At 40.6% G+C, this 45535-nt stretch carries 41 protein-coding genes, 1 pseudogene and 2 riboswitches; of the genes and pseudogenes, 16 read left to right on the top strand and 26 right to left on the bottom strand.

Going from position 1 to position 45535, the window contains the following annotated elements; genetic code table 11:
* Positions 1–409: 409 nt before the first annotated feature.
* The 6 genes from J2S11_RS20995 to J2S11_RS20970 all read right to left on the bottom strand — a co-directional run bounded on the left by J2S11_RS20995 (position 410) and on the right by J2S11_RS20970 (position 9313).
* Positions 410–1711: an NCS2 family permease gene (locus tag J2S11_RS20995; protein ID WP_307397978.1), complete on the bottom strand. Its 1302-nt coding sequence runs from the start codon at positions 1709–1711 to the stop codon at positions 410–412.
* 236 nt (positions 1712–1947) lie between these two features.
* Positions 1948–2050, bottom strand: a riboswitch (purine riboswitch).
* A gap of 97 nt (positions 2051–2147) precedes the next feature.
* Positions 2148–2888 (bottom strand): phosphotransferase, encoded by a 741-nt coding sequence (locus tag J2S11_RS20990; RefSeq protein ID WP_307397974.1) that lies wholly within the window; start codon positions 2886–2888, stop codon positions 2148–2150.
* Positions 2889–3068: 180 nt separating this feature from the next.
* A complete protein-coding gene (gene guaA / locus J2S11_RS20985) occupies positions 3069–4607 on the bottom strand; it encodes a glutamine-hydrolyzing GMP synthase (protein WP_307397972.1) in 1539 nt (512 codons plus the stop codon).
* Positions 4608–4806: 199 nt separating this feature from the next.
* The gene (locus tag J2S11_RS20980) at positions 4807–7071 is read right to left on the bottom strand and encodes a DUF4129 domain-containing transglutaminase family protein (protein WP_307397970.1); all 2265 of its coding nucleotides are present in this window, start codon (positions 7069–7071) and stop codon (positions 4807–4809) included.
* Positions 7058–8296: a DUF58 domain-containing protein gene (locus J2S11_RS20975; protein ID WP_307397968.1), complete on the bottom strand. Its 1239-nt coding sequence runs from the start codon at positions 8294–8296 to the stop codon at positions 7058–7060. The genes J2S11_RS20980 and J2S11_RS20975 overlap by 14 nt, the downstream gene beginning before the upstream one ends.
* A gap of 30 nt (positions 8297–8326) precedes the next feature.
* Positions 8327–9313 carry an AAA family ATPase gene (locus tag J2S11_RS20970; protein ID WP_307397966.1) on the bottom strand — a complete coding sequence of 329 codons (987 nt, stop codon included), beginning with the start codon at positions 9311–9313 and terminating at the stop codon, positions 8327–8329.
* 600 nt (positions 9314–9913) lie between these two features.
* On the opposite strand from J2S11_RS20970, the gene J2S11_RS20965 reads away from it, so the two are divergent.
* On the top strand, positions 9914–10855 hold the full coding sequence (locus J2S11_RS20965) for a diacylglycerol/lipid kinase family protein (protein ID WP_307397964.1): 942 nt from the start codon (positions 9914–9916) through the stop codon (positions 10853–10855).
* A gap of 41 nt (positions 10856–10896) precedes the next feature.
* Here J2S11_RS20965 and J2S11_RS20960 read toward each other — a convergent pair whose 3' ends face one another.
* Together J2S11_RS20960 and J2S11_RS20955 are read right to left on the bottom strand one after the other, a co-directional pair.
* Entirely contained in the window at positions 10897–11211 is a 315-nt protein-coding gene (locus J2S11_RS20960) for a DMT family transporter (RefSeq protein WP_307397963.1), read from the bottom strand.
* Positions 11211–11558 (bottom strand): DMT family transporter, encoded by a 348-nt coding sequence (locus tag J2S11_RS20955; protein ID WP_307397960.1) that lies wholly within the window; start codon positions 11556–11558, stop codon positions 11211–11213. Before J2S11_RS20955 ends, J2S11_RS20960 begins: the two co-directional genes overlap by 1 nt.
* Before the next feature lie 245 nt (positions 11559–11803).
* A riboswitch (guanidine-I (ykkC/yxkD leader) is annotated at positions 11804–11923 on the bottom strand.
* A 243-nt stretch (positions 11924–12166) separates the two neighbouring features.
* Here J2S11_RS20955 and J2S11_RS20950 point away from each other — a divergent pair.
* From J2S11_RS20950 to J2S11_RS20935, 4 genes are all read left to right on the top strand, one after another.
* Positions 12167–12853 (top strand): alpha/beta hydrolase, encoded by a 687-nt coding sequence (locus J2S11_RS20950; protein WP_307397959.1) that lies wholly within the window; start codon positions 12167–12169, stop codon positions 12851–12853.
* 204 nt (positions 12854–13057) lie between these two features.
* Entirely contained in the window at positions 13058–13642 is a 585-nt protein-coding gene (locus tag J2S11_RS20945; RefSeq protein WP_307397957.1) for a CDP-alcohol phosphatidyltransferase family protein, read from the top strand.
* Between the two features lie 16 nt (positions 13643–13658).
* Complete coding sequence (locus J2S11_RS20940; protein ID WP_307397954.1) at positions 13659–14378, top strand: response regulator transcription factor; 720 nt, start codon at positions 13659–13661, stop codon at positions 14376–14378.
* Positions 14375–15490 (top strand): sensor histidine kinase, encoded by a 1116-nt coding sequence (locus tag J2S11_RS20935; RefSeq protein ID WP_307397952.1) that lies wholly within the window; start codon positions 14375–14377, stop codon positions 15488–15490. The genes J2S11_RS20940 and J2S11_RS20935 overlap by 4 nt, the downstream gene beginning before the upstream one ends.
* A 37-nt stretch (positions 15491–15527) precedes the next feature.
* On the opposite strand, the gene J2S11_RS20930 is transcribed toward J2S11_RS20935, so the two are convergent.
* A complete protein-coding gene (locus J2S11_RS20930; RefSeq protein WP_307397950.1) occupies positions 15528–16433 on the bottom strand; it encodes an acetamidase/formamidase family protein in 906 nt (301 codons plus the stop codon).
* A gap of 211 nt (positions 16434–16644) precedes the next feature.
* Between J2S11_RS20930 and J2S11_RS20925 the strand changes: the two genes are divergently transcribed.
* From J2S11_RS20925 to J2S11_RS20905, 5 genes are all read left to right on the top strand, one after another.
* Positions 16645–16998 carry a DUF6442 family protein gene (locus J2S11_RS20925; protein WP_307397948.1) on the top strand — a complete coding sequence of 118 codons (354 nt, stop codon included), beginning with the start codon at positions 16645–16647 and terminating at the stop codon, positions 16996–16998.
* 4 nt (positions 16999–17002) lie between these two features.
* On the top strand, positions 17003–17209 hold the full coding sequence (locus tag J2S11_RS20920) for a helix-turn-helix transcriptional regulator (protein ID WP_307397946.1): 207 nt from the start codon (positions 17003–17005) through the stop codon (positions 17207–17209).
* Between the two features lie 30 nt (positions 17210–17239).
* Entirely contained in the window at positions 17240–17398 is a 159-nt protein-coding gene (locus tag J2S11_RS20915; protein ID WP_307397944.1) for a DUF6440 family protein, read from the top strand.
* 92 nt (positions 17399–17490) lie between these two features.
* Positions 17491–17979 (top strand): small multi-drug export protein, encoded by a 489-nt coding sequence (locus J2S11_RS20910; RefSeq protein ID WP_307397943.1) that lies wholly within the window; start codon positions 17491–17493, stop codon positions 17977–17979.
* 179 nt (positions 17980–18158) lie between these two features.
* Positions 18159–18710, top strand: coding sequence for a DoxX family membrane protein (locus J2S11_RS20905; RefSeq protein ID WP_307397941.1), 552 nt, complete (start codon positions 18159–18161; stop codon positions 18708–18710).
* Between the two features lie 165 nt (positions 18711–18875).
* On the opposite strand, the gene J2S11_RS20900 is transcribed toward J2S11_RS20905, so the two are convergent.
* The 4 genes from J2S11_RS20900 to J2S11_RS20885 form a co-directional block, all read right to left on the bottom strand.
* Positions 18876–21017, bottom strand: a complete 2142-nt coding sequence (locus J2S11_RS20900; RefSeq protein WP_307397976.1) for an S-layer homology domain-containing protein — start codon at positions 21015–21017, stop codon at positions 18876–18878.
* A gap of 86 nt (positions 21018–21103) precedes the next feature.
* A complete protein-coding gene (locus J2S11_RS20895; RefSeq protein WP_307397939.1) occupies positions 21104–22003 on the bottom strand; it encodes a 6-bladed beta-propeller in 900 nt (299 codons plus the stop codon).
* Between the two features lie 213 nt (positions 22004–22216).
* On the bottom strand, positions 22217–26590 hold the full coding sequence (locus tag J2S11_RS20890) for an AAA family ATPase (protein ID WP_307397937.1): 4374 nt from the start codon (positions 26588–26590) through the stop codon (positions 22217–22219).
* Positions 26591–26803: 213 nt separating this feature from the next.
* Positions 26804–27403, bottom strand: a complete 600-nt coding sequence (locus tag J2S11_RS20885) for an SGNH/GDSL hydrolase family protein (protein WP_307397935.1) — start codon at positions 27401–27403, stop codon at positions 26804–26806.
* 442 nt (positions 27404–27845) lie between these two features.
* On the opposite strand from J2S11_RS20885, the gene J2S11_RS20880 reads away from it, so the two are divergent.
* The 3 genes and pseudogenes from J2S11_RS20880 to J2S11_RS20865 all read left to right on the top strand — a co-directional run bounded on the left by J2S11_RS20880 (position 27846) and on the right by J2S11_RS20865 (position 30548).
* Entirely contained in the window at positions 27846–29048 is a 1203-nt protein-coding gene (locus tag J2S11_RS20880) for an AimR family lysis-lysogeny pheromone receptor (protein ID WP_307397933.1), read from the top strand.
* A gap of 287 nt (positions 29049–29335) precedes the next feature.
* A complete protein-coding gene (locus J2S11_RS20875) occupies positions 29336–29461 on the top strand; it encodes a hypothetical protein (RefSeq protein ID WP_307397931.1) in 126 nt (41 codons plus the stop codon).
* Positions 29451–30548 (top strand): annotated as a pseudogene (locus J2S11_RS20865) (AimR family lysis-lysogeny pheromone receptor). Before J2S11_RS20875 ends, J2S11_RS20865 begins: the two are co-directional and overlap by 11 nt.
* A 147-nt stretch (positions 30549–30695) precedes the next feature.
* Here the strand turns inward: J2S11_RS20865 and groL are convergent.
* From groL to moaC, 7 genes are all read right to left on the bottom strand, one after another.
* A complete protein-coding gene (gene groL, locus J2S11_RS20860) occupies positions 30696–32336 on the bottom strand; it encodes a chaperonin GroEL (protein ID WP_307397927.1) in 1641 nt (546 codons plus the stop codon).
* Between the two features lie 84 nt (positions 32337–32420).
* Positions 32421–32702, bottom strand: coding sequence for a co-chaperone GroES (groES, locus tag J2S11_RS20855; RefSeq protein WP_307397925.1), 282 nt, complete (start codon positions 32700–32702; stop codon positions 32421–32423).
* A gap of 260 nt (positions 32703–32962) precedes the next feature.
* Entirely contained in the window at positions 32963–33706 is a 744-nt protein-coding gene (gene tatC / locus J2S11_RS20850) for a twin-arginine translocase subunit TatC (protein WP_307397923.1), read from the bottom strand.
* A 104-nt stretch (positions 33707–33810) separates the two neighbouring features.
* Positions 33811–34014, bottom strand: coding sequence for a twin-arginine translocase TatA/TatE family subunit (locus J2S11_RS20845; RefSeq protein WP_307397921.1), 204 nt, complete (start codon positions 34012–34014; stop codon positions 33811–33813).
* Positions 34015–34016: 2 nt separating this feature from the next.
* The gene (locus J2S11_RS20840; RefSeq protein WP_307397919.1) at positions 34017–34676 is read right to left on the bottom strand and encodes a redox-sensing transcriptional repressor Rex; all 660 of its coding nucleotides are present in this window, start codon (positions 34674–34676) and stop codon (positions 34017–34019) included.
* On the bottom strand, positions 34673–35182 hold the full coding sequence (locus J2S11_RS20835) for a MogA/MoaB family molybdenum cofactor biosynthesis protein (RefSeq protein ID WP_307397917.1): 510 nt from the start codon (positions 35180–35182) through the stop codon (positions 34673–34675). The genes J2S11_RS20840 and J2S11_RS20835 overlap by 4 nt, the downstream gene beginning before the upstream one ends.
* 4 nt (positions 35183–35186) lie before the next feature.
* On the bottom strand, positions 35187–35687 hold the full coding sequence (moaC, locus tag J2S11_RS20830; protein WP_307397916.1) for a cyclic pyranopterin monophosphate synthase MoaC: 501 nt from the start codon (positions 35685–35687) through the stop codon (positions 35187–35189).
* A 247-nt stretch (positions 35688–35934) separates the two neighbouring features.
* Between moaC and J2S11_RS20825 the strand changes: the two genes are divergently transcribed.
* Positions 35935–37908, top strand: coding sequence for an ABC-F family ATP-binding cassette domain-containing protein (locus tag J2S11_RS20825; RefSeq protein WP_307397914.1), 1974 nt, complete (start codon positions 35935–35937; stop codon positions 37906–37908).
* A gap of 181 nt (positions 37909–38089) precedes the next feature.
* On the opposite strand, the gene J2S11_RS20820 is transcribed toward J2S11_RS20825, so the two are convergent.
* The 6 genes from J2S11_RS20820 to thiL form a co-directional block, all read right to left on the bottom strand.
* Positions 38090–40504, bottom strand: coding sequence for a hypothetical protein (locus J2S11_RS20820; RefSeq protein ID WP_307397912.1), 2415 nt, complete (start codon positions 40502–40504; stop codon positions 38090–38092).
* Positions 40505–40746: 242 nt separating this feature from the next.
* Complete coding sequence (tsaD, locus tag J2S11_RS20815; RefSeq protein ID WP_307397911.1) at positions 40747–41847, bottom strand: tRNA (adenosine(37)-N6)-threonylcarbamoyltransferase complex transferase subunit TsaD; 1101 nt, start codon at positions 41845–41847, stop codon at positions 40747–40749.
* Positions 41844–42311: a ribosomal protein S18-alanine N-acetyltransferase gene (gene rimI / locus J2S11_RS20810; RefSeq protein ID WP_307397909.1), complete on the bottom strand. Its 468-nt coding sequence runs from the start codon at positions 42309–42311 to the stop codon at positions 41844–41846. Before rimI ends, tsaD begins: the two co-directional genes overlap by 4 nt.
* Complete coding sequence (gene tsaB, locus J2S11_RS20805) at positions 42290–43003, bottom strand: tRNA (adenosine(37)-N6)-threonylcarbamoyltransferase complex dimerization subunit type 1 TsaB (RefSeq protein ID WP_307397908.1); 714 nt, start codon at positions 43001–43003, stop codon at positions 42290–42292. The genes rimI and tsaB overlap by 22 nt, the downstream gene beginning before the upstream one ends.
* Entirely contained in the window at positions 43000–43467 is a 468-nt protein-coding gene (tsaE, locus tag J2S11_RS20800) for a tRNA (adenosine(37)-N6)-threonylcarbamoyltransferase complex ATPase subunit type 1 TsaE (protein ID WP_370875584.1), read from the bottom strand. The genes tsaB and tsaE overlap by 4 nt, the downstream gene beginning before the upstream one ends.
* A 12-nt stretch (positions 43468–43479) precedes the next feature.
* On the bottom strand, positions 43480–44598 hold the full coding sequence (gene thiL / locus J2S11_RS20795) for a thiamine-phosphate kinase (RefSeq protein ID WP_307397904.1): 1119 nt from the start codon (positions 44596–44598) through the stop codon (positions 43480–43482).
* 208 nt (positions 44599–44806) lie between these two features.
* On the opposite strand from thiL, the gene J2S11_RS20790 reads away from it, so the two are divergent.
* A complete protein-coding gene (locus J2S11_RS20790) occupies positions 44807–45142 on the top strand; it encodes an iron-sulfur cluster biosynthesis family protein (protein ID WP_307397903.1) in 336 nt (111 codons plus the stop codon).
* A 206-nt stretch (positions 45143–45348) separates the two neighbouring features.
* Positions 45349–45535, top strand: a 187-nt coding sequence (locus J2S11_RS20785) for a hypothetical protein (protein ID WP_307397901.1), incomplete at its 3' end; no start/stop codon positions are given.

Below are 45535 nucleotides of genomic sequence, written 5' to 3'. Positions count from 1 at the left end.
AATAGCTTGAAATAAGCTCTCATTACGTTGTTCATTCAAAAGAATTGGACCCGTTCCTTGTTTCCTCGAAAGGAAGGCAAGCAACAGATTTTTTTTACGCTTGGCTATTCTTTGTTCAGTTTTCAAGGTTCTGTTTAAGATGAACAGATAAATTCTTTATTAATGAAAGAAAGTCATTTTCAAGTTCATCATATTCCGTCGCTGTCTTGCGGCGACAAATAATAATTTAACACATCTAAAATTAATATGCAATAAGTTTTTTTGAGAAATAAAATAAAAAAAGAATTCAGGCTATATCAATAGAAAAAGAAAATATAGGTTCAGCACCAGATAGAGTGATGGCTGAACCTATATTTTAAACTTTTATATTGTCCGTTTTATCCTAGTCTAACTATACGACTACTACTCTCTACTCCACTAACCAAATGAAGTAAGCCACGAAAACGAAGAATAACACATACATTATTGGATGAACCTCTTTATGTCTTCCTTTAAAAATCATAAAGATTGGGTATAATAAGAAGCCTGCTGCAATCCCTGTAGAAATACTATATGCAAAAGGCATGATCACAATCGTAAGAAAGGCTGGAATAGCATACTCTAATTTATCCCATTCAATGGCTTTTAACGATGAGGCCATTAATACTCCTACAATAATTAAAGCCGGGGCAGTTACATTGGATGTCACCACACCTAATAATGGAGAGAAAAATAATGCTACGATAAAGAACAACGCTGTGAAAACGGCAGTTAATCCTGTTCTTCCTCCAACAGCAACACCAGCAGAGGATTCAATATAAGAAGTTGTTGTTGAAGTTCCTAAAACTGCTCCTCCCATTGTAGCTACCGCATCTGCAGAAAGAGCACGCCCAGCCCTTGGTAGCTTACCATCCTTCATTAGACCCGCTTGTCTTGTTACAGCTACTAACGTTCCAGCGGTATCAAAGAAGTCAATAAATAGCATGGTGAAAATAACAAGAATCATCTCTTTTCTAAACACATGCTCAAAGAAATCCTTAAATAAAACACCGAAAGTAGGCTCTAAGCTGGGAACACTTGAAACAATTTGAGATGGGGCATCGATAAGACCAAATATAATACCTGCAATAGAGGTTAGAATCATTCCGAAGAAAATTCCACCTTTAATTCCTCTAATCATAAGTATTGCACTGACAACTAGTCCAAAAACCGTCAACAATACTGGAGGCGATAGGATATCTCCTAAACCAACAATAGTTGCTTCTTCTGCCACCACGATCCCCGCATTTTGAAAGCCAATAAAAGCGATAAACAAACCAATACCTGCTCCTACGGCTAGCTTCATTTGCTCTGGAATTCCATTGATGATTGTTTCGCGGATTTTAAACAAAGTTAAGATAAAGAAAATAACTCCTGAAACGAATGTTCCTGCTAATGCTGTTTGCCAAGGAATCCCCATCCCGAGAACAACAGTAAAAGCAAAAAATGCGTTAATACCCATCCCAGGCGCTAAAGCTACAGGATAGTTAGCTAAAAGACCCATGATCAAGCTACCCAAAGCCGCCGCTAATGCTGTTGCCACAAATACAGCACCAGGATCCATGCCTGTTGCACTTAACATATCTGTATTCACAAACAAAATATAGGCCATTGCTAAGAATGTAGTTAAACCCGCTACGAATTCTTTTCTTACAGTTGTACCTTGTTCTTTTAAACCAAAGAACCGATCCATACTCATCCCTCTCTTATCCTTCTTAGTTTCTTAGTTAATTACTTAATATATCCTTCTCAGCTCTTCTTTTTTCCATGAACACCCTCTTACTTCCTTTTAAATATGGATGAATTCAAAAAGAAAAAGCCTAGGCTACTACCCAGACTCCCTACTAACTTAACATTCAAAAGTGCTTAGTGAATAATAGGGGAAATGATTCCCTCCAGTCACTAATAACGAAAACCCAAAAGATATGGATCACATCATCCACTTTTCGTAGTCAAGCTGTTTACGGAAGCTTGGTAGAGGACTTCTGAGCCATATTCTCAGAATTATACGAAGAAAATATTTAATTACCTTCATAGTTTAAGATGTTAATATAGTAAAGTCAAGTTATTTACGAACATTAATTAGATTAAAGTTCTTAAATGTTCGCATTTAATAAAAGTTGTGAGTTCTAATATTCATTCATCCGTTCATCCATAATCATTTCTATGAGTTTAGCAGAAAAATCATTTGAATCATTCTCCAGCAGTCGTAAAGCTGCTATGGCTGGCACAGCTTGTTTTATTTCACTGAGATTAAACATCCCCTCTGCTGAGATCATATTTAAATACTTTTCTGACATTCTTTGTGCATATTGCTTTAACAACACGTACGTACGTGCGATATCCAGTATAGGGTTTCCCAATTTCGCATTTACCCAGTCAATAATGAAATACTGAGATTCATCATACATAATATTTAAAAAATGCATATCAAAATGGCAGAGTACTTGCTTTTCTTCAACATTCAAAAGAGATTGAAGAGCCCTATCCTTGAGACTTTGGTCAAGCTTGGACGAGTATAGGTCATTCTTAAATAGGGTATGTGCCTGCTTCAATTCTAAGTCACTGTAGTTATACACAGACAATTGCAATTCAACAAGATCTTGTAAACCGTTTTTGTACTTGTCTTTCCGCATCCTATTGCCAAGTGTGTAGCCGTCGATGTACTCCATTTTTATTTCATTCGTATCCCTCAAGTACTCACATTTCGGTACTGGAATAGTTGTTTTGCTCTGAATTTCCTGTTGAATCTTTGCTTCGTATTCTACCCAGTCTGATTTGTAGTCATCCGGAAATTTTTTGACAGCTAAACCATTTTCGAGATAGATACTTGCTATTTTTCCCTGACCAATCATCTTTCTTTCAGCCATTACTTTAGCCCTCCAAACAAACAATTTCTCGCAATAAAAACAAAATGATAAGGTTCCTTTCTTATCACCATCACATGGTGGAATATTCTAGGGGAACCTTATCATTAGTATATATTTTTATTTATTTTACGACTCACACAATGTGTAAATCGCTTTTCTGCACCAAATCATGTATCTAGTTTACTCCCACTCAATCGTTGCTGGAGGCTTAGAGGTAATATCATATACTACGCGATTGACGCCACTTACCTCATTACAAATACGTGTAGAGATTTTTTCTAATACTTCATATGGAATACGAGCCCAATCTGCTGTCATTCCGTCAATAGACGTAACCGCACGAATTCCTACTGTATAATCGTAAGTTCGAGCATCTCCCATTACCCCTACAGATCTCATATCAGGCAAAGCTGTAAAGTACTGCCACACTTCGCGTTCAAGACCAGCCTTTTTGATTTCATCACGTAGAATATAATCAGATTCACGCACAATCTCTAGCTTATCCTCAGTAATTTCACCTAGCACACGGATACCTAGTCCCGGGCCTGGAAACGGCTGGCGCCAAACGATTTCCTGTGGTAAGCCAAGCTCTTCTCCTAGCTTACGGACCTCGTCCTTAAACAATGTGTTTAGAGGCTCAATTAAATCCATTTTCATTTCCTCAGGCAAACCGCCTACATTATGATGGGATTTAATCGTTTGAGCCGTTGCTGTACCACTTTCAACAATATCTGTATATAACGTTCCTTGGGCTAAGAAATCCATGTCTGGAAGCTTATTTGCTTCCTCTTCAAAGACATAGATAAACTCGTTCCCAATAATTTTACGCTTCTGCTCTGGGTCGGAGACCCCTTTAAGCTTGGATAAAAAGCGCTCTTTAGCATCGATTTTTATCACATTCATACTGAATTTGCTCGTAAAGGTTTCCATCACACTTTCCGCTTCACCCTTGCGCAAAAGTCCATGATCAACAAACATACAAGTCAATTGATCACCGATTGCCTTATGGATTAAAGCCGCCACAACCGAGGAGTCCACACCACCACTTAAGGCACATAATACCTTTTTGGAGCCGACTCCCTGGCGGATTTCTTCTACAGCTAAATCAATGAATGCATCCATAGACCAATTGCCTTCACACTCACAAATTTTGTAGATAAAGTTACTTAGCATTTCGATCCCAAACTCAGAGTGACGTACCTCAGGATGGAACTGTACCGCGTATAGCTTTTTATCTGGATTACTCATCCCTGCTACAGGACAGGATTCATTCGTAGCATCTAAGATAAACCCTTGTGGTGGCTCAATCACAAGATCACCATGGCTCATCCAAACAAGCTGAGCTTCTTCAAGACCATCATATAATAGGGATTTTTCTTTTAGATTAACCACAGCCTTCCCATACTCACGAAGGGTTGCTTTTTCGACTTTCCCTTTAAAATGTTGGGTCATCAATTGCATACCATAGCAAATTCCAAGAATCGGGATTCCTAATTCAAAGATTTTCTCGTCACAGCGTGGAGAGCCTTCCTCGTAGACACTGTTAGGTCCACCAGAAAAAATGATCCCCTTTGGATTTAGTTCTTTGATCTTTTCAATAGATACATCATGAGGTAATAGCTCACTATACACCCCTAGATCTCTGACTCTTCTAGCGATCAGCTGATTATACTGACCCCCGAAATCTAATACAATAATTAATTCATTTGGCTTGTCCATCGCTGCTCCTCCTTGTTAAGTGAAAAACGTATCATGTGATGTAAATTGTTTGGAAATAAGATCAAAAAACAAACGAAAAACTAGGAGAGACTCTCAACACAGAACAGATTGAGTAGAAAATCCTAGTTTTTTCGTTGAAACGTTCGGATTTGGGAATATCATAACAAGCCTTTAGTAAAAGGTCAAGACGGAATTCCTTTTAAGATTTTAGCTTATTCATAATCGTGCGCCACATTGCAAATGCACGATTTACTTGTTCATCATCCTGGTTCTTCCCGTATCTCATTTGCTCAAACAGCTGTGTAATCGATTTAAGCTCAGTAATTTCAAGCTCTTGCTCTAAGGCGAGGACGTATTCCCTCATTGTTTGGGAAGGGTCCCTAGGCTTTGTAGATTTGCCAAGGTAGCGAATAAGCCATTCGTATATACGGAAAAAGGTAGGCTGATCAGATGCTTCCTTATAGCGCATAATCACCCAAGATAACAACAGGTTTTTTCTAAATAAGAAGGCTATAATTAATAGTAGGATCAAAATAGCCGCTAAGGCGATCAAAATTCTTCCTATAGAAAACCAAGATCCTGAACTTCCAGAAGCCCCACCTGGTGTAAAACTGGAATATTCCTCAATCCCTTCTTCGAATGAATCGCTAAACGGATCATCTAAAGGATCGTATTCCATCTCAAAATCCTCCGGATTCGATGTATCGATATCATCTCTTTCAAAGATGAATGGGTTGTTAAAGCTTTGCGTAGGCTCAAATGGGACCCATCCAATTTCCGGAAAATAAACCTCTACCCATGAATGAGCATTCCTGTTCCTAATTTCAGTTGTAAATTCACCACCTGAAGCCTCTAATACATCTCCAAAGGTAAAGCCCTTTACCCAACGAGCAGGAATATCCAATGTACGCAGTAATACAACCATAGAGCTTGAGAAGTTATCACAATATCCTACCATCGTCTCAAAAAGGAATTGATCAACATAATCCTGATCATCATCTGGAACAGCAACATCTTCAATATTATACTCAAATCCGTTTGTTTTGAAGAAACGCTCTACTCTTTTTACCCTTTCGTAATCACTGTCCGCTTCTTGGACAATTTCTTGAGCTAATTCTCCTACCCGATCTGGTAGCGTATCAGGAAGCTGTGTATACTGCTCCAGGATCTCACTTGGGGAATTAGCTACAGAAGCATTTTTAAGGGCTTGAGTGGAATAAGTAGGCAGTTCACTTGTCACCGTATAGCTGTGCAGACCAACCTCATCTTCTCCTGCAGCAAAAAGCTTTAGGCTTGCATCCTGACTATTAACCTCTAGAAACTCAGGATATTCTACAGGATCCATAAAGATGGATGTAGGTTCACCTGTGTAAAAAACGGTTGAAAACCTAGGCTGGTCAAATCGTATTCTAGAGGTCACAGAATCTAAGGTGGAACCGGATGAATGTAATAGTCCTAAACCAAGGTCTTGTGCATAAAATCTTCCGTCACTCATTTGTAGGGCTTTTTGCTCAGCAGACGTGTCAGACTGAACCCACCCCTTACCGGTATAGACATCCTTAGATTCTCCTCGCCAATACCCCCGACCTTGAGTCTGAGCCACAAAGACTAGACCATCATCGAGAATAAATGGCCCTCCTAAATTCTCATCATTTGTCCCATAGCCAATACGCTGAATGGCTCCTCCACCAAAGCCGCCACTCCCTTCACGAATGGAGTCCGAATAGCTTTGGATGAAATGGATCGGATCCGGCCAAGCAGGAGCAGCCTTAGGGGCAACAAAGCCGATAGCCGTCACTAAACCTACAACTAATACACTTGTCCATAGCCATTGCTGTGGAAAAGAAGTCGTAGCTGTGGCAGCCCTATCTCCAAGACGAGGAAATAGACGACCGATTTGACTAATCGTTAAAAGCAATAATCCATAAATAAAGCTACGAATAATGGGAAACATAGCTGCGTATGGAGTGAATGTATCCAAAATTGCTAACAGAACGATTGTCAGTAGGAAAAAGAACAGTGTCTTCCCCCGTTCAATCACAAGCTTAAAGATCACAATAGCCCCAAACCAGTGAATCAATAAGAAGAACAAGGTTAAGACGATATAAGAATGAGAGTCTATGTCTCCGTTAAATAATAGCCCAATCGAGTATAGGAGCTCTGAACCTAAATACCGAATCCAATCTGAGCTAAAAAAAGGCTCATAGATATATAGATTATGGACGAAGTAAATGAGGAAAAAGAGCATAATTCCTGAACGGATCCAATTGGACAGATTCAACCATTGGATAAGCATAGCTAAACCAAAGTAAAGAATAAATGGCCTAATCGTATACGTATCTGTTAGAACCATTAGAGGCCGCAGCCATTCCCAAACCATTAATGTGACGAGCACTAACATCACAAAGGAGGCAAGTGAAGAGAATTGATTTTTTCTAAGATGTTCCTGCTTAGGCTGTGACATGCTGATCACCTCCAGAAAGGGCTTGCTCAAAGCGATCATTTGAGATGATATGATAGTTAATTTGAGCTTGGGCTAGCATGGCTAGATATTGTCTCTCTTGCTGTGTTATCTCTTTATGACCCTTCATCCAGAAAAATTCAAGCTTTATTCTTCTATAGCTAATATCATTAAGTAGCCCAATTATTTTTTCATCTAGACGGGGTGTAAGAATAACAACCGTTGTCCCCATAGGTAGAAAAGAGATTTCACGAAGGACTGTTTTAATAAATGAGTACGTCGAATCTGCTTCTATTCGCGCCAAATGCTCATAGATCCTGAATATTTGCTCTTGGTCCTTAGACATGTTCATCACTGTAGCTACTTTTCCGTAGGACACGATCCCAGCAGAGAAATGTTGCTTAAGCACAAGGCGAGTTAAGGAGGCGGTTAAGGAGACCGTTCTTTCAAATAAGGCGGAGACCTTGCCTCCCGTTCCTTTTCCACCGTAGCTTTTCATTTCACGGTCAATAAAAAACATAAAATCATTGGTGATTTGATGCTCATATTCCTTGGTCTTTAAGGAATTGGTTCTAGCTGTGGCCTTCCAATGAATCCTAGCCAAGCGATCTCCAGGAGCGTAATCTCTGATGCCCATGACGGAGCTAACATCCTCATCCTGTCGGTTGAAGCTGAAGGTCGTACCGATGTTCTTTTCATTTAGTGTGCGCCATCTGCGAATGATCTGGTATTTCGGATAAACCACGATCTCGTTGTCATGACTGAACGTGTGCTGTCTTTTAACCAAGCCAAATAAGTCTCCCGTTTCAATACTAAGCTCATTCCATTTGAAGACTCCACGAGGGACGTCCTCAATGGAGTACTCAACTATATACTCCTTTTTGAATCCACCCAAAACTATCTTTTTGGTGTCTTCAACAGCATTTATAAGCCTAGGGTCTAGACTGTCTTTAACCATAAGGTAGATAAACGGAAAGCGATACGGATTCATAATTCGCAGCCTCACCTGTACAGTTTGCCCTGCTGTATACTTAGGTTTCTTTAGCTCTCGAACTACGTGCACACCGCGGAAGGCAAATAGAAATAACCCTACAGCCATGATGGCAATAGGCAAGAAGGCATAGAAAATAAACCAGCTAATAAACCCGCCCTGAAACTTGGCATAGACATAGGCACAAATTAATAATATAGATATAGTCCATACTCCATAGGATGCTTTGTTTTTCATACATACACGTCCCTTTTATGAAACCCGCGATTATTTATACATTGGTTCTTTAAATACAGGTACCTTGACACTTCCGATTACTTCTTTTAATACGTTGGAAACGGTTGCCCCGCTTAAGCGCGACTCTGATTTTAAAATGATGCGGTGCTCTAATGTATGCGGAGTCAGATATTTAACATCATCAGGAATGACGTATTCTCTTCCTCGAATATACGCCAAGGCTTGGGAAGCACGTAATAAAGCAAGAGAACCACGAGGACTTGCTCCAAGATAAACACTTTGATGTGTTCTTGTTGCCTGAGAAAGCTCTACAATATATTCCTTGATGGAGTCATCTACATGAGTCAAACGAGCCGCTTGTTGAAACTGCTGTAGCTCTTCCTTGCTGATAACCTCTTGGATTTGATCGATTGGATGATTTTCTTGGATGCGCGTGAGAACTTCCATCTCTTCTTCTTGTGTGGGATATCCCATTCTTAGCTTCAGGAGAAAACGGTCTAGCTGTGCTTCCGGCAATGGGAATGTTCCTTCATATTCAATCGGGTTTTGGGTAGCCATAACCATAAAGGGCTCTGGTAATCGTTTAGTATCGCCATCAACTGTTAGACTACCCTCCTCCATAGCTTCTAATAGAGCAGATTGTGTTTTTGGGGATGTACGATTAATTTCATCGGCTAAAATGACGTTCCCGAAAATAGGACCCTGTCGAAATTCAAAATTAGCTTCTTTCTGGTTATATATAGAGACACCAGTTACGTCAGATGGGAGTAAGTCTGGTGTGAATTGAATACGTTTAAAGCTACAGCCTAATGAGCGAGCAAGGGCACGTACAAGCATTGTCTTTCCAACCCCTGGAACGTCCTCCAATAGAACATGGCCTTTAGACATAATGGCTACCATCATAAGTTCAACCACTGGTTTTTTCCCCACAATGACAGCATTAACGTTTTGCATGACCGATGCAATTTTTGCATGGTATTGATCAAAGTCTTGAATTGTGGCAAGGTTTTTTCCCATAGAATATCCTCCAAATGTCCGTCTTTTCAGTTTATTTACATTTCTACTATAACATTTCTGCTACTCTAGTAGTAAACTTCTATGCTCAATAGTAAGTTTCCTTTTTATAGGACGACTAAACCCATTTTTATCAGCTAAGACAAAGATTTATATTAGGAAGTGTTTAATTTGCCGTATATCTATATTAGCTTTGCTTTTCTAGCATCTAGCATGAACAATTTTACTCTGTTAGTATAAGGAAAGCTTCTATTTAAGCCTTCTCGAAGAGGTTATCTAGTCCATCATTAGAGAAAGCTTTTACATGCAGCCAGAATTTATAAACCTTGAAGAAATCATTGTATCAATTTTTATAAATTCTTAGACTGTAAGAAAAGCTTCTATTGAAGCCTTCTCGAAGAGGTTGTCTAGTCCATCATTAGAGGAAGCTTTTACATGCAGCCAGAATTTTTAAAACTTGAAGAAATCATTGTATCAAATTTTATAAATTCTTAGACTGTAAAAATAGACTTCATAAATGGTTAAAAAGTTTCGATAATTATAGTAAAGAATGATTGAGATAAATAACATAGATAAATTGAAGAATAAATGGGGAATACAAATATGCGTCAAAATAATATGTATATTTTTATTATAAATCCTGTTGCAGGAAGTGGTAAGGGCTCTAAAGTATGGGAGCTTATTAAGGCTGATTTAGAAACAGAAAACGTGTATTATCGTTCCTTCTTCACGAAGCACGCTGGTCATGCTGAGGATATCGCTTTACAGATAGCTGAGCTCCACGGCGAGCGTTTAGAAGCCATTATTGTTGTAGGTGGGGACGGGACCATGCATGAAGTTATTAATGGCTTGCGCTCTTATCCACAAATTCCTGTAGGATATATTCCTGGAGGGTCTGGTAATGATTTTGCTCGCGGATTTATGGTCCCGCGCTCTGTCAAAAAAGCGTGGAAGCGTATCTATGAAAGGAAAAATAAGTCTGCAAGAACATTTGATCTTGGTCGTTTCCGTTTCTCTGAACGAAAAAAAGCAGAAAGGTTTTTTATTAATGGATTAGGCATAGGCTTTGATGGGGAAGTAGCCAAAGAAACAAATCAATCTAGCTATAAAAAGTTCTTAAATAAGCTTAGGTGTGGGAGCTTAGCTTACGCCATAAGTGTCATTCGTCTTCTTTTTAGCTATCAGCCCTGCGACATTCACGTTGAGATAGATGGGAATGCCCATACATTTCAGAAAGCTTGGCTGGTCGCCATTTCTAATATCCCTTATTACGGTGGTGGGATGAAGATTTCCCCTAATGCAAGACCAGATGATGGAAAGCTAAGCCTATGTGTGGTCCATCAGTTGAACAAGTGGAAGCTTCTAGCTGTGTTTATAACGGTCTTTATGGGGCAGCATCAGCGCTTTAAAGAGGTCACTTTATTGGAAGGGAAATCCCTCACTATTTCCAGTGAGAGACCCCTTCTTGTTCATGCCGATGGAGAGATAATAGGTAAAACTCCCATCACCATCAACACAGACATGAGAACACAAATCATTATTTAATATCAACTATGATTAAATGAAGAAGCTTCTGTGAGGCCTTTTTAGGAAAATAGCTTCAAGCCCACAGCCGCCCCTAAGATCATTGAAATGAACAGGACTCGTGGCCAAGTCTTAGGCTCACCATAAAGTACCATCCCTATGATTGCTCCACCTGATGCACCTATCCCTGTCCAAACAGCATAGGCTGTACTCATAGGCAGGGTCTCCATTGCCAGAGCCAGAAATAAAAAGCTCAGGCCAAACCCTAAGATTAAAAGAAGCAGCGATGTTATATTACGATATTTATTTAACCTATTGATCATGGCCACACCAAACATTTCAAAAATCCCAGCAAGGACTAAAAATGCCCAATCCATTATCGATCCACCCCTTTCACCTTCTGATCCTCAGGCTTAGTCACTAGCTTCAAGCCAATCACTCCGATTAGAAGCAGCAGAACCAAAAGAATTTTTGCTAGCTTGATTGGCTCAGCAAAAAAGACGATCTCAGCCACCATCGTTCCCGCCGTCCCAAGTCCAACAAATACAGCGTAAACGGTACCGACGGGAAGCTTTCTTCCTGATAATATCAGTAGAGAAAAGCTTACTCCTATAGCGATTACGGTTCCTAACCATGTCCACACATCATAGGCATGCTTTAATCCCATGACCCAAAACACCTCAAAAAAGGCAGCCACTAAAACCATTGTCCAGCTTTTTTTCATCTCCATCCTACTCCCTTTTCTCCTTATTTATTTCTCGGACTCCTATAGTTGTGTAAGCCCCAGGTCGTATACTGAAATCGACCTTGTGTCCCGTGTAAATAGCCTCTATTTTGAGGTATCTTCTACATATGAAGGTGCGACTCACTGATACACATAGAGCACCTTTTGTCATACGGAGCATCACATCAAAACCTAGTACATTTTTCTTAGGATGCAAAAAAAGCCCGAGAAATATCCTTTAAGATATCTCCCGGGCTTTTATCCCTCCGTGACACAGCTATACGCTGTGTGTTTTCTCTCGGACCTGACCGTACACAGCACTCACAACATGGCTGCACACCTGCGGAACCCTAGAAAACATATTGTCTATTATTCTACTTGATTGGAGCCATGTTTTCAAGACATTTAACTATAGATTGTTCAGGTAAAGTTCAGGTTATGTTATTCCCCTGTTCAGCTTCGCTTTCCGTAGAGTTCTATTTGATTCTTTACGATGTACATAGAGTTACTAAGTCGCGTGGAAATCCAAACGCACAGATACAAAGAACATCTTTCAGTGTTGATAGCGAGTACGTCCGTCAAATAGAACAGGAAGGAAGGAATACTGCATGGAAACTTGCTTAATGATTCACGGTTTTACGGGGGGAGAGTTCGAAATTGCTCCACTATCAGAATTTTTGCAGGCCCAATACTTTAAAACGAAAACGTTTGAGCTTAAAGGGCTAACTGGATCAAGATCAGAAATGATGTCCTCAAATCGCTTTGATTGGATTGAGAAGGCAGAAACGGAACTAAAAAAAATCATTAAAAACGGTAAAAGTGTGCATTTAATTGGCTTCTCTACTGGAGCGATCATCGCTACGCATTTGTCTGTTAAATACAAAGAGCATGTTAAATCATTGACTTTACTAGCTACACCTATATTTACATTTAACGTTAAGGAGATTGTAAAAACATTTTTTCAAGCAGATAAAGTAAAGAATTATGTAAAAAAGTTCCTACACACTCCCTATTGTGCAACAAGAGAATTCAAAAAAATCGTGCAGGAATCCCTGAATCTGTACAAACAGGTGGAGGCCCCCACTTTAATTATTCAGGGTGATTCTGATCATTTGGTACAAGCAAAAAGCGCTAACTACCTCTACTTAACCATCGGAGCAAAAAAGAAAAAACTTCTACTTGTAGAGAAGTGTGGTCACTTGATTTGCTTAAGTAAAAATCAATCTCAGGTTTTTCATGAGGTATATTCCTTCATTAGCAACTATCATTATCAGCGCCTTAGTAGCTGTTCCTAATACACTTATGAATTCTAAAACTAAATGAAATGTGGTGCCTACCATGACTTTTATTGCCTTAATAACAATTTCAAAGATTGTTGCTACTTTTTCACATGCTCCTAAGCTTATCCTGCAATTTGTAAAAGTAAAGGCTTGAATACAACGTGTAGTTATAGGTCCAATGAAAAAGTGGATCAAACATGCTATGATTGAGGTGCAAATATGAACATCCCTAACACGATCACTCTTACAAGATTCTTCTTTATTCCTATATATATTTATGTCTTCTTTTCCGGATGGGTCGATGCCAATCTGTATGCTTTCTTCATTTTGCTTCTAGCAGGATGTAGTGACATTTTGGACGGGTATTTGGCTCGCCGAAACAATCAAATTACCGCTTTAGGGCAAATATTAGATCCTTTAGCAGATAAATTAATGATGATGAGTGTCATTATAACGTTTCTAATCGACCAGCGAATATCTTTGCTGGCAGCAAGTATTTTCGTTTTACGTGACGTGATCACAATTCTCCTCATGAGCATGCTACATGCAAAGAAGAGCAGGAATCTTCTCCCCGCTAATAAGTTTGGGAAAGCAAGTACCTGCCTCTTCTATTTATCCTTTCTTTTCTTGATGTTTGAATGGCCTTTTGGGCAGGAGCTATTGTGGGTTGGGCTTTTATTTTCTTTTTTAACTAGCTTTATTTATGCAAACCTTTATTTCTTTAAACATAAATCACGTACAGACACCTATGTAAGAACACCTACTGCAATCAACTCCACAAGGAGCTCACGGATTAAGCTATAAGGGAGACTAAAATGGTATGAATCACAAATTACTACTGGTAGACGATGAACAGGGATTGCTAGAAATGCTTAACTTTCTTTTGAAGAAAGAAGGCTTTGAGCACCTCTATTTCGCTAAGGATGGCAAGGAAGCTCTTGCTTACGTGGACGAAATAAGCTTCGATCTTATTGTTTTAGATATTATGCTTCCCGATATCGATGGCTTTGAATTATGTAGGCGTTTACGTGAAATCACGCAGGTTCCTATTCTGTTTTTATCTGCTAAAACGATGGATTTAGATAAAATTATGGGGCTAACGATTGGCGGTGATGATTATATCACCAAACCGTTTAACCCTTTGGAGGTTGTCGCTCGAATAAAAGCACATTTAAGACGGCAGGAGCTAGCTAAGGCTCAGCAATCATCTACTGAGTTAAACATATACGATTACGGGGTTTTTCAGTTATATAGGCAAGAGGGAAAGCTGGTTGTGAACGGTGAGCATGTCCCATGCCCTGCAAAGGAGTTTGAGCTATTAGCGTTTCTTTGTGAGCATCCGAATCAGGTATTTAGCATACAGGGTCTCTATGAAAAAATTTGGGGACTAGAAAGCTTTGGCGATGATAATACGGTCATGGTCCATATCCGCAGGCTACGGAAGAAAATTGAACATGACCCTACACAGCCGGAGTTTTTAATTAATATTCGTGGATTCGGTTATAAATTAAACGGTTCGCGCAAGGAGCTGAGCGAATGAATCTTGAAAAAAAGCTGGGCCTACACTATTTCAAATTTGTAATAGGTATCGTTGTCCAGGGTATTATCCTTTATATATTTCTCTTTATTCTCTATGCTATCATTACTCGTCTTCCTTTTATGCACTGGTTTTTTGAGATCGATTTAGCTGAGGCCTTAATCTTGGCTTTCTTAGGATTTGTCCCCCCTATTTTAGTCTTTATTTTGATTGCAGGACTAATATTTGGACGAAGAATGAGCTCTCCTATTTTTTATCACTTAAAATGGATTGATCATTTAGCTGCAGGAAACTACACCGCTCCAGAAGTAAATGAATATGCCAACCGTAAAAATATGCGCTTCTTTACTTTATATCAAGAGCTAACCGAGAAGATGGAACTGTTAACTACTCGGCTTCAGCAGAATGATGTGGAACGTAAGGAACTCGAAAAAATGCGCAAGGAATGGACTTCAGGGGTCACACATGACCTAAAGACCCCCTTATCTTATATCCAAGGCTATTCGACGATGCTACTTTCAGAAAAGCATACCTGGTCACCGGAAGAACAAACCCACTTCCTAAAGATCATGAGGGAGAAAGCGGCTCATATGCAGCATCTGATCGATGACCTGAGTGATTCTTTACAATTTGAGCAGGGTTCAGTTCCACTCGATAAAGAAAGCATAGATATTGTCGCTTTTCTTCATCGACTGGTTGAAGACATTAAACAGCAGCCTAATGCCCTGCATCATCAGTTTGATGTAAGCTCCGACAAAGAATCCTTTATGTATTCCTTCGACAGCTACCTGCTTAAAAGAGCCTTAACTAATTTTCTCATGAATGCGGTCATTCACAACGAAACGAAAACGAATATTACGGTGTCCCTCACCTGTGAGCTCAAGGCTATACATATCACGATTGCTGATGATGGGATCGGCATGAGTGAGAGTCAAATCGAGCATCTTTTTGAACGCTATTTTCGGGGGACCGCCACAGATATACCAACGGCTGGTACAGGACTAGGAATGGCTATTGCAAAGCAATTTATAGTTGCTCATCAGGGCAAGATTAAGGTGGATAGTACGTTGGGAGAAGGGACTTCCATTCAGGTTACTTTACCCTTAGTCAATTAATATTAAAGGAGGACGAGTACCGCCCTCCTTTTTTGATTTATTCATTAATTAATGATATATCCAACTGCTTAAGTAACCATTTAGGAACAACAAACCTTGCCGTCATAAGAGGATCAACAATCTGACATATCTCTGCTTGTCCCACTGCACTCATCAGCATTGTGATCTCACTCAAGGAACGCTTAGACTTTGCCACAATCCTATCAATCATCTCTGTCGTTGCTATCTTCGTAGCCTCATCCAGCGTACTAGCAGAAGCAATTTGAACAAAAGAATACTCGTTCTCTAGCATCGGTTGCTTCAATAAATCACCCTTAACAACTTCCAAGGTCACCGTCACTTCACCTGCTACTTCTACTCCCGATACACTTACTTCACCATCGCCCATAGCAGCATGAAGGTCACCCAGAGCAAACAGAGCACCTTCAACAAAAACAGGGAAATATAAAGTAGCTCCCTCCGTAATCAATTTATTATCCATATTTCCACCATGTGCACCTGGAGTACCACAATTCACACCTTCTCCATCAGGAGCAACACCAATGACTCCAATCATTTTATTTAGTGGAAGCTCAATCGTGTCGAAGAGAATCTTGTCTTCTTGAATGGGTAGGGTTTTAGATTCCATTTTTTCTATGCAGTGCCCCATTACACCCAAGTTTGGTCCTACGACCATCACACCTTGATCTCCAATATCAATCTTCTCTATTTTCACTTTCAAAATATCCCCGGGCTTCGCTTCCCTAATATAAATAGGCCCGGTAGCTGGATTGATCTTATCCCAATCAATTGCACTCACTTCAGTTTCTGGAGTTTGGATCTGATTTTGAAAGCAATCATAGGTCTGAATAGTCAAGGTAGTTCCTGATGACACTTCTTTTGTATAGGGATTCTCTTTGTTGAACTCATAGATAATTCCTGAATCATAGGATAAAGTGCTCATTTCATCTCCTCCTTTTATATTCAATTTATCATGCTCTGCCCCTTAATTATAGTTGAAAAATTCTATCTTTTATAGAATGTATTGTTACTATTAAATTTTACATGCTGGAAGTATATCTATGGCTAGATATAAGCTATGGAAGTATGATTATTTGACAAGTAAACTTGGCAATAATATAATAAGAGTATGACAAGTAAACTTGGCAAATTAGTTGGGAGGGATTCTTATTAACAAAGATGAAATCTTGTCAAAAAGTAGAAAGGAAAATAAGGATCGAGATTTATACGAAATAGAAGTTCAGCTACATGCAGGAAGTATTGGCTCTACTACAGGGATTATTTTAGCCACCCTCTTATTTGTGACACAAATCCTAATTGGAGAGGGCTTTGATTTTGGCCTATATGCCGTTATCATTTCTATTTCCGCCGCTGGTTTCATCTTTAAAGCGTTCCGTATGAGACGTAAACGCGATATTGTCCTTGCAACGATTTATGGACTTGCGACGATCATTTTAACAGTCGCCCATATTTTAAAGCTAATTAAAGATTATGGAATGATAGGGTGAGCTCATGGAAAATGAATTGATCCTGAAAAATCACCTGAAAGAAGTACGGACTGAAAAGAATCTATCCCAAGCACAGCTTGCAAAATTAGTCGGTGTTTCTCGGAATACCATTAGTTCGATTGAAACAGGACAATTTAATCCAACAGCAAAGCTAGCCTTAATCCTTTGCATTGCTTTGGATAAGAAGTTTGAGGAACTATTCTATTTTTGAATAAAAATTTTACAACAAGGAGGAGTTATGATGTCAAAAGATATCCGATTTGAGGTAGAACACCCGGCTGCCCAAGGTGGAACAATTGCCAATGTTATTACTGATAAAGAAACTGGAGTACAATATTTGTTAGCTATCTTTCTGGTTCGGGGCTTACAGTCTTGGTTGATGCGGAGGGGAAACCTTTAATAAAAAGATAATCAGATGTAGCGAAAGAGTACACTTCAATTGCCTTCAAAACAATTGATAGACAAACGACGTACTTTGAGAGGAGCTTTCATATGTTGCAAGAGTTACAAGAGTTTTATTTTAACCTACTACCGGCTTTGGAAGGGAACTTATTTTTACAATTAGTGGGGATCTTTGTTCTTTCACTAATCCCGTTTTTTGAGTCCTACGGTGCCATACCCATGGGGTTAGTTTTAGGCTTTCCGGCTATACCTATAATTTTGACAGCTATAGGGGGTAACTTAGTTTCTGTCATGGCATTTATTTGGGTAATCAATAAATTACGTGCAAAGGTAGTGAAAAAGAAGACGGATAAAGAGCCAAGCAAACGCGCAATAAGAGCAAGACGATACTTCGAAAAATATGGTGTTCCAGGGGTCTCTTTGGCAGGTATCTTATTGGGATATCACCTTTCAGCTGGTATTGCATTAGCAGCCGGTGCTAATAAGAGTTATGTAAGCTTGTGGATAACCATTGCTATTGCTTTGTGGTCTATCGTTATTGGAGTTCTGTTTGGTTATGGAATAGGTTTTTTATACTAATATGATCGTTTAAATCAGTTTCAGTAAAGTAGATCCTACGTTTAAATCTATTATGAAAAATGAACACCTCCTTTTATAATCCATTTAGCACGATCTGTTCCTTAATTGTAGTTGAAAAATTCTATCTTTTGGGGGATAGTAGTGTTATAGCAAATATTACTACATTTGGAGGTGTACATATGGCTAGAGGTAAGGAAATTATCATTCCTGAGAATCCCGTTTCGAGATTTCTATTCTCAAACACTAATTCAGCTTGGATTTGGCTTATTGTTCGCCTGTATTTAGGATACGCTTGGATTACGGCTGGATGGAAAAAGGTGACCGGCCCTGCCTGGACCGGTGAAAATGCTGGAGCTGCGGTTCAAGGCTTCGTTTCAGGAGCACTAGAGAAGGAAGAGGTTGCTTCGTGGTACGCCGCATTTTTACAAAACGCTGTATTACCAAATGCTAAGGTTTTCTCTTTTATGGTGGCTTATGGAGAATTATTGGTTGGTCTAGGACTTATTCTTGGTTTACTAACAGGGATTGCTGCTTTCTTTGGCGGAGTGATGAACGTCAGCTTTTTGTTTGCTGGTACGTTGAGTACCAATCCTTTACTTTTCGTGTTGGCTACTTGGCTCGTGTTAGCTTGGAAGGTAGCTGGCTATTACGGCTTAGATCGTTGGGCGTTGCCTTTATTGGGGACACCGTGGCAGAGAAAAGTTACCAATACAAAATCTGATTTAAATTAATACAGCAAAGTGAAAATAAGAATTTATGAGAACAGTCTCCTACAGAAAATAAGATAAAAGTATTTTATTTTAACTCTAACAAAGCCGCACTCTCGTTGTGAGAGATGCGGCTTTGTTCATAAAACGTTCCTTGTTTAGAATTATTGGCTGTATGTTTTCATTGTCTTAATTTATTAATCCTGACTCCCTTAATAGCCTTTGGACCATAACTGCGACTTCTGCACGCGTGATGAATGCCTTAGGGGCAAGTGTCTTTCTGTCTCGTCCAGTAACAATGCCAGCTTGAAGGCTATCCGCTATACCGCTTAGCGCCCATTGCCCCGCTTCATTAGCGTCAGAAAATGGAGTCAAAAGTTCCTCCTCTATTTGCGCAGAAAGTTTGTCCTTCAACCCAGTCAGCTTCATCGCACTCGAGAAAATCTTCATCGCCTGCTCCCTTGTCAGCTTATCCGCTGGGCGAAAAGTACCGTCCTCAAAACCATTAATAAGGTTATACTCGTATGCCGTTTGTATCACATCGTTGTACCACGCAGACGACATCACATCAGGATAAGGAGAAACCTGCACACTATTAAGCTTCAAACCCAAGCTATTTATGAGAATCTCAGCAAACTCAGCACGGGTGATATCTTCTCTAGGATAAAATAAGCCCCTACTGTCTCCTTGGACAATAAGTCTTGCTCCTAAATCATTTACTGCTTCTTTTGCCCATTGTGCCTGTACGTCCTCAAACGTTAGTGAATGAGAAATCAAGGCATACGTACTGTTCGTTAAGCTACTTGCGACTGCATATTCCTGACCGTCTTCCGACTCCACCTTCGTGGGCACATGTCTAACCGTTCCACCCTTCTCCAGAACGATAGCTGTTGTCATTTGGGGCGGCGTGCGACTCTCTGGAAGTTGGATTAGTCTTTCGACATAACGATCAAACGGCAACACTTCCAGCTGGGTATCTCCATGGTAGGCTTCCACAGTGAAGTCCACTGGGTCTGAGAGAAGCGTGAAGCCGTTTGTCTCTGCTACACTTTCAGCAAGATTCAGCACAGCTTCCCTCGGTTCCCCCACCCCGATACGCACCTTAAACTCTTGTAGCGTGACTGGTTTTTCAGTATCAGCCAAAGCACGTTGGATATCAATCGCTTCAATTGGCAATCGATAGGTGCCTTTAATCGCTTGAAGCTCGAGTAAAACTTGCTTTTCTCTTAAGAATTCAAGCTGTGTTCTGCTTAGCTCCACATACACCTCGTCGACTTGGCGACTAGCATGAACCTCGAGCACCCCTCCTAACTCCATACTTGCCACCTGCTTCGCAAGATTGTCCTGATTCAGAGCGACCACTAGTACGGTGCGCCCCTCTCGTTTCGATTGGGATACAGAAACGGTGCCTGCGGCAGCCAGCTTCCCATCTATCCTCACATCCACTCCTCTTAATGGTTGTGGCTCTGGATCAATCGGTGGTAGTGGTGTACTGCCCCCGCCACTTGGTGGCGCACTCGGCGTTATACTATCGGAAGCCGCCGACTCTACACTGCTGCCTGCGGCATTGTTTGCTTTTACCGTAAACGTATACGCCTCACCGTTCGTCAGACCCATAACAACAATCGGGCTGCTAGCTCGGATTATGCTATGCCCCTCAGGATATACGGTGACCTCATAATCTGTTATGGGACTGCCTCCGTCAAACGCCGGTGCGTCGAAGGTGATTGTCGCTTGACGATTACTTGGCACAGCCACAACGTTCGTTGGCGCTCCTGGTATCGTAAACGGAGTTGCACTTACGATATTGGAGGCAGGACTTTCTCCTTGGACATTCTCTCCCCTAACCGTAAAATAGTAGGTCGTCCCATTTACCAAACCAGTAGCCGTATAATCGTATACTGACCCGACTACCGTTCCTACTTCCGTTCCATTCATAGTAGGACTCAGGCTTTGATAGATTTTATAGCTAGTAGCATCATCTACAGGGATCCATGTCAAACTAACCTGCTCATCACTAGCAATAGCAGGCTGCAAATATGGAGCGCCAGGTATTGGGGTCGAGTTACTAATGTCTATTGTCAAAGGCAACTGAGTATCTACACCAAAATCAAATGTTAATACGACCTGTCCGATCGGCAATGTTGTTAAATATTCCTTATTGATCGTGACCGTATTTCCCACTCGCAGATAATCGCTTCCTTCGATTAATGTTGTGGAACCGTTCAGAATCCCGGATAGGACATGGCCCTTTTCCTCCAAGGTCACATTAATATCCAGATAATGTAATCCTGACTCATTCTTATCGAAGGATTCGAAGTTAGGCGTAATCGATGGTGTGATGTCGAAGCTGGACCACCCGTCAAGATAGTCTCCATTCGGATCAAATTTTTGAATCCGAGGGTTAAGGGCTTCCGTTACATAACATTTCCACTGCTATCTATTCCCACACTGTTAGGAAAGTTGAACTGACCATTTCCATTACCATTGCTTCCCCATTGACTAATATAGGTCCCATCCGAATCGAACTTTTGAATCCGGTTATTAAGAGCATCAGGAACATAAACATGGCCACTACTGTCTATGGCAATATCAAAGGGATGCTGAAACTGGCCATTTCCATTGCCTAGGCTTCCCCATTGACTCATGTAGGTCCCATCCGAATCAAATTTTTGGATCCGATGGTTTTCGCTTTCCGTTACATAAACATGCCCACTCTGATCAATCGCAATACCATATAGATTATTGAATTCACCATCTCCATTGCCACGGCTTCCCCACTTGCTGAGAAAATGACCGTTCGAATCAAACTTTTGGACTCGATTGTTATCCTGATCCGTTACATAGATCGTATTATCGCTGTGGTTAATCGCAATATTGACTGGAGATCTGAATTCACCATCATTATTGCCCCACCTCCCCCACTCGGAGAGATAGTTGCCATCCGAATCGAATTTTTGGATTCGGTGGTTAAGTTTATCCGCTACATAGACATTGGCGTTGTTATCTATTGCGATTCCACTTGGATTATTAAACTGACCATCTCCACTTCCTAATTCTCCCCACTCGGTAAAAAAGCCTCCATTCGAGTCTAATTTAAGAATCCGGTTGTTACCGTAATCTGTAACATACATATTACCTTCGTTGTCTATCTCTATAGCGACGGGGCGATCAAGCAAAGTTTGTTGAGGTTGAATAAACGATATAGAACCACTCTCTCTATCAGCCCAAGCTACTGGATATGTACTGATCAATAACATAACAATAATAACTGTACTTGATACCCTCTTCATGAAGTCATTCCATCTTTGCAGCATTCACACTTTTCTCCTATCTTTCAATCTTATACGACAATATATTTGCCACTATAGTTTCTTGTTATAGCTGTTTTCTTGCTATTGCCGTAAGTTAGAGTATACATACTGATTGATAAAAAAAGATCATACGAAAGTTGTAGTCCGAAAAAAACCTTAGAATGTTTGGAGGTCTCCAATAGACATTCTAAGGCAAAATTCTTCAATTATACGTATTTACTTACGAAGCAATTCGAGCTCTCTAGCTCGAACTATGGCTTGTCCACGCCGCTTCACTCCGAGCTTGCCATAAATATTGGAGACATGGGTTTTTACCGTTGCTTCGGTAATACCGAGGCTCTCGGCAATTTCTTTATTAGATAGACCCTCTGCTAGAATCTGTAGGATTTCTATTTCTCGATTCGTTAATGGTTCTATGAGCTTCTGGTCACTCGTTTCCGCTAAAAGTTGCGTACTTTCACTCGTTACCCTATCAGAAGAGTGCTGAAGCACTTTAAGATAAATCATCCGATTTATCATTAGTTTAAGGATGTTTACACTTGAATCAGTAAAAACGCATGAGACGTACGTATTTTCTAAATACAAGATATACGGTGACTCATCAGCGGGGAATACAATGGGCATACAGATGATAGAACGAGCCCCCTGCTGCTGAATATAAGGGTCTTTCATTTTATAGTAGCTCTGAGTAGCATCATCAAGCACAGCCGCTTCGCCCGTTCGAAGGACATGATACATTACACTCTCGGAGTACATAGCTGAAGCAGCTTGACCAAGTAAATGATGAGATATCTCAGCGTCAATGTGAAAGCTTTCATTTTGATACCTAAATATGAATCCCCTACTCGCTCCCACTTGGCGAAGTGTAGCTGCCAGAAAGGATTGCAACGGATTACCATCCTCTTCCTTGCTCGACCATTTGATAATTTGGTGCAGTTCATCTCCCGTGCCTAGGGACAGTGGTACTTTATCCAGCCTATTCTGACCTGTCGGCAAGCTATTATATAGCTTCTCATCATTACTTCTATTAAAAGAGCCCCGCTCATATTGGCTCAGCTTAGTGTCTTGGTTATTAAATAGGGGAGTTTGAAGCTGTTTGGCTTTAGCCGTAGCTCCCCAAGACGTATAAGCTGTAGATGCATCCATCGTTGCCACAATTGCACCAGTCTGACTCCCGATCTCTTGGTAATAGATAGCCAGCCTCTCATTAATTATCCCTTCAATAAGCCCATACTTCTCAGCCCTTGCTTCCTTCAGTGCAGAAAGATATTTGCGAAAAGCTCCCGGCTCATCGTCCGTCATTTTGCTCCATTCTGCTTGGAGGAGAAGATGTGCTGCGGTATTGGCGGCAAGGAATCCTTTTCTTTTTCCCATTAATCGAAGTTGTTTATGAATCTTCTTTCGGATCCTTTTCTGCTCATCCAACGAGATATCAGGATACATAGCCGCCAAAGTTAAGGCTTCAAATAGGCGTTGTTTACGGATCCTCACCCAATCAAACTCCAGCTCACTTTCTCTACCTAGATTTGCCCAGTATAGAGCTTCTTGATATCTTCCGGATAAGTAAGCGACTTCTAATCTATAACCACAGCTATAGTTGTCTTCGTTATCCTGCTTTTGCTCTTTGCTTGTCCGAGTAGGAATGGAAACAAAGCTGTCTTGCTCTGTTACATCTTGAAGTGCCGCCCTATACGCATTGGCAACCTGTACCACTCTCAAAGTTGTTTCATCTGCATATTGGCGCGGTTTTCCTTCAAAGTAAGCTAATATATTGGCTAACTCATTTACGTCTCCGGTATGGGTAATCAAATATGTCATGATAGCTAGGTTTGCAAAAATCGCATGACCGCTCTCTACTCCCCAGCGCATCGACTTTTCCAAATGGACAGAAGCCTCCGCTGGATTTTCTAATTGCTTTGATATGCCGATAATAGAGGAAAGCCTATTCTGCACGATTGCATCTGAATGAAATGTCGCTTGCAGATTCTCTAGATTGGTAGCAGGAGACGACTCGAAAAGAGACGGAAGCCCTCTCTCCAATAGCAATTCATACACACCAATAGTACTCGCTAGATAGTTATCTATCCCTTTTTTTAACCCGCGGCGTATAAAACGAGCATACAGGACAATTAACGATTCTTTATTCTGTACTAGTAGGGAAAAAAGAAGGGCATGAATGATCCCAGATAGCGCTATGTGATCTTCATCCTCATTAGGAAGAATCCTATAGACACTATCACGGAAGCGCTTCAAGGCTAGCTGTGTTTGGAAAACTTCCTTGATCAAGGTTACTTTAGATACTCTTTTTGGCAATGTCCAACCAAGCTCGGCCAAAGCCTCACTACCAAATTGGACCGCTTTATCGTCCTCATCAAAGGTGTGGATTTGTATCAGATCGATATATAGACTTACTCTATCTGCGCGATTTAGCTTTCTATCCTGCCTTTTCACCTCTAGCAATAGTTTTTTTGCTGAGTCGATGTCTCTGCACATATACTTACATTGGGCTAATCCACGCATCAGGTTATAAACAACCGAGCCAGACTCAATCTCTTGATCTGAGACAATATCTAAACCCACCTCATAATACTCCCTTGCTTGAGAAAAGTTGGCAATAGAAAGGGCTTTAGAGCCTGCCTGAAAATTATACTCGGCAAGCTCCTGCCTCTCTTCCCGTGTCATCTTTTCCATCCCCAGATTCAACTGATTAACCACTTCAAAAAGCATTTCACTGACCCTCTTCGGGTAACTCTGCAACAGCTGCTTTCCAATCTGTAGATGCCATTCTGTGTTTCTCTCAGCATACCTCGCATACATTAGCTGCTGTACCTGATCATGCAGAAACAGATAGAGACTTTCCTCTTTGTCTCCCGCTTCTGTATCATCCTCTCGTCCAATCAAGCCTTCTAATTCAGCGGCATGCAGTAGTCTAAGCACATCATTAGTTGTGTAACCACTTACCTGGGCTAATAGCGAAAGTCGAAAACTTGGCCCAATAGTCGCTGCAATCGCTAGAAGTAGCATTGTTTCTTCCGAAAGCCGGTCAAAGCTAGCCTTGATGAGAAGCTGACTTCCCTCTGTGTCGCTGAATTGTCGAAGGATCTCTTCATCCCAGCTCCATCGATGCTTCTCATCATCGAAGCTCAGCTTACTCTCACGTCTCCAGCTTTCCAATAGATGCCGCAGAGTCCCTGGATTCCCTCCAGTTTGATGATAAACGGATCGAGCAAACAGGCGAATCCTTGCTGTATCTTCATGCATTAAATCAGATATATACTGTCTCACATCTTCGTACACCAAGGCATAGAGATTAACCTGCTCCACTGACCGAGTTTCTAGTGTAGAGGACCAAGGGGTTTCTGGCAGTTGCTCATTATCCTCCTTATTGTTACCATTGTCCAAACCATGGCTTCGTTCTGTGCGATATGCACCAATGATCATCAATCCAGGTACTTCTTCCTCATGAAGTAAGGTGCGGAGAACTGAAAACATGTCTGTGTCAGCCCATTGTAAGTTATCAAGAAATATGACCAGTGGCGCCTTGCTTTCAGAAAGACAACGAATTAAACTAGGCAACAATTCTCCAAAACGAACCTGAGATTCAGTGTTAAGTGGGGGCTGTTCTTTTGGTACGTTGTCCAGCAGTAATTTAGCTTCTGGCAAGAAATCCATAATGATCTTTTTCTCTTGCTCGGAGAAGGTGTTGAATCTTTTTCGCACCAGTTCTAGGTATAATAGAGAATCACTATAAATTTGCTCCATCCATTGCCGTAATGCCTGTAAAATAGGCTCAAAGGACATACTCTTTCGCTCAGCAGAGCACGCCCCATCTACAAACCTTCCGCCTCTACCGGCAACGAATGGCTGAAAGCTCCGAATAAGGGTAGTCTTGCCGATTCCAGAATTACCAGTAACCCAACGTAATACAGCAGATCCAGCTGCTGCCTGTTCAAATCCAGTTTTCAGCTGATCCATTTCTGTACTACGTCCATACAAGGTTTCTGGTATTCGGAACGTACTCATTTTGTCAGAGAACCCGATCTCAAAAGGTAGAATTGTCCTGTTCTGCTTCAGCATTTTATCACATTGCTTCAGATCACAAAGCAAACCGTAGGAACTCTGATAACGATCCTCAGGTGACTTCGATAGCAATTTTAAAATAATAGATTGAAGTGGTCCCTTCCATTCAGGATTGATCCCACACAAGGGCTGCGGTGACGCAGAAATATGTACGAACGCCCAGTCTTCCTCATCCTTCGGTGCAAACGGCATTTCTCCGCTCAGCATTTCATAGAATAGGACGCCAAGTGTATAAAGATCGCTACGCCTGTCCGGTATACGGTTGATGCGACCCGTATGCTCAGGAGATTGATAGGTAGCATCCGATTCAACGCTCGCCATTAGCTTCGCCTGTTTGGCATTCGGATGGATGCTAATATTTGAAGGACTTAATCCACCACTAAACGCAGTTTGTTGATGCATACGGTGCACCATCTCCGTTAAAGTAATGGACAGTTGTATAAAAGTCGTTAGCTCCATAGGTGAGCCTTTCAACCAATCTTTCAGCTTTTTTTCGTCTGTACTTATCATATAGCTATTCCTCTGATCATCTTAATGATGTTTTTTTAGCTAGTCTTACTTTCTTCATTATTATAACATGACCTCAATCCTACGGTTGTTCACGAGGAATTGCTTGTTGAATTAGGAATTATTCTTGGGCTATAAAATAGCATCTGACTTTAAGTGGGGCCTAAACGTTAGCTTAAAAGATCTGTAGCTTCTATGGTTTAAATCACTAGGATACTATTTCTTTTCTTGCCATTGAGCATACTCTTTGTAAACTATCTTACCTATCTCTTGATACCCTACTGAATTTGGATGAACTAAATCTTGAGACCAAACGGTTGGTTCCTGAGAAAGGGGATGATTCCAAAAGTCAATGAGCAAGAGATCATGACGTTCTCCTATTGAACGAATGATTTCATTTGCTTCAAGAAGTTGTTCTTTCATTATCTTTTTCTTTTCACTGGGTAAAGGGAGCCTTAAAGTGAAGTCAGGAAGAGTACTAGTCATGATTGCGACATCTGGTCGTTGTTGTGTTAATTGCTGCACCATAAACTCCATATCAACTTGGTATTGCTCAGGGTTCCACCCATCTTTTAAAACATCATTTCCTCCAGCAATCAGACTTACTATATCTGGATTATGACTAAGCGTCTCTTCTAATTGTGTAGATCGGATTTGATGAGATAGCAATCCTCTCTTTGCAAGATTTGTTACTTTTAGAGCAGGCTGGTGGAATTCTGCAAAATGAGCTACCCAGCTTTTTAATTGAACATCTTTCACTTCATCGCCTATTCCTTCTGTTAGGCTATCACCCATTGCAACCAAATGTTTCTGCATGCTATACCCTCCTTGTAATGTTCTTCCTTGCTGTTCTTACTTATTTAAAACGAAAATAACCCGCCCAGGTTAGCAGCCAGGTGACGGGTTACGCTTCAGATCATTTTTCCTTGGAGGTAATCCCACCCAAGTGTTGTGCTAGGGACGGCATGGCTCGCCGTCCTTATTTCTAGTTTAATAATAACATGCCGAAATTATACTTGCAATCGGCTTAGTCTTAATTGTATACACTCTACTTGTCCTCCTTAACCTCTGCAATTATTTACTTCTGTGTTTATGTTTGTTCTTTTCCCAATTCGACAAATTTACTAATTACAAGCAACTTGCGCCAAATATGGTTGACTCAATGAGGGAATATTTGTATCCTGAAATTAAAAGGTTAAAATTTCAAAATATAGTGAAAAATAAAGCTTTTGATGCTATACTTAAGGGGGAAATTAACATGCTTCGAGAGCGTATCGTCCAAACTCTTGAAAAGCAGAACAACATAGATCAACGTAAGCTATCTCGTATTGCTGGATTAAGTGAATCTTCCATCTCTAGGTTTCTACACGGATTTGAGGAGGCTAACTTCGAGGCTGTTTTTAAAATGGTGAAATATCTATACCCAGCAGAAGAGCTAGAGATCATGACAGAGTATATGATTACTCAAAAATCCAGAAATTTACGCTTCTCCTTAGAATACTGCTCCTTGAATCATCTACAAGCACCTTTTGACATCATCCTAGAAGAATTATCCCAATCTGAAAACCGCACAGATAAAGAATGGGCTAGTATGTACCGTTTGCTTCATCCTAGCTTTTCATCTACAGCTGATCCTCTTGAGAGACTTCATCAAGTAGAAATGTTTAAACCCAAAGAGCTAGAGATGCAGATTCTTAAGTCTATTGTTAAAGGTCATCTTTACTATGATTTGAGGGAATATCAGGCACTGGTTCTACATACTTTAGACGTAGAAGCAAAGATAAGAAAAGTTAAAAGTAGTTTTATTAAAGATACTTTTAGGGTTCGTCTTGGATTATTGATGAGTGTGGTTCATCTTTATTCAAATAATCTTGAAAAAGCAAGGGAATTTAGTTTTTCAGTTCTTAACCAGAACTATTTTGAAAAGGTAAAGGGGAGAGCCTATAATCAATTAGGCTATTCGTACATGTTGGATGATTACGACCAATCAATCATGTATTTAAAAGAAGCTCTAACTTTTTTTACTGTTCAGAAGAACATTAGGGAAATAGAAGACATTAAGATTAATCTAACTTTCCTTAAATTATTCTGGAAATTAGATCAACCCATTAGTAACTGCACAGACTATATTAATGATTACAACAGATATGAACTAAACAACATTTATTATCTAATTCGTTTAGGTGATTCATTACGAGCGAAGCAGCTACTAGATGACGTTGATTTAACAGGACGAAGTCATTGGGAACTTGCCTTCTATTGGTATTATAAAGGGCTTTTAACAAATGATGTGGACTGTTACTATCGTTCTGTATCCTACTTTATTAAACTAGATGATTACTTTCATCAAAGGCTCCCCTTAGCTGAACTTCAAAAGCTTGGTGAAAATGAAATAGCATTAAAACTTTTATCAAGAAAGGGAGATTATATTGACAAAGATTATAAGGCTAATTATAGCTAGCAAGCTGGCCCTATTCCTTTTTTTGTCTAGCAGTTTACTAGCTCTTGCTGGTCCATCTGGAGGACCTGGTGTTTCCTCTACATCAGTGCCATCTAAACCAAGTTGCGAGATTACTTATCTAAATGAAAAACCTACTTTACAATGCTATGATACTGAGTAATAAATTTACTCTTCAAACGAATATGCCATTATAGGTATGTAGTGCATTCAAGTTATAGAATAAACTAAGCCCTAACTGGGCTTTTTATTTTGATTTAGACTGAACGTTAAATTAAGGGGGAAAGAATATGCTTCGAGCGCGTACCATTCAGACTCTTGAAAAGCAGAATAACATTGATCAACGCAAGCTATCACATATCTCTGGTTTAAGTGAATCATCTATGTCAAGGTTTCTCCACGGATATGAGGGCTAATTTTGAAGCTGCCTTAAAACTAGTGAAATTCCTATACCCGAACGAAGAGATTGAAATCATGAGTGACTTTATGGTTACTCAGAAATCAAGAAACTTGCGCTACTCCTTAGAGTACTGCTCCATGAACCATCTTCATGAACTGTTTAATATTATCCTAGAAGAATTATCACAATCAGCAAACCCTACAGACAAAGAGTGGGCTAACATGTATCGTTTGCTTCATCCCAACTACTCATCGACAGTAGAACCTTTTGAAAGACTTAATGAAGTAGAAATGTTTAAACCCAAAGAGTAAGAAATGCAGATTCTTAAGTCTATTGTTAAGGGGTATCTTTATTACGAGTTACGGGAATACCACTCTCTAGCTTTACATATACGTGATTTAGAAAAAAAGATTAAAAAAATCAAAAGCAGCTTTATTAGAACAGCCTTTAAAATTCGCTTAAGATTAATGATATGTGTTATCTATCTCTATCAAAATAAACCTGATAAAGCAAGAGAGTACAGTCATTTGGTAATTAAAGAAAATACCTTCTTCGAACTTTCAATAGGTAGAGCTTATTATCAATTAGCTTACTCATATATGTTGGACGACTATCACATGTCTAGCTACTTCTTTAAGAAAGCCTATATCTACTTTTCTAAACAGAAGAATGATAAATCTCTTGAGGAGCATAAAATAAATACGACATTTACTAAACTATACTGGGAGTCTATCTGGGAAAAACAAGAACCTCCAAATCCACATAACTTAGATGAGTACAATACATATACTTCAAATTATATCTTCTATCACATTAAAATAGGGAAACCTTTAGTCGCTGAGGAGAGACTTAATCAAATTAACCTTGAGAAGCTAAGCGGTTGGAACTTAGCTTTCTATTGGTATTATAAAGGACTTGTATCTAACAATACTGATTTCCACTATCGATCGGTAGACTGCTTTATTCAACTTGATAATTATTTTCATCGTCGTCTCCCTTTAGATGAACTTCGCAAACTTGGTGAAAGTGAAGCTGCTTTAAATGTTTTATCCAAAAGAGGAGATACCGTTGAAAAGTATCACAAAGAGAGCCTTGGTAAATAGTTTTTGTTTTATTATGTTTAGTACCTTTTCTACTACTTATGCTCTAACCGACCATGGAGTAAAACCTACTTTAATGCAATGTTTTTATCAAAAAAGGCTCCCGAAGGAGCCTTAAACCTTATATATCAAGGTTTCGTGAGCGTATGACTACATCATGCCGCCCATTCCACCCATACCGCCCATGCCGCCCATATCAGGCATGCCGCCGCCAGCGTTTTCCTCTGGCTTATCAGCGATAACAGCTTCAGTTGTTAAGAACATAGCGGATACGGAAGCAGCGTTTTGAAGAGCAGAACGTGTAACTTTAGCAGGGTCTACAATACCTGCGTCCATCATGTTTACCCACTCACCCGTTGCTGCGTTGAAGCCGATTCCGATATCTTCCTTCTTCAAGCGCTCAACGATAACAGATCCTTCAAGACCAGCGTTTTGTGCGATTTGGCGAACTGGCTCTTCTAAAGCACGAAGAACGATATTCACACCTGTTTGCACATCACCATCAGCCTCTACTTTTTGTACAGCAGAGATCACGTTAACAAGAGCTGTACCTCCACCAGATACCATTCCTTCTTCTACACCAGCGCGAGAAGTGTTTAGGGCATCTTCAATGCGAAGCTTTTTCTCTTTAAGCTCAGTTTCTGTAGCAGCACCAACCTTGATTACAGCTACTCCACCAGCTAATTTAGCTAAACGCTCTTGTAGCTTTTCTTTATCAAACTCAGACGTTGTGTCTTCGATTTGAGCACGGATTTGGTTTACACGAGCAGCAATTTGCTCAGAGTTTCCAGCACCTTCAACAATTGTTGTGTTTTCTTTCGTTACCACAACCTTGCTAGCTGTACCTAATTGACCGATGTTTGCAGATTTAAGATCTAATCCTAGCTCTTCAGTGATCACTTCACCGCCAGTTAGGATAGAGATATCCTCTAGCATTGCTTTACGACGGTCACCAAAGCCAGGAGCTTTAACCGCTACTGCGTTGAATGTTCCGCGTAATTTGTTTACTACTAATGTAGCTAACGCTTCGCCTTCTACATCCTCAGCAATGATTAAAAGTGGCTTACCTTGTTGAACAACTTGCTCAAGAACAGGTAGTACCTCTTGGATGTTCGTGATCTTTTTATCTGTGATTAAGATATATGGATTGTCTAGGACAGCTTCCATTTTATCTGTGTTTGTTACCATGTATGGAGAAGAGTATCCACGGTCAAACTGCATTCCTTCAACCACTTCAAGCTCTGTTAAGAATCCTTTGGACTCTTCGATTGTAATAACTCCGTCATTTCCTACTTTCTCCATAGCTTCAGCGATTAATTGTCCTACTTCTTCATCAGCAGAAGAAATAGACGCTAGCTGAGCGATAGAGTCTTTACCTTGAACAGGCTTAGAAATGTTTTGGATTTCTTCCACAGCAGCACGAACTGCTTTTTCAATTCCTTTTTTAAGTGCCATTGGGTTAGCACCAGCTGTTACGTTCTTTAAGCCTTCACGAATAATCGCTTGAGCAAGAACTGTAGCTGTTGTCGTACCGTCACCGGCAACATCGTTTGTTTTGCTTGCTACTTCTGCAACTAGCTTAGCTCCCATATTTTCGAAAGCGTCTTCTAGTTCAATTTCCTTAGCAATTGTTACCCCATCATTTGTGATCAATGGAGATCCAAATTTCTTTTCTAATACAACATTACGGCCCTTTGGTCCTAATGTTACTTTTACAGCGTCTGCTAAAGCGTCCACACCACGAAGCATAGAGCGACGTGCGGATTCACTAAATTTAATATCTTTAGCCATTGTCATTCGCCTCCTTTAAATTCTATGTAGGGCTATCCCCTAGCATGTATATCGTTTAAGCATATAACGTAAGGTACAATCTAACTATTCAATTATCGCTAGGATGTCACTTTCTCTTAATACTAGAAGCTCTTTGCTGCCAACCTTTACTTCTGTGCCAGCGTACTTAGAGAAGATAATTTTATCTCCTTCTTTCACTTCTAAAGCAACACGCTCTCCATTTTCAAAGCGTCCGCTACCTACAGCAACAACTTTACCCTCTTGCGGCTTTTCCTTCGCTGAATCTGGAAGTACAATCCCGCTAGCTGTTGTTTCTTCTTTTTCAATTGCTTCAATGACAACACGATCGCCTAATGGCTTTAACATAGTCATACACCCTCCTTATATGGTTTTTTCAATCAATTTTAATTTTGAGGATTTATTAGCACTCTCTTAAGTTGAGTGCTAACATCTATTATGATAATCAGTTGTGAATCAATTTGCAAGTATTTTACCGACTTTTTTTAGAAAAACTTTGCCCATTCGCTAAGTTCAAATGACAAAACGCTCTATCTTGCTCAAAAATTATGCTTCTACAAAAAAATTCACCTTGCTCGAAAGGGAGTAGGTGATTTATTTTTCATTTTCTATTGATCATATGCCTGCTCTTTGTTTTTCAGAACTCTGCGATAGGCTACGCTAGAGAACCAAATGCTAATCTCATATAGAAGAATTAGCGGTAAAGTAACAAGCAAGTGGGAAAGTAGCTCTGGTGGTGTAATGACAGCTGCCAGAACAAAAAGAGCAAAGTAAGCAAATTTTCTAATTTTCCGTAGAAATATTGGTGTAATAATCCCTAAGCTAGTTAAAAACAAGATAATCAAAGGCATTTGAAAGATGAATCCGAAGGGAATCACTAAAGCAAATAAAAAGCCAAAATATTGAGCCATTCCATATAATTCATTTGCCCCGAGTTGTGTCGCAATACCGGTCATAAAGCTTAGGACAAAGGGAAATAACAGAAAGTACCCAAAGGATAATCCCATTAAAAAGAGTACAGCTCCACCTGGAATATAGCTTAGAGTCAGCTTTCTCTCTTGACTTGTTAAACCTGGGCGGACAAATGCCCAAATATGATACAGCACAAACGGTAAGGTTATAATCAATGCTACCGCTATAGCAAATTGTAGATAAACCTTAAAAGCATCCGTCGGTGAAAAAACAGCTAATTCTAGCTGGTCCGCTACCTGTGCCTTCAAAAAAGAAACGGCTTCCTCTGCGAAGAAAAAACCGATTAGCATGGAGACAACGAAAACGATCAACACATAGATTAGACGTTTTCTTAGCTCTCCTATATGATCCCACATGGTCATTTGCGTTTGTTTTGCCATGCATAATCCTTCCTTACGACTAAATTTTCATTATCACGTTGTATCTATAGCCTCTGTGTACCTTGTAAAAACTGAGCTATGAATAGACGGCATTCGATCTATTATCAGCCTTGTTTAGTTTCATTCGGTTGATCATTATCTGAGTCAACTTTTTTTGTGTCGTCATCCGCTAAGCCGTTTGTTGCATTCTTGAACTCGCGAAGTGTTTTACCAAACGCTTTTCCTAGCTCAGGAAGCTTGCTTGGTCCGAAAATTAATAACGCTGCTAAAATAATTAAGACTAGACTGACTGGTCCAATTGGTCCCATAGTTATTCACCTCCGGTAGGGCTGACCCCTTCTTCATTAGGATAATGCTTCAAAAAGTATAATAAGGATTGTAGCTCAACAGATAAATCAATGTGATGAACTCGAATATCCTCTGGAACATCTAATCTAGCTGGCGTAAAATTCAAAATCCCTTGAATACCTGCTTCAATCAGCTGATCTGTTGTCTTCTGAGCCACTGGAGCGGGAACCGTTAGAATAGCGATTTCGTAATCATTTAGACTCCCTTTTGTTATATCATCTATAGCGTAAACTTGCACATCGCTTATAGTCTGCCCAATTTTGTCCGGGTTCACATCATAAGCTCGGTCAATCTTGATATTATTATTCTTCTGAAAGTTATAGTTTAACAGAGCCGTTCCTAAATTTCCAACTCCAATTAAGGCCACCTTTGCTTCATGATCCTGACTTAAAATCTGCCTAAAAAATTGAAGAAGGTAACTCACATTGTATCCGTAGCCCTTTTTCCCTAGTGCACCAAAGCAAGAAAAATCTCTACGAATAGTTGCTGCATCAACTTTTACAGCTTCACTAAGCTCAGTCGAAGATACTCTCTGCTTTCCTGTTTTATATAAGTTCTCTAAAAAGCGATAGTATAAAGGCAGCCTCTTCGCCGTTGCTTGGGGAATAGGCTGATGTTTCATTCACTTTCGCCTCCCAAATTTAATACCTCACGTTTCTTTCCGTGTAGAATCAATAAGGCGTTATCTAACTGATCCATCACAGACTCTAAGCAGTATTTCGCTGCCTGAGCAGTTCCTGGCAAGTTAATAATTAACGCGTTCCCTCTTGTTCCACAAAGAGCACGAGTAAGCATTGCGTATCTTGTTAACTCAAGTGCTTTACGTCTCATTTCCTCAGCCATTCCAGGAATGGCACGGTCAATCACTTGACGGGTTGCTTCTGGAGTTACATCCTCGGGACTTACACTAGTCCCACCTATGGTAATGAGCAAATCTGCTTTATGTCGATCAATGAGCTCAATCATGTTTTCCTTTAATGTTTCTATACAATCCGGGAGCACACGATATCCCATCACTTCACAGGACAACTCTCTTTGAATCAGCTCCTGAATAACCGGGCCACTGTCGTCCTCTTTCTCTCCTCTTGAAGCACTGTTACTTGCTGTAATTAAAGCAACCTTCCACATTCCCTTAGGCTCCCCCTTTTGTTGGATTTCTATGGTAGTCTCCACTTTTCCCACCCGTTTTAGACGTTACATAAGTAGGTCCAATGACCATGTCTTTATCTATAGCCTTGCACATGTCATAAATCGTTAGAGCACATACGGACGCTGCCGTTAACGCTTCCATCTCCACACCTGTTTTACCTGTTGTTTTGACCTCTGCTTCAACCTTGATCAGCCCTTCCTGATCGGTAGCCTCTAGATCAAAGCGAATATCTACACCCGTTAACGATAACGGATGGCACATCGGCACGATGTTTGAGGTTTGTTTGGCCGCCATAATCGCAGCAACCTGCGCCACTGCCAACACGTCTCCTTTACCCACCTTACCAGCCTGTACCTGATCGAAGGCAAGCTTCGTCATCTTAACCTGAGTAACGGCCACTGCCGATCTAGATGTCTGTTTTTTTTCTGAGATATCGACCATTTTGGCTCGGCCCTGCTCATTAAAATGTGTAAATGAATCCACCTGATTTCCTCCTTGAAATGGATCTGTCATTATTGTACACGATTTCACAAACGATGTCTTGTCCTCTTTTAAGGACAAATGATAAATTTGTGAATTTTATACGATCTGAATACATTTAGAGGTAGATAATGTGCTAGAGAAACTAGGCTTTCACCATGAATTTACGATAAGCCAAGTTTTTCTTATCATAGTTGAAGCAACTACATACCTAGGTTACACTAAAGGGAGAAATCAGAGGTGAAAACTAGTGATACTATTACAAGCGCATAATATATCTAAATCATTTGGGGTAACCCCCATTTTATCAAATATACAGCTAGAGATTCGCAAGGGAGAACGAGTGGGGCTCGTTGGCGTAAACGGAGCAGGAAAATCTACCCTAATCAAAATTCTAATTGGAGAAATGAGCTTTAATGAAGGTGAGATAATGAAGGCGAAGGACGCGACCATCGGCTATCTCTCTCAAACGAGTGGGCTTGAATCAGAGCTTTCCATTTGGGATGAGATGAAGCGTGTTTTTCGTGAGGTTATTGAACAGGAGAAGGAGCTGCGAGACTTAGAGCAAAAGCTTTCTGATCCACAGGTCATCGAGCAAACCACTGTTTATGAAAAAATTATGGCGGACTATGCCAGAATTAGTGAAGCATTTAAGCTGAATGATGGCTACCAGTACGAGGCTTTAATTCGAAACGTGCTCCATGGCTTTGGTTTTTCGGATAAAAATTATAATGATCCTGTGTCTTCTTTAAGTGGGGGGCAAAAAACTAGGCTAGCGTTAGCTAAGCTTCTTCTTCAGAAGCCAGATGTACTCATTCTGGACGAGCCGACCAACTATTTAGATTTAGAGACAATGGCTTGGCTAGAGCAGCATTTGCAAAGCTATCAGGGCGGTATACTGATTGTCTCCCATGATCGTTATTTTCTAAACGCCTTAGTGAATGTAATCTATGAAATTGAACGGCATAAAGCTACAAAATACCACGGGAATTATGACCACTTTCTCGAACAAAAAGCGGCCAACTATGAGCAGCAAATGAAAATGTTCCGCAAGCAGCAAAAAGAGATTAACCAAATGGAGGACTTTGTCCAGCGAAATTTAGCCCGTGCCTCTACGACGAAAAGAGCCCAAAGCAGGCGGAAGGCATTGGAGAGAATGGAGCGAATGGACCAACCCGATGGAGATTTGAAACGAACCTCCTTCTCCTTCGATATTGATCGTCAAAGCGGCAATGACGTGCTAAAGGTGGAAGAGCTTGCTATCGGTTATGAGGGCTACGCCCCATTATCTCAAAATATATCCTTTCAGGCGTTTCGTGAAGACTCCATTGCCATTGTTGGTCCTAACGGTATAGGAAAGTCTACTTTATTAAAAACGATACTTGGTCAGCAGAAGGCCTTAGCAGGAACGATGCAAAAAGGGACTAACGTTTCCGTTGCTTTTTATGAACAGGAGCAGCAACAGCTTAATCCATCTAAGTCTGTTCTACAAGAAATTTGGGATGATTACCCTCATATGCTTGAACGAGATGTTCGAGGTCTGTTAGGTCAATTCCTATTCACCGGCGAGGATGTTAATAAGATCGTCAGGGAGCTGTCTGGTGGGGAAAAAGCGCGCTTAGCGCTAGCCAGACTTATGCTAATCAAAGCAAATCTTCTTGTGTTAGATGAGCCTACCAACCACTTAGATATCTATAGTAAAGAGGTATTAGAGCAGAGTCTTGTCAATTACCCTGGAACGATCCTGTTTGTTTCCCATGATCGATATTTCCTAAATCGAATCGCTACCAAAGTTTTAGAGCTGAATCCGACAGGTGTGAAGCTGTACTTAGGAGATTATAACTACTATGTAGAGAAGAAAAAAGAACTGAAGGAAATTGAGCTGGCGGCCGCTGCCTCTCAGCCTTCTTCTTTCGCAAGCTCCTCTAAGGACGGCTCTACCGATTCGTCCAAGGGGCAAAGTGATAAGGAAGCCTACGAGGAAGCGAAAGAACGAAAGAAGCTTGAAAGACAGCTTACTCGTAAGCTTGAGCAGGCTGAGGTAGAAATAGAAGCGTTGGAAAAGCAGATTCAGCAGCATGAGGAACAGCTCTGTGACCCTGAGGTCTATCAGGATCATGAGCGAGTCATGGCTATTCAAGATGAATTAGATGAAGCGAAGCAAAAGCTTGAAAAAACCTATGCAGATTGGGAAGAGCTTGAGGCCGCATTGAATCAGGATTAAGACAGAAAGAACGAGATAAGAGCATAAACAAGCATATACAGGACTCTCGTTTCATCAGTGAACGAGAGTCCTATTCCTCTTTTGCTCTGGTTCTTGTCATGTGCTAGCTCTAGTTCTTGATACACTTCTCACTTCGTTTCTTGCTTTGATTTATAGCACTTTTTACTTCGTTCCTGCTTCATTACTCTTTTTGCTGCATGCCTTCTAGCTTTTCATTCAGCTTTAAATAAATCAAAGGAAAGGTCACATAGAGCATCGTCGTAGCGGCAGCCACAATTCCAGAATCATTAATCAGCAAAAGTAAGATAGCTCCCAAAATAATAGCTCGAAAGCCATTCAGCCATATTTCCTGCTCTCCTTTATCTTCTTCTGTTTTCCTATCTCTAAAGAAAAAGAACAGCATGACAAATAAACTCGTTACAAAAACCTTGCCCCATAGTGAAACTTTGATAAGCTTCATATTCATGCTCCATTTGCGGTTAATCATCTCAAAGAGTATTCCCCACTCTCCTTGTAGCAAAGCTTGGAGCAAAGTGTTAACATGAGTATGCTCCCCTTGTAAATGCATGAAAATAAATAAGACAAACCCACCAAGAAAGCAGCTCCCAATGATCATGATTTGCTTTAGTTTGACTCTATATTGAAAAAGGAGAAGCTGTGCGACGGGGAAGGTAATAAGAAAAGCTAAGGTTGCCCCAGCATTCGTACCAAAAGAAGGCGCTCCAACTAGAAACAACAGAATGAGATAACCCACGCTTGTCAGGATGAGGTATATCCACTTTTTCTCTAACCTTCTTTCCAACCTTTTAGACAATCCAGCATATAAGGATGTTACTCCCATAATAGAGGCTCCTAACAAGATTCCAGCGTATTCATTTCCAATACCGTAGAATCGCGCTCCAATTATAGCATCATAGCCTAAGAATGATCGCTTCATCCATTCACTTCCCTGTACGATATCCCAGCCTAAAGCAGTCGCATTCAACAAGCAAATAGCAGCCATACATATAGAGGGAGATAGTAATCTGTATAAGATGAAGCTTGTGCATAAAGCGCTAGCAAATAGAATACTGATCCACAAATGTTCATTCATATATTGAATGAGTGGCGTAAACCACAGGAAAAACAGAGGAGATAGTAAAATTGCTCCTACCACCCATTGTAATACTTTTGCTCCATGAGCATAACGATAGAACCACCAGTACGCTGTTGAAGCAAGAAGAGTTAATATGACAGTCGTTAAAAAGGTGGTAATAACCGACCTTCTTTTATCATAGATAGTGAACATATAAGATAGATCAGATTTCCAATCGTTTATATATATCTTCTCACTATGTAGTTCTTCACCCGCATCAAAGGGTTGACTTAACTTTCCTGATTCCTGAAGCTTTTCTAATGATTGAACTAATGAATCCGATGACCGTTTGGCGCTTATCGATTCTATCGGCTGCCCAACCATCCCTAAAGGTTTTTGTACATTAAACTTAGCTAAAATAGTTGGTGCCATATCTAGGTTTGTCACAATCCCGGTCTGTTTCGTGGTTATTGATGTTAATAAACCTGAGGGCTGCTCTTGCTCCCAAAAAAGAATGGGCGCCAATAAACGCCCTCCCTCTTGTGCTTCTGCAGAAACCCATGGAGAGACCAGCATAATAGATGGCTGGATAGCCTCTTTGTTCAGTAGGGCTTGTAGCCACTGTCCCAGTTCAAAGCACCATTGCTGCATCACTTCTTGAAAATGATTTTTTTCCATTTCCTTAAACATTGAATTCATTCTTTCTATGTCTCCAAGCTCTACAACGGTAAATGTTGAGGAGTGCTCCTGCCATACTCTATCAATGGCTTCCTGAAGCTTTCCCCAATCCGAGCGATATCCTGTGGGAAATGACGGGGTGAATTGCAGAATTTCTTTTGAAACTAGCCCCTGTGCTTGCCCTTCTTTATTCATCACTAGCATAGGAGCCCGCCTTTTTTTCGTTTCCCCAATATCACTGTTTCCGAAAGCTACCGTGTAAACTCCTTGCTCTTGGAGGAGCTCTCCAAGCCATTCAGGCTGTTGTCGGTAATTCTGCTCCTCTTCCCATTCATTTTGCCACTTATAAAGCAAGGGATGGACAATTGGCCCCATAGGATTCCTTCCACTCCGTTGTGTGTAGCTTTGACCTGCCGTTAATCCATCCTCTAACTGCTCATTAATATGAAATGCATTCCACCCCCCTACAAGCCTTTCATACTGTCCCGTCGATAAGGTCACTAACGTATGCTGATTGTTTAAACCACTAGCTGTTCGTAGGGTCATGGCTCCTAGCTGACCATGTTCTAATATTTTATCTGGAAGCCAAGGAGTTAATAAATCCATATTCTCCATGGATAAACCAGGGAGAAGAATAAGTAAGAGGTGATTGTCTTTACTGCTAGAGTGTATCTGGCTCCGCTCAAAGCTTTCCTGTTGGACTAGTTCTATATTTATCGGCGATTCACTTAAAGCAAGGCTATAAGGAGAGAATAGAACCATCACAACTAAAAGAACTAGATTAGCAAGAGTTACCTTCCAAAGCTTGCATGATCTATATAATCTTTTGAATGGTTGACTCATCCGCTCTTCCCCTTCCTTCCACCGTATTATAGGGCAATCTATGCTTTCATATATTATTATTTGATTATTTTACACATGGCGCTACAAGAATTACTAACATGATTACTCACAGCTTAGTGTACCTTGGGAAAAGAGTATTCATACTCTCTCAGTTCTTATCCACAAAAATAACAACCTGAGGATGTATTATCCACAGGTTGTTAACAAAGTGTGTATAAGTATGTGTATAGAACTAAAAACTGCTACAAATCAAGTCCCGGATAAGCATTAAGACCCATTTGATCACGCGTTCCTTTTTCCCATTCAATATATCCTGCTGCTGCAATCATTGCTGCATTGTCGGTACATAGTGACATAGGAGGGATTATCAAAGGATAGCCCTGTTGTTGACAGGTTGTGGATAACTGACTACGTAATCCTTGGTTTGCTGCTACTCCACCCGCTAGTAGGATTTGTTTGACCCCATACTGTTGAGCAGCCTTCATTGTTTTGGTCACTAGCACGTCTACCACACTTTCTTGAAAGCTAGCAGCAACTTCTTCCTTTATTATCTGCTCCCCACGCTGACGAGTATTGTGCAGATGATTAAGCACCGCTGACTTCAATCCACTAAAGCTGAAGTCATAAGAATCGGGCTCTAGCCAGGAGCGAGGAAAAGGGATTGTCGCTTTCCCCTGCTGAGCTAGTTTATCAATATGTGGACCTCCTGGGTAGGGAAGCTCTAAAGCCCGGGCTACCTTGTCGTAAGCTTCTCCGGCTGCATCATCCCTAGTCTCACCTAATGTTTCATAGCTCCCATGCTCCTTCATCAGGATAATTTCAGTATGCCCTCCTGACACGACTAAAGCTAGACATGGAAACTCTAGCTCTTCAACTAGCCGATTTGCATAAATATGACCAGCTATATGATGAACACCGATAAGTGGAATACCGTGGGCAAAGGAAAGTGCCTTTGCCGCAGCAACACCTATCAGAAGAGCACCAACTAATCCCGGTCCTTTCGTAACAGCAATTGCATCCACCTGTTCAATTGTACGATTCGCCTGCTGTAATGCCTCCTCTATCACGATGGTCATCTGTTCCACATGGGCTCTTGAAGCAACTTCAGGGACAACGCCCCCAAAGCGTTTGTGGACGTCCATTTGTGTAGCTACAATATTGGATAATATCGTTTTTCCATCCTCAACAACAGCAACTGCTGTTTCATCACAGCTCGTTTCAATCCCTAAAATACATATGGAAGGTTTGATTTTTTGTTGAGAAGATTGATCGGATTGATTTATTTGTTGAATCTCTTCTGGATTCGTTTGCTGTTTCACTTCTTGATAAGATTTTTGTCTCATGATAAATTCACCCACATTATGTAAGCATCCTCTTTATTGTCTGAATAATACTGCTTGCGGACGCCTTGGATTTCAAAGCCGAAGCTCTGATAAAGTCTTTGTGCTGCATGATTGGATACTCTAACCTCAAGCGTCATCCGAACGGCACTTAAGTGTTTAGATATCTCAATGATTTCTTGCATTAATTGCTTCCCAATTTTCTTCCCTTGATAATCGGGATGGACAGCTACATTAGTAATATGCGCTTCATCGACAATGAGCCACACTCCACAATAACCCACAATACGTTCTTCATCCACGGCAACGATATATTTAGCAAAATGATTATTGAGCAGTTCATTATAAAAGGCATCCTCACTCCACGGGACAGTAAACGCAGCGTTCTCAACCTCCATCACATGGGGAATATCATGGACCGTCATGAAGCGAAAATAGGGCTTATTCATCGATTGTTTTTCTGCCATGTTGCTTCCGCCTCGGCTAGCTGCAGATATTCTGGAGAAAAGGAATGGATATCCTCGGCCTTTTCCAAGCTTTCCTTCCATTGTGTAAAGGCGATATGAGCCAGCTGGCTGGCTCGTGGAGGATGCTCAACCTCTGCTGCGAAAATAGCTCTATCCTTTAAGGCTGCCTCGAGCTGTTCTCTATACACACGAACACCTTCCCCAATAAATAAAATCTGCCCCTCTGTAGAGCTTAGTTCATGGCATAAGTCCTCTATCCCTACTAGGCGATCCTCCCCTTGAACAATGAAACCATCTGCTAAAGCTTTGCTTTGATATTTTCCGCAATAAACCCTTTCTCTTCGTGCATCAACAAGAGGGACGATAAGACCTGGAAAACTAGCTCTATTCTGAGCTATAATTTGTAGACTGGATACGCCAAGAAGAGGAATTTTTAAGCTCCAGGCCAGCGTTTTTGCTGTAGTCACTCCAATTCGTACACCTGTGTAAGAGCCTGGACCTTGAGCAACAGCTATACCATCTAACTCTTTGGGCTGTATCTGCACCTGTTCACATAGCCACTCCACAGTAGGCATAAGTCGAATAGAGTGATTTTTACTTACTTGTGTATTGACTTCACCTAATAATTTTCCCTCTTCCATAATCGCTACTCCAAGAGGCCAGTTTGCTGTATCTATCGCTAATAGCTTCATTTTTTCATCACCTTGGTTAATAATTGTTCGTACAAAGATCCCTTCGCATGGAACTGAACCTCTCTTTGGTTATCACTTATTTTGAGTATATTGATCTCAAGCCTCTGCTGTGGAAGCTGAGCTTCGATCTGCTGCGGCCATTCAATAACGGCTACTCCGTCCCCGTAGAAATATTCATCAAAACCAAGCTCTTCGAACTCATCCTCTATACGATAAACGTCCATATGGTAAAGGGCTAAGCTTTCTCCATGGTACTCTTTAATTAAAGTAAAGGTGGGGCTATTTACTTGTTTCTTGATCCCTAATCCTACGGCTAAGCCCTGAGTAAATCTTGTTTTACCCGCTCCTAAATCTCCTGTTAGTGTAATAACCTCCCCGCCTTTTAACTCTTGGGCAAGCTGTTCAGCTAATCTTGCAGTATCCTCTGGAGATTCACTTATATATTTAAATTGGGGATTGTCCATATCTTTCATCCTTTAATTCTTTGATTTATTTGTTTCGTTGAAATGATTATAGCCTTTTTCGACGATTCTCGATCGCTGATTCTTCTCCGTTATCCAAACTTCTCCATGTCCTTCCTCTACATGTCCAATAATAGTAATGCCGAGGTTATCTTGATGGAAGGTAGTTATAATATCTTCTTCAAGCTCCTTTGGAAACGTACCTACAAGCTTATAATCCTCTCCGCCATGCAACGCATACTTAAGAGAGTCTGTTTGTCGATCTTCTGCCCATGCCATAAGCTCATTACTTAACGGGATTCGTTCCTTGTTCAGCACTATATTCACCTTACTACTTGACGCAATTTCAGAGCATTCACTTGCAAGGCCATCACTAATATCGTTAAGGGCAATGGAACCACGCTGGGCTAATGAGGCAAGAAGTTGACCCTGTTTAACATGAGGTTCAGGGAGCTGATGGGCTCGAATGAGTTGTTCCTTATTTTTATAAACTTTATCAACTATCTTATTATTTTTATTTTTCTCTGCTGTACCATACTCAATACGCTGATTAGCCTGCAAAAGGATATCTAGTCCCGCTGCTGCGTCTCCTAAAGATCCAGTTACAAAAACAACATCCCCTGCTTTTGCGTTCGAACGAAGAAGAGTTGTATTTTTATTAACTTGACCAATTGCCGTGATACTCAATACTAATTTATCTTTTGTTGAGGTCGTGTCTCCACCGAGTAAATCTACTTTATATTGGTCCGCTAGCTTCTTCATTCCCTGGTACATTTCCTTAAGCTCGGTAGGTGACCAGCTTGGCGGGATGGCTAATGCAACTAAAAATGAGTGAGGTTTTCCTCCCATAGCCGCAATATCACTCAAATTTGCCGCGAGGGCCTTATAGCCTATATGAAACGGGCTCATGGTTACTCGTTTAAAGTGGATATCCTCCACCATCATATCCACGCATAGAATTTGACCCTGACCGCTCTCTGGTAAATAAATAGCTGCATCGTCCCCATTAGGAACTGGATGCTGGTGGTAATTGACAAAATCATGGGTTAGCTGATGAATCAGCTCGAACTCGTCTAGCCTTGGCTGCTCTTTTTCTTGTTCTTTTTCTGTTTGCTGAGCGTTACGTTTCTCCATGACTTCCTCCTACACATCACTTCTGTTGCTATTTTTTGCTTTTCTAGCTTTTAACTCATTATAGCCTTGCTATGTTCACCATTCAACTCCAGAGCTTTCATTCAAGGATTTGGTTCTTTGTGAATATCGTAATATAAGGTACAATGGAAGTAAGTAATAGGATTAAGCTGGCTAGATGATGTTTTACTAGAAAGGAGTAGTGAATACTATGCATATTGAAGTGAAAGCTACTGCATTAGAACAGCTACGTCAATATACAATAGATGGTGGTAAGGGAATTCGTGTCGATGCGGCTATGTCAGGTGGATGTAGCTCTACGGTGGATATTCATTTGGTTGTAGATGATGCTAGAAAAAATGACACGTTGATTCAGGTAGAAGAACTAACCTTTTTTATAGATCGCTTTACACAGCGCTATGTCGATGAGGAGCTTTTTTTAGATTATAACTCCTCTGGTTTTACTCTATACAGTTCTGATGAGATTTTTGCTAGTGGAATGAGTCTTTATGTAGATGGGGTTCCTAATCAATCTGCTTTTTGTTAAAAAATAAAGCGAGTCCTTTTGGACTCGCTACATTTATGCCATTTTGGGTGATGGGAATATTCAAAAAGACATTAAAAAACGAGCCCTTCGGACTCGGGATAATTCGGAATTTTTGACGTGCATCCTACTTAGCTTATTCTTCGATGTCTTCACGGATGATCGACCACTGTGGGTTCTCTTCCCGTATGTAAGTAATGGAGCGGGTGATGGGAATATTCAAAAAGACATTAAAAAACGAGCCCTTCGGACTCGTGGATAATTCGGAATTTTTGACGTGCATCCTACTTAGCTTATTCTCCGATGTCTTCACGGATGATCGACCACTGTGGGTTCTCTTCCCGTATGTAAGTAATGGAGCGGGTGATGGGAATATTCAAAAAGACATTAAAAAAC

Source organism: Bacillus horti, assembly GCF_030813115.1.
GTDB lineage: Bacteria > Bacillota > Bacilli > Caldalkalibacillales > JCM-10596 > Bacillus_CH > Bacillus_CH horti.
Note: the sequence above shows the minus strand (reverse complement) of the source record. Positions and strands in the feature narration are given on the sequence as shown.

Excerpts from the sequence above, each read along its gene's own strand:
- J2S11_RS20880 (WP_307397933.1), top strand. The coding sequence starts at position 27,846 with ATGCTTCGAGAGCGTATCGTCCAAACTCTTGAAAAGCAGAACAACATA.
- J2S11_RS20875 (WP_307397931.1), top strand. The coding sequence starts at position 29,336 with ATGCTTCGAGCGCGTACCATTCAGACTCTTGAAAAGCAGAATAACATT.
- J2S11_RS20950 (WP_307397959.1), top strand. The coding sequence starts at position 12,167 with ATGGAAACTTGCTTAATGATTCACGGTTTTACGGGGGGAGAGTTCGAA.
- tatC (WP_307397923.1), bottom strand. The coding sequence starts at position 33,706 with ATGGCAAAACAAACGCAAATGACCATGTGGGATCATATAGGAGAGCTA.
- J2S11_RS20920 (WP_307397946.1), top strand. The coding sequence starts at position 17,003 with ATGGAAAATGAATTGATCCTGAAAAATCACCTGAAAGAAGTACGGACT.
- J2S11_RS20945 (WP_307397957.1), top strand. The coding sequence starts at position 13,058 with ATGAACATCCCTAACACGATCACTCTTACAAGATTCTTCTTTATTCCT.
- J2S11_RS20845 (WP_307397921.1), bottom strand. The coding sequence starts at position 34,014 with ATGGGACCAATTGGACCAGTCAGTCTAGTCTTAATTATTTTAGCAGCG.
- J2S11_RS20895 (WP_307397939.1), bottom strand. The coding sequence starts at position 22,003 with ATGCTGCAAAGATGGAATGACTTCATGAAGAGGGTATCAAGTACAGTT.
- groES (WP_307397925.1), bottom strand. The coding sequence starts at position 32,702 with ATGTTAAAGCCATTAGGCGATCGTGTTGTCATTGAAGCAATTGAAAAA.
- tsaB (WP_307397908.1), bottom strand. The coding sequence starts at position 43,003 with ATGAAGCTATTAGCGATAGATACAGCAAACTGGCCTCTTGGAGTAGCG.
- J2S11_RS20905 (WP_307397941.1), top strand. The coding sequence starts at position 18,159 with ATGGCTAGAGGTAAGGAAATTATCATTCCTGAGAATCCCGTTTCGAGA.
- J2S11_RS20835 (WP_307397917.1), bottom strand. The coding sequence starts at position 35,182 with ATGTGGAAGGTTGCTTTAATTACAGCAAGTAACAGTGCTTCAAGAGGA.
- J2S11_RS20930 (WP_307397950.1), bottom strand. The coding sequence starts at position 16,433 with ATGAGCACTTTATCCTATGATTCAGGAATTATCTATGAGTTCAACAAA.
- J2S11_RS20885 (WP_307397935.1), bottom strand. The coding sequence starts at position 27,403 with ATGCAGAAACATTTGGTTGCAATGGGTGATAGCCTAACAGAAGGAATA.
- groL (WP_307397927.1), bottom strand. The coding sequence starts at position 32,336 with ATGGCTAAAGATATTAAATTTAGTGAATCCGCACGTCGCTCTATGCTT.
- tsaE (WP_370875584.1), bottom strand. The coding sequence starts at position 43,467 with ATGGACAATCCCCAATTTAAATATATAAGTGAATCTCCAGAGGATACT.
- J2S11_RS20990 (WP_307397974.1), bottom strand. The coding sequence starts at position 2,888 with ATGGCTGAAAGAAAGATGATTGGTCAGGGAAAAATAGCAAGTATCTAT.
- J2S11_RS20935 (WP_307397952.1), top strand. The coding sequence starts at position 14,375 with ATGAATCTTGAAAAAAAGCTGGGCCTACACTATTTCAAATTTGTAATA.
- J2S11_RS20980 (WP_307397970.1), bottom strand. The coding sequence starts at position 7,071 with ATGTCACAGCCTAAGCAGGAACATCTTAGAAAAAATCAATTCTCTTCA.
- J2S11_RS20955 (WP_307397960.1), bottom strand. The coding sequence starts at position 11,558 with ATGAAAAAAAGCTGGACAATGGTTTTAGTGGCTGCCTTTTTTGAGGTG.
- thiL (WP_307397904.1), bottom strand. The coding sequence starts at position 44,598 with ATGGAGAAACGTAACGCTCAGCAAACAGAAAAAGAACAAGAAAAAGAG.
- J2S11_RS20970 (WP_307397966.1), bottom strand. The coding sequence starts at position 9,313 with ATGGGAAAAAACCTTGCCACAATTCAAGACTTTGATCAATACCATGCA.
- tsaD (WP_307397911.1), bottom strand. The coding sequence starts at position 41,847 with ATGAGACAAAAATCTTATCAAGAAGTGAAACAGCAAACGAATCCAGAA.
- J2S11_RS20890 (WP_307397937.1), bottom strand. The coding sequence starts at position 26,590 with ATGATAAGTACAGACGAAAAAAAGCTGAAAGATTGGTTGAAAGGCTCA.
- J2S11_RS20965 (WP_307397964.1), top strand. The coding sequence starts at position 9,914 with ATGCGTCAAAATAATATGTATATTTTTATTATAAATCCTGTTGCAGGA.
- J2S11_RS20975 (WP_307397968.1), bottom strand. The coding sequence starts at position 8,296 with ATGAAAAACAAAGCATCCTATGGAGTATGGACTATATCTATATTATTA.
- J2S11_RS20915 (WP_307397944.1), top strand. The coding sequence starts at position 17,240 with ATGTCAAAAGATATCCGATTTGAGGTAGAACACCCGGCTGCCCAAGGT.
- J2S11_RS20840 (WP_307397919.1), bottom strand. The coding sequence starts at position 34,676 with ATGAAACATCAGCCTATTCCCCAAGCAACGGCGAAGAGGCTGCCTTTA.
- J2S11_RS20995 (WP_307397978.1), bottom strand. The coding sequence starts at position 1,711 with ATGGATCGGTTCTTTGGTTTAAAAGAACAAGGTACAACTGTAAGAAAA.
- J2S11_RS20820 (WP_307397912.1), bottom strand. The coding sequence starts at position 40,504 with ATGAGTCAACCATTCAAAAGATTATATAGATCATGCAAGCTTTGGAAG.
- J2S11_RS20790 (WP_307397903.1), top strand. The coding sequence starts at position 44,807 with ATGCATATTGAAGTGAAAGCTACTGCATTAGAACAGCTACGTCAATAT.
- guaA (WP_307397972.1), bottom strand. The coding sequence starts at position 4,607 with ATGGACAAGCCAAATGAATTAATTATTGTATTAGATTTCGGGGGTCAG.
- J2S11_RS20910 (WP_307397943.1), top strand. The coding sequence starts at position 17,491 with ATGTTGCAAGAGTTACAAGAGTTTTATTTTAACCTACTACCGGCTTTG.
- J2S11_RS20960 (WP_307397963.1), bottom strand. The coding sequence starts at position 11,211 with ATGGATTGGGCATTTTTAGTCCTTGCTGGGATTTTTGAAATGTTTGGT.
- rimI (WP_307397909.1), bottom strand. The coding sequence starts at position 42,311 with ATGGCAGAAAAACAATCGATGAATAAGCCCTATTTTCGCTTCATGACG.
- J2S11_RS20940 (WP_307397954.1), top strand. The coding sequence starts at position 13,659 with ATGAATCACAAATTACTACTGGTAGACGATGAACAGGGATTGCTAGAA.